The organism is Pseudoxanthomonas sp. LH2527 (genome assembly GCF_022539275.1).
Lineage (GTDB): Bacteria > Pseudomonadota > Gammaproteobacteria > Xanthomonadales > Xanthomonadaceae > Pseudoxanthomonas_A.
Map to the genome: position 1 here is coordinate 1 of NZ_JAKZBW010000015.1, position 56,858 is coordinate 56,858.

The 56,858-nt window shown below is 68.6% G+C and carries 53 protein-coding genes, 1 pseudogene and 1 riboswitch (1 of these 55 running past the window's edge); of the genes and pseudogenes, 30 read left to right on the forward strand and 24 right to left on the reverse strand.

What is annotated here, in order from left to right:
• From MMG85_RS09650 to MMG85_RS09660, 3 genes are all read left to right on the forward strand, one after another.
• Positions 1–1,674 (forward strand): hypothetical protein (locus MMG85_RS09650; RefSeq protein WP_241045848.1); only part of this gene is annotated, 1,674 nt, incomplete at its 5' end.
• Between the two features lie 41 nt (positions 1,675–1,715).
• Complete coding sequence (locus MMG85_RS09655; protein ID WP_241045913.1) at positions 1,716–2,393, forward strand: response regulator transcription factor; 678 nt, start codon at positions 1,716–1,718, stop codon at positions 2,391–2,393.
• Positions 2,393–3,622 carry a HAMP domain-containing histidine kinase gene (locus MMG85_RS09660; protein WP_241045849.1) on the forward strand — a complete coding sequence of 410 codons (1,230 nt, stop codon included), beginning with the start codon at positions 2,393–2,395 and terminating at the stop codon, positions 3,620–3,622. The genes MMG85_RS09655 and MMG85_RS09660 overlap by 1 nt, the downstream gene beginning before the upstream one ends.
• Positions 3,623–3,929: 307 nt before the next feature.
• Here the strand turns inward: MMG85_RS09660 and MMG85_RS09665 are convergent, their stop codons facing one another.
• The 6 genes from MMG85_RS09665 to MMG85_RS09690 form a co-directional block, all read right to left on the reverse strand.
• Entirely contained in the window at positions 3,930–4,508 is a 579-nt protein-coding gene (locus tag MMG85_RS09665) for a hypothetical protein (protein ID WP_241045850.1), read from the reverse strand.
• A gap of 489 nt (positions 4,509–4,997) precedes the next feature.
• Positions 4,998–5,738 carry a M12 family metallopeptidase gene (locus MMG85_RS09670; RefSeq protein WP_241045851.1) on the reverse strand — a complete coding sequence of 247 codons (741 nt, stop codon included), beginning with the start codon at positions 5,736–5,738 and terminating at the stop codon, positions 4,998–5,000.
• A gap of 71 nt (positions 5,739–5,809) precedes the next feature.
• Positions 5,810–7,168, reverse strand: coding sequence for a hypothetical protein (locus MMG85_RS09675; RefSeq protein ID WP_241045852.1), 1,359 nt, complete (start codon positions 7,166–7,168; stop codon positions 5,810–5,812).
• Between the two features lie 709 nt (positions 7,169–7,877).
• A complete protein-coding gene (locus MMG85_RS09680; protein WP_241045853.1) occupies positions 7,878–10,940 on the reverse strand; it encodes a sensor histidine kinase in 3,063 nt (1,020 codons plus the stop codon).
• Positions 10,941–11,257: 317 nt separating this feature from the next.
• Positions 11,258–12,082, reverse strand: coding sequence for an alpha/beta hydrolase (locus tag MMG85_RS09685; RefSeq protein WP_241045914.1), 825 nt, complete (start codon positions 12,080–12,082; stop codon positions 11,258–11,260).
• 244 nt (positions 12,083–12,326) lie between these two features.
• Positions 12,327–12,932, reverse strand: coding sequence for a response regulator transcription factor (locus tag MMG85_RS09690; protein WP_241045915.1), 606 nt, complete (start codon positions 12,930–12,932; stop codon positions 12,327–12,329).
• A gap of 315 nt (positions 12,933–13,247) precedes the next feature.
• Here MMG85_RS09690 and MMG85_RS09695 point away from each other — a divergent pair, with 315 nt between their 5' ends.
• On the forward strand, positions 13,248–13,694 hold the full coding sequence (locus MMG85_RS09695) for a helix-turn-helix transcriptional regulator (RefSeq protein ID WP_241045854.1): 447 nt from the start codon (positions 13,248–13,250) through the stop codon (positions 13,692–13,694).
• 12 nt (positions 13,695–13,706) lie between these two features.
• A complete protein-coding gene (gene wrbA / locus MMG85_RS09700; protein ID WP_055941158.1) occupies positions 13,707–14,306 on the forward strand; it encodes an NAD(P)H:quinone oxidoreductase in 600 nt (199 codons plus the stop codon).
• Between the two features lie 19 nt (positions 14,307–14,325).
• Here wrbA and MMG85_RS09705 read toward each other — a convergent pair whose 3' ends face one another.
• Positions 14,326–14,874: a molybdenum cofactor guanylyltransferase gene (locus tag MMG85_RS09705; RefSeq protein ID WP_241045855.1), complete on the reverse strand. Its 549-nt coding sequence runs from the start codon at positions 14,872–14,874 to the stop codon at positions 14,326–14,328.
• Entirely contained in the window at positions 14,871–16,100 is a 1,230-nt protein-coding gene (locus tag MMG85_RS09710; protein ID WP_241045856.1) for a molybdopterin molybdotransferase MoeA, read from the reverse strand. Before MMG85_RS09710 ends, MMG85_RS09705 begins: the two co-directional genes overlap by 4 nt.
• Before the next feature lie 243 nt (positions 16,101–16,343).
• Here MMG85_RS09710 and arsN2 point away from each other — a divergent pair, with 243 nt between their 5' ends.
• Positions 16,344–16,793, forward strand: coding sequence for an arsenic resistance N-acetyltransferase ArsN2 (gene arsN2 / locus MMG85_RS09715; RefSeq protein WP_241045857.1), 450 nt, complete (start codon positions 16,344–16,346; stop codon positions 16,791–16,793).
• 18 nt (positions 16,794–16,811) lie between these two features.
• Here the strand turns inward: arsN2 and MMG85_RS09720 are convergent, their stop codons facing one another.
• From MMG85_RS09720 to MMG85_RS09770, 11 genes are all read right to left on the reverse strand, one after another.
• Positions 16,812–18,179 carry an ATP-binding protein gene (locus MMG85_RS09720; RefSeq protein WP_241045916.1) on the reverse strand — a complete coding sequence of 456 codons (1,368 nt, stop codon included), beginning with the start codon at positions 18,177–18,179 and terminating at the stop codon, positions 16,812–16,814.
• Positions 18,180–18,196: 17 nt separating this feature from the next.
• Entirely contained in the window at positions 18,197–18,871 is a 675-nt protein-coding gene (locus MMG85_RS09725; protein WP_241045858.1) for a response regulator transcription factor, read from the reverse strand.
• A 24-nt stretch (positions 18,872–18,895) separates the two neighbouring features.
• Positions 18,896–19,561 carry a hypothetical protein gene (locus tag MMG85_RS09730; protein ID WP_241045859.1) on the reverse strand — a complete coding sequence of 222 codons (666 nt, stop codon included), beginning with the start codon at positions 19,559–19,561 and terminating at the stop codon, positions 18,896–18,898.
• Positions 19,542–20,381, reverse strand: coding sequence for an SDR family oxidoreductase (locus MMG85_RS09735; protein WP_345778846.1), 840 nt, complete (start codon positions 20,379–20,381; stop codon positions 19,542–19,544). The genes MMG85_RS09730 and MMG85_RS09735 overlap by 20 nt, the downstream gene beginning before the upstream one ends.
• A complete protein-coding gene (locus tag MMG85_RS09740) occupies positions 20,381–21,055 on the reverse strand; it encodes an iron-containing redox enzyme family protein (RefSeq protein ID WP_241045861.1) in 675 nt (224 codons plus the stop codon). The genes MMG85_RS09735 and MMG85_RS09740 overlap by 1 nt, the downstream gene beginning before the upstream one ends.
• The gene (locus MMG85_RS09745; protein WP_241045862.1) at positions 21,052–22,557 is read right to left on the reverse strand and encodes an AMP-binding protein; all 1,506 of its coding nucleotides are present in this window, start codon (positions 22,555–22,557) and stop codon (positions 21,052–21,054) included. The genes MMG85_RS09740 and MMG85_RS09745 overlap by 4 nt, the downstream gene beginning before the upstream one ends.
• Positions 22,554–23,213, reverse strand: a complete 660-nt coding sequence (locus MMG85_RS09750; protein WP_241045863.1) for a thermostable hemolysin — start codon at positions 23,211–23,213, stop codon at positions 22,554–22,556. The genes MMG85_RS09745 and MMG85_RS09750 overlap by 4 nt, the downstream gene beginning before the upstream one ends.
• A gap of 140 nt (positions 23,214–23,353) precedes the next feature.
• Positions 23,354–24,775 carry a sialate O-acetylesterase gene (locus tag MMG85_RS09755; protein WP_241045864.1) on the reverse strand — a complete coding sequence of 474 codons (1,422 nt, stop codon included), beginning with the start codon at positions 24,773–24,775 and terminating at the stop codon, positions 23,354–23,356.
• Positions 24,776–24,931: 156 nt separating this feature from the next.
• Positions 24,932–25,048, reverse strand: a complete 117-nt coding sequence (gene cydX, locus MMG85_RS09760) for a cytochrome bd-I oxidase subunit CydX (RefSeq protein WP_241045865.1) — start codon at positions 25,046–25,048, stop codon at positions 24,932–24,934.
• 11 nt (positions 25,049–25,059) lie between these two features.
• The gene (gene cydB / locus MMG85_RS09765) at positions 25,060–26,205 is read right to left on the reverse strand and encodes a cytochrome d ubiquinol oxidase subunit II (RefSeq protein ID WP_241045866.1); all 1,146 of its coding nucleotides are present in this window, start codon (positions 26,203–26,205) and stop codon (positions 25,060–25,062) included.
• Between the two features lie 12 nt (positions 26,206–26,217).
• Positions 26,218–27,789 carry a cytochrome ubiquinol oxidase subunit I gene (locus tag MMG85_RS09770; RefSeq protein ID WP_241045867.1) on the reverse strand — a complete coding sequence of 524 codons (1,572 nt, stop codon included), beginning with the start codon at positions 27,787–27,789 and terminating at the stop codon, positions 26,218–26,220.
• A 202-nt stretch (positions 27,790–27,991) separates the two neighbouring features.
• On the opposite strand from MMG85_RS09770, the gene ccoN reads away from it, so the two are divergent.
• The 12 genes from ccoN (at position 27,992) to cydC (ending at position 40,277) form a co-directional block, all read left to right on the forward strand.
• Positions 27,992–29,437: a cytochrome-c oxidase, cbb3-type subunit I gene (gene ccoN / locus MMG85_RS09775; protein WP_241045868.1), complete on the forward strand. Its 1,446-nt coding sequence runs from the start codon at positions 27,992–27,994 to the stop codon at positions 29,435–29,437.
• 12 nt (positions 29,438–29,449) lie between these two features.
• A complete protein-coding gene (gene ccoO / locus MMG85_RS09780) occupies positions 29,450–30,070 on the forward strand; it encodes a cytochrome-c oxidase, cbb3-type subunit II (protein ID WP_241045869.1) in 621 nt (206 codons plus the stop codon).
• A gap of 3 nt (positions 30,071–30,073) precedes the next feature.
• Positions 30,074–30,214, forward strand: a complete 141-nt coding sequence (locus MMG85_RS09785) for a cbb3-type cytochrome c oxidase subunit 3 (RefSeq protein ID WP_241045870.1) — start codon at positions 30,074–30,076, stop codon at positions 30,212–30,214.
• Positions 30,211–31,146, forward strand: coding sequence for a cytochrome-c oxidase, cbb3-type subunit III (gene ccoP / locus MMG85_RS09790; protein WP_241045871.1), 936 nt, complete (start codon positions 30,211–30,213; stop codon positions 31,144–31,146). The genes MMG85_RS09785 and ccoP overlap by 4 nt, the downstream gene beginning before the upstream one ends.
• Positions 31,143–31,439 carry a hypothetical protein gene (locus tag MMG85_RS09795; protein ID WP_055939627.1) on the forward strand — a complete coding sequence of 99 codons (297 nt, stop codon included), beginning with the start codon at positions 31,143–31,145 and terminating at the stop codon, positions 31,437–31,439. The genes ccoP and MMG85_RS09795 overlap by 4 nt, the downstream gene beginning before the upstream one ends.
• 76 nt (positions 31,440–31,515) lie before the next feature.
• A complete protein-coding gene (locus MMG85_RS09800; protein WP_241045872.1) occupies positions 31,516–33,111 on the forward strand; it encodes a 4Fe-4S dicluster domain-containing protein in 1,596 nt (531 codons plus the stop codon).
• Positions 33,108–33,626, forward strand: a complete 519-nt coding sequence (locus tag MMG85_RS09805) for a FixH family protein (RefSeq protein ID WP_241045873.1) — start codon at positions 33,108–33,110, stop codon at positions 33,624–33,626. Before MMG85_RS09800 ends, MMG85_RS09805 begins: the two co-directional genes overlap by 4 nt.
• An 8-nt stretch (positions 33,627–33,634) precedes the next feature.
• Positions 33,635–36,007, forward strand: a complete 2,373-nt coding sequence (locus MMG85_RS09810) for a heavy metal translocating P-type ATPase (protein ID WP_241045874.1) — start codon at positions 33,635–33,637, stop codon at positions 36,005–36,007.
• Positions 36,004–36,198 carry a cbb3-type cytochrome oxidase assembly protein CcoS gene (ccoS, locus tag MMG85_RS09815; RefSeq protein WP_241045875.1) on the forward strand — a complete coding sequence of 65 codons (195 nt, stop codon included), beginning with the start codon at positions 36,004–36,006 and terminating at the stop codon, positions 36,196–36,198. Before MMG85_RS09810 ends, ccoS begins: the two co-directional genes overlap by 4 nt.
• The gene (locus tag MMG85_RS09820; protein ID WP_055939614.1) at positions 36,188–36,913 is read left to right on the forward strand and encodes a sulfite exporter TauE/SafE family protein; all 726 of its coding nucleotides are present in this window, start codon (positions 36,188–36,190) and stop codon (positions 36,911–36,913) included. Before ccoS ends, MMG85_RS09820 begins: the two co-directional genes overlap by 11 nt.
• A complete protein-coding gene (cydD, locus tag MMG85_RS09825; protein WP_241045876.1) occupies positions 36,910–38,595 on the forward strand; it encodes a thiol reductant ABC exporter subunit CydD in 1,686 nt (561 codons plus the stop codon). The genes MMG85_RS09820 and cydD overlap by 4 nt, the downstream gene beginning before the upstream one ends.
• Positions 38,592–40,277 (forward strand): thiol reductant ABC exporter subunit CydC, encoded by a 1,686-nt coding sequence (gene cydC, locus MMG85_RS09830; protein WP_241045877.1) that lies wholly within the window; start codon positions 38,592–38,594, stop codon positions 40,275–40,277. The genes cydD and cydC overlap by 4 nt, the downstream gene beginning before the upstream one ends.
• 85 nt (positions 40,278–40,362) lie before the next feature.
• Here the strand turns inward: cydC and MMG85_RS09835 are convergent, their stop codons facing one another.
• Positions 40,363–41,130: a Crp/Fnr family transcriptional regulator gene (locus tag MMG85_RS09835; protein ID WP_241045878.1), complete on the reverse strand. Its 768-nt coding sequence runs from the start codon at positions 41,128–41,130 to the stop codon at positions 40,363–40,365.
• A 401-nt stretch (positions 41,131–41,531) separates the two neighbouring features.
• On the opposite strand from MMG85_RS09835, the pseudogene MMG85_RS09840 reads away from it, so the two are divergent.
• The 3 genes and pseudogenes from MMG85_RS09840 to MMG85_RS09850 all read left to right on the forward strand — a co-directional run.
• Positions 41,532–42,821, forward strand: a pseudogene (locus tag MMG85_RS09840) (DEAD/DEAH box helicase); the annotation flags it as partial.
• A 143-nt stretch (positions 42,822–42,964) separates the two neighbouring features.
• Positions 42,965–43,321: a 6-carboxytetrahydropterin synthase QueD gene (queD, locus tag MMG85_RS09845; protein WP_241045879.1), complete on the forward strand. Its 357-nt coding sequence runs from the start codon at positions 42,965–42,967 to the stop codon at positions 43,319–43,321.
• 155 nt (positions 43,322–43,476) lie between these two features.
• Complete coding sequence (locus tag MMG85_RS09850) at positions 43,477–43,869, forward strand: phasin family protein (RefSeq protein WP_055939599.1); 393 nt, start codon at positions 43,477–43,479, stop codon at positions 43,867–43,869.
• Positions 43,870–44,047: 178 nt separating this feature from the next.
• On the opposite strand, the gene bioD is transcribed toward MMG85_RS09850, so the two are convergent.
• The gene (bioD, locus tag MMG85_RS09855; protein ID WP_241045880.1) at positions 44,048–44,716 is read right to left on the reverse strand and encodes a dethiobiotin synthase; all 669 of its coding nucleotides are present in this window, start codon (positions 44,714–44,716) and stop codon (positions 44,048–44,050) included.
• Positions 44,717–44,847: 131 nt separating this feature from the next.
• Here bioD and MMG85_RS09860 point away from each other — a divergent pair, with 131 nt between their 5' ends.
• From MMG85_RS09860 to btuB, 3 genes are all read left to right on the forward strand, one after another.
• On the forward strand, positions 44,848–45,333 hold the full coding sequence (locus MMG85_RS09860) for a GAF domain-containing protein (protein WP_055939594.1): 486 nt from the start codon (positions 44,848–44,850) through the stop codon (positions 45,331–45,333).
• Complete coding sequence (locus MMG85_RS09865) at positions 45,330–45,701, forward strand: TfoX/Sxy family protein (RefSeq protein WP_241045881.1); 372 nt, start codon at positions 45,330–45,332, stop codon at positions 45,699–45,701. Before MMG85_RS09860 ends, MMG85_RS09865 begins: the two co-directional genes overlap by 4 nt.
• Before the next feature lie 135 nt (positions 45,702–45,836).
• Positions 45,837–46,058, forward strand: a riboswitch (cobalamin riboswitch).
• Between the two features lie 126 nt (positions 46,059–46,184).
• Complete coding sequence (gene btuB, locus MMG85_RS09870; protein ID WP_241045882.1) at positions 46,185–48,050, forward strand: TonB-dependent vitamin B12 receptor; 1,866 nt, start codon at positions 46,185–46,187, stop codon at positions 48,048–48,050.
• Between the two features lie 17 nt (positions 48,051–48,067).
• On the opposite strand, the gene MMG85_RS09875 is transcribed toward btuB, so the two are convergent.
• Both MMG85_RS09875 and dinB read right to left on the reverse strand, forming a co-directional pair.
• A complete protein-coding gene (locus MMG85_RS09875; RefSeq protein ID WP_241045883.1) occupies positions 48,068–48,547 on the reverse strand; it encodes a hypothetical protein in 480 nt (159 codons plus the stop codon).
• A 118-nt stretch (positions 48,548–48,665) separates the two neighbouring features.
• Positions 48,666–49,736 (reverse strand): DNA polymerase IV, encoded by a 1,071-nt coding sequence (dinB, locus tag MMG85_RS09880; protein ID WP_241045884.1) that lies wholly within the window; start codon positions 49,734–49,736, stop codon positions 48,666–48,668.
• A gap of 213 nt (positions 49,737–49,949) precedes the next feature.
• Between dinB and fabA the strand changes: the two genes are divergently transcribed.
• A complete protein-coding gene (gene fabA, locus MMG85_RS09885; protein WP_241045885.1) occupies positions 49,950–50,465 on the forward strand; it encodes a 3-hydroxyacyl-[acyl-carrier-protein] dehydratase FabA in 516 nt (171 codons plus the stop codon).
• Positions 50,465–51,673 (forward strand): beta-ketoacyl-ACP synthase I, encoded by a 1,209-nt coding sequence (fabB, locus tag MMG85_RS09890; protein WP_241045886.1) that lies wholly within the window; start codon positions 50,465–50,467, stop codon positions 51,671–51,673. The genes fabA and fabB overlap by 1 nt, the downstream gene beginning before the upstream one ends.
• Before the next feature lie 6 nt (positions 51,674–51,679).
• Here fabB and MMG85_RS09895 read toward each other — a convergent pair whose 3' ends face one another.
• Entirely contained in the window at positions 51,680–52,726 is a 1,047-nt protein-coding gene (locus tag MMG85_RS09895; RefSeq protein ID WP_241045917.1) for a glycerophosphodiester phosphodiesterase, read from the reverse strand.
• Positions 52,727–53,001: 275 nt separating this feature from the next.
• On the opposite strand from MMG85_RS09895, the gene MMG85_RS09900 reads away from it, so the two are divergent.
• The 4 genes in view from MMG85_RS09900 to MMG85_RS09915 are tightly spaced (at most 30 nt apart) and all read left to right on the forward strand, a layout consistent with a single transcriptional unit that may run on beyond the window.
• Positions 53,002–53,643 carry a DUF2170 family protein gene (locus tag MMG85_RS09900; protein WP_241045887.1) on the forward strand — a complete coding sequence of 214 codons (642 nt, stop codon included), beginning with the start codon at positions 53,002–53,004 and terminating at the stop codon, positions 53,641–53,643.
• Entirely contained in the window at positions 53,643–54,305 is a 663-nt protein-coding gene (locus MMG85_RS09905) for a PspA/IM30 family protein (RefSeq protein ID WP_241045888.1), read from the forward strand. Before MMG85_RS09900 ends, MMG85_RS09905 begins: the two co-directional genes overlap by 1 nt.
• A gap of 15 nt (positions 54,306–54,320) precedes the next feature.
• Entirely contained in the window at positions 54,321–54,956 is a 636-nt protein-coding gene (locus MMG85_RS09910) for a hypothetical protein (protein ID WP_241045889.1), read from the forward strand.
• A 30-nt stretch (positions 54,957–54,986) separates the two neighbouring features.
• Positions 54,987–56,858, forward strand: the 5' portion of a protein-coding gene (locus MMG85_RS09915) for a hypothetical protein (RefSeq protein ID WP_241045890.1). 102 nt of this gene lie beyond the right edge of the window; only the first 1,872 of its 1,974 coding nucleotides appear in the window; its start codon is at positions 54,987–54,989; its stop codon lies off the right edge, out of view.

The window sequence follows — 56,858 nt, forward strand, 5'->3', positions numbered from 1 at the left end:
GGGCGGGCGGGGTCGCTGCTCAAGCTCGATGTCGCCGACGGCAGCCCAAGCCCGTCCGCCAGCCTGCGCTACGACCTCGCCGGCTTTGAAGTCGGCTACGACGGCCCCGCCGGCATCACGGAAGATGCCACCGTGCTCGTGTCCGCCCGCCGGCTCGACTTCGGTGCCTTCTTCGAGGACATCGAAGAACTGGACATCGGCAATCCCGTGCTGAGGGACATCCTGGTCAAGTCGGCCGTGCCGATCAACCCGTCCCACAAGCTCGAAGTGCTGCTCATCGATACGCGCGAGACCTACACGCGCGACGTGACCCACGTCTTCGAGTCGCCCAACTTCGAAGATGCATCGCTGCTCGATTTCAGGCAGGACAGCGATCTGTACGGGCTGACGCTGCGATCATTGATCGGTCAGGACGCTGTCTGGACCAACAAGGTCTACCACCGGGCCAGCAACAAGATCAGCTCCGAGGGCGAAGCCTTCCCCGATCTCGTGCCGCCCGGATCGCCCGCCTCCAGCTTCCCGGTGCGGGAAGACATCATCACCGTGACCGAAGACGAGACCGAGATCGGCTGGCGCAGCAATTTTGCGACGGTGAACCGCTGGGGTGCTTTCAATGCAGGCGTCCAGCTGACGCAGATCGACCTGGACTACCGCACCGTGCTGGATGGCGACTGGATCCGCTACGTCTACGATGGCAATGACGTCCGCCCGGACCCCGGCCAGCGCTTCATCGTGTTGACGCCGGAAAACATCAACGCGTCGCTGAGCAGGAAGACCACCAGCTATGCGGGCTATGTGGACCAGATCTTCAAGCACGACAGGTGGGACCTGCGCACGGGCGTGCGGCTGGAACGGGACGGCCTGGCGGACGAAACCCTCGTGTCGCCCAGGCTTGGGGTGAACTGGCAGCCGAGCAAGCGCGTCAGGTACTTCGCAACGGCAGGGCTCTTCCATCAGTCGCCCCGGTTCCTGGACCTCGCGGCTAACTCGGCGAACACGCTCGAGAACGAGGAGATCACCCACGTGAGCTTCGGGCTGGAGTACTTCCCGAACGACAGGTGGTCGGTGTTGGCGGAAGCCTATTACCAGGATCTCGCGAATCTCGTGGTCGACCTGGATCGGGCGAGCGGAACGTTCGCCAACCTCGGCGATGGCACGTCCTACGGCGTCGATGTCGTGGTCAAGGGCACGATCCGGGAGGGCCTGTACGCGACCGCGACCTACTCCTGGAACGATGCGGAGGTGGACCGGAAGGATGGCCGGGGCGCGGTGGCCGACGAGTTCAGCCGCGAACACGTGGCGACCCTCGGGCTGACCTGGGAAATCACCGATCGCTGGAAGGTGGCCGCGCGCTACAAGTACCTGTCCGGCAGGCCGGAGGATGCCTACCTCATCCACGAAGACGTCCTGGGCGCCGGACAACCCCTGCGTTACTCGAGGGAGACGACCGCGCGCGGCGTCGGTCGCAAGCCCGGCTACGGCGTGCTCAACGCCCGTGTCGACTATCGGCGCGCATTCGGCCCCATCGACGTCACCGCCTTTCTCGATGTCATCAACGTCACCTCGGCGTCGTCGACCGACGACACCGAGTTCGATTACCGCAGGGGCGTCAACGTGAAGGACGACAGCGAGGCGGAGCCGCTGATCGGACTTCGGCTAGACTACGCCTGGTAAACGGGAGACGGCAGATGGCACGCGCGCTTGATGCTGCGCCCATCAGGGCGTTGATCGTCGAGGACAACCGCGACATCTGCGGGAACATCGCCACGTACCTCGAAAAGCTCGGCTATGTCCTGGACTTCGCCCACGACGGCGTCACCGCGATGAACCTGGCGTTGACCAATCCGTTCGACGTCATCGTGCTGGACCTCATGCTCCCCAGGATGGACGGCCTCGCCTTCTGCCAGCGGCTGCGGGCCGAGGCCGAGATCGAAACGCCCGTGCTCATGCTGACGGCGAGGGACACGCTCGACGACAGGCTCAAGGGGTTCGACGCCGGCGCCGACGACTACCTGGTCAAGCCGTTCGCGCTGCAGGAGCTGCATGCGCGCATCCGGGCGCTGTACAAGCGGAGCCACCGGAATGGCGACAACGTGCTGACCGTCGGCGACCTGACGTTGAACCGGTCCACGCTGCAGGTGCAGCGGGCGGGACGACGGCTCGAGATCAATCCGGCCGGCATGAAGCTGCTCCGGCGATTGATGGAGGAGTCGCCGTCCGTCGTGGATCGCGACGAGCTGGAAACGCTGCTGTGGGCCGACGAGCGGCCGGATGGCGATGCGCTGCGCTCGCACATGTACAAGCTGCGGCAGGCCATCGACAGGCCGTTCGACCGGCCATTGCTGCATACCGTGCATCGCATCGGATACCGGATCGCAGAGGATTCCCCGTAATGCGGCGACAGAGTCTGCGCAAACGTGTCGAGTATGCGTTCGCGCTCTGTGTCGTCGGGCTCAGCGTGGCCTGGGGGCTCGCGTTCTATGCGGCCATCCGGTTCAGCGAAGACCGGGTGCTGGCCAATCAGCTGCAACGCGCCGCCGAAAACTATCCCGATCTCGCGACGAGTCTTCAGGGCTACGACGATGCCGGGCGCTTGCCGGAACCCCTGAGGGAATGGGCGCAGGCGGGTCCTGACAAGGGCCTGTACGAGTTCGTCGCCGAAGAGCTGCACGTCGCGGTCGTACCCGCCGACAATGCAGCGGGGCGCGCCTTCGTGGTGTTCGATGTCGCCGGGATCGAGGCAGCCTCTTCCGAGGACTGGTGGTGGCTCCTGCTCATTACCGGTGTGGTGGGGGTGCTTGGCGCCCTGGGTTTCGGCCTGGGCGTCCTGGTGATGCGCAGAGCGGTCGCACCGGTGGTGCAGCTCGCCGACGTGGTCGCGGGCATCGACCTGGAGCATCTGTCGGCCGGAGACCACAAGCTCATCGAGTCAGGCCGGTTCGGAAAGGACGAGGTCGGCGTCCTCGCCGGTGCCATCGAGAAGACGCTCGAGCGCATCAGCGCGTTCGTCATGCGAGAGCGGGACTTCACCGGTTCCGCCAGCCACGAGCTGCGGACACCCATCACCGTGATCACGGGCGCGATCGAGCTGCTGGAGCAAAGCGATCTGTCGGACGACGACGTGAAGGCGGTGGATCGGATCCGGCGCGCGACGCTCGAGATGAAGTCCACGATCGAGATGTTCCTGTGCATCGCGCGCGAAACCGACGACGGGCTGTATGGCGAACAGTTTCTGGTCGCGCCCCTGGTAAGCCGGGCGGTCGACCAGCAGCGCTACCTGCTGAACGGCAAGCGCGTCGACGTTGAGATCGAAAGCCTCGCAAAACCCGTTCTTCGCGGGCATCCGCAAGCCTTCCTCATCGCCGTCACCAACCTGATCAGGAACGCGTTCGAGCAAACACCCGTCGGGCAGGGGCCGATCACGGTTCTGCTCAAGGAGCACGAGCTTCTGGTCACCAACCGGTTGGGCGGTGATGAAGTTGGGCGGCTCGCGCCCGCCGGCCCCGCTTCCAACGGACATGGCCTGGGGCTGGGCATCGTCCAGCGCCTGTGTGAACGCAACGGCTGGGAATTCTCGCTGCAGGTGGACGAGGCCCACGTAACCGCCCGTCTTTCGTGGTAAGCGCGACGGTTCCTTCGCGGACATCAGACGGGTGGCTATCAACAGCCCAGACCTGTCGCCGGGCAATTCAAGTCGAACGACGCTGATCGGCGTGGTACGAACCGCGATCGCGCAGACACCTTAAGGTGTCCCTTTAAGATCGGAGGATCCCTGGCGAGCGAGCGATCCATGGGCGAGTCAAACGCCGAGACGATTGGGCAGGTCAGCTAGCGACCCAAAGCGGACGTGGCCGTGATGGAAGATTAAGGCTCGCGATGGTGCTGTGAATTCATATCGTTGGCATGACCGTCGATTACCAACTATCAGATCAAGCGGTCCCAGCTGGAGAGCTGACTGCCTTAAACCAATAGCCCACGCCGCTTCCGGAGACTCCGGCACCCCACATGGCGGTGGCTTGATCGAGCTCAGGGATAAGCACCAATGCAATTCCCAGTACGAATGCGAAGAAGGCGATCATAGGCTCCAAGCGCGCACGCATATGATTGGTTACTGCACCTGGCTTGCTATCCCAGTGCTTGGCCAAGAGCATGAAGTAGGCAACTAAGAACGCGATCACACAAAGTGAAAATAGTGCGAGAAAGACGATACTCCAGATTCGGCTCGATGTCCCTTCCGGCTTATCGGACGAAGTCGATGCCTCAAGGAGCATCGACTCTAGTTCCCGCATATCCGTGGCGACATCGGCAGTGGGATACTTTTTGCTTAAGGTGGGCTCTAGCTTCCCAGCCTTTTCTACTTCAAAGACTGCCGATTTCACGAACTCGGCACTGAGATCGGCATCACCGGTCTTGCGCAGGTAGACCGTAGCCTTCCCGAGATAGTCGCTGGCGCGCTCGAGGTGAAGCTGAGCATCTGGAGTCTTCGCGCTGGCTAGGAGCAGGCTCACGGTGCTTTGAATCTCCGCGAGCCTTACAAGATGCGCAGAGAATGGTCCTTTGGAGCTATAGTTGTGAAAGCTTGGAAGCGTGATCGCTATGAAAATAGTGAGTAGTACAAGGATAAGTACCGTAATGCCAAGCCGGTTCCCGATTGGACTAATACGGCTACACCTGTAGGCGGCTTCAAGTGGCTCGTCGCCGGCAGCTGTTCTCACCTGTTGACTGGAACGACGGGAGTGACGGGACAAGAGCCACATGCAAATTAGCGTGGCGAGTCCGAGAACGAATGCCCACAGGTTCATCCACTCCCCCTTTATCTCCGGGATAGATTGCCTATACGGTGACCATCATCTTTTTGCCTAGTAGCCTGCCTGTCGATAGCCGAGAACTACGAGTAAACAGTTGGTGCCTACTAATGATTTCGCCTGAGCTCGATGAAGAAAGCGCGCATCTCTGCGCAACTTCTACCTACGAGTAGTGCAGGAATCAACCAATGACTAGCCCTCAAGCTCAGCCCAAAATCTGTGGCGCCAGGAGTACATGGCAGCAACGGTTGCGATATCGCCTGAACTCAATTTGCCGTTTCGTGGAATTGGGTCGCCGTTCCTCCTCGTAATGGTGTGCTTGCCGTTGGCGCTAAACGCCAACGAGTCGTAGTGCATGATGGACTCGACATCGTAGGCGCCAAAGTCGTGCCCATTCTTTATCACCTGATCAAACTGGAAGCCTTGGCCCCCTAGGATGTTCTGGCGATGGATTTGGACATGCTGGTCGCGGTCGGATCTGCCGTGCTCATGCCACAGTCCTAGTACGTGACCAATCTCATGCATAACCGTGTCTAAGGCGGCATCCTCGCGAAGCGTCACCGTTTGCGCTCTACCAGTACACCCAACCTCGGAGGTATTCATGAGGCCAGGCATGAATACTACATAAGCCTTCTCGGCTTCGTAACGCTTGAATCTTACGGGTGTCGTTTGTTCCCAACGCGCAGTAGCTTCGGCTACGAGATCGATCAGCGTGACGTGGCTGGCATAAGGAACCACCCCTTTCTTCCAGAGCGCAGAGCGGCCCTTGACGCGGTTACCGAACACCACAGTGCGATGCTTGATTACCCCCTCGGCGATCCGCAGCGGCGCAACGACTATGTCGCCTTCAAAGTAGTAGCGCCCATGGGCTTCAACACACTCAAGCACGTGGAGGCCACTCCTGCGACCGACTGCCGCGACATCAACCGTCACGTTGACCCGCCTGCCCGGCGGAGTCGCAAAGGGGCTGCCTGATCCTGTCATTGTTGAGACTCTCCGTGTGATCAAGAGTCGGGGCATGTGTATCCTCCCGCTTCGATGATCGCGCGACAGGCTTCAAGCTTGTTGCGCTTCTGCAGTGCCTCTAGTGCTTCAATTGCCGCCTTGTCTTCTTTAACGTCAGCCGTGGCTCGGGCCGCCTGAAATGCGGTGCGGGCTTCCGCGATTGCTTGCACTCCGCCCGTTATCTCCTCACCGCGAGCTCCGGACGACCAACCGAAAGAAGTCCGTCGGCCGAACTCATCCAATGTTAGTGCCAGAGATTTGGATCCACCGAATCCGGCGCTCAGAGGAAAGTAACTGTAGTCGCCCGCTTGCGGTAGCGGGAAGGTTACGCGAGCCAAGCTGCCGCCAGTGCCACCAACTAGATCGGGCTCCGCTTTGGGGCGGTTCGTCTTCTCAATCGGGATCGTCGGATCCGGCTGCGCATCAACAAAGTTGGCGCTGACAACCGTTAGCTCCACCAGCTTAGGTTCGAGAAAGACGAGCGTAGTGGCGCAAGCTTCATCCGAGCACTTGGGTGGCGACACCCAATTGTCCGGATCGATCTTCTTGGTGCTGACGTAGGTTTCGTACTGAGGCTTTGCAGTGTCAATCAAACAATCAGAGCTAGCACCTGGCTCCCAATCCGCCACACACCACGCGAGATTGAAGTTAGAGCGATCTGCTTTGGATTCGAGCCACTTGCTCAAGTCCTCCTCGGTCCAACTCACCAGGCCAGCACTCTGCTTCACATCGATAGTCAGCAGCTTGCTTAGTGTGAGAGTGAGAGGTCCCGATTCAATTCGCCCCAGTTCTGCTGCCAACGCGTCGATCTGCTTCATTGTTGCTGCAGGGTTCTTCCCCAGGTCATCTCTGAGCCGCTTGATCTGGGACTTAAGTGCGGTATAGCGATTCAGTGCATTCTCTGTAGCCGCGTTGCATGTAGAAATAGCTGGACGCGAGTCTGGAGATGGTGCGCCAGGGAGAAGCGTCGCAATCTTGAGGGCGTTGATCACAATGGCCCCGGAGCGGTCGGCCACGCTCGCGTTGATAGATTTAATGGCGCGGTGCGGGTGTAGTTCGATTTTTAGGTCACGCTTCTTGCTGAAGGAAACCAACTGCTCACCCTCGATACGACGCGTATGCACCGGATAAGGGCTCGCGCTTGCGACAGGCGCCAATGTCACCTCGGCTTTCGCTTTGGGCGCGCTACCACATTGCGAGAGTACTAGGCGTGCCGTCAGCTGGACATGGGTGAACGGCAACGAGTAGTCGATATGGGCGGCATCTATGCCCTGCTTAGGCTTGGGGCGATGCGCGCAGCCACAGGTTAGGACAACCAGATTAGCGCAGAGCATGAGACAGACAGATGAGATCTTCATAGGAATGAGGACTCCTGGCCAGAGAATTGGTTTTACGACACAGATGCGCCGGCGCGACGCCTGTGACCCCTTTCTAACCGGGCAACGGCTTATCTACTTGGCCTCGGCCATTTTCTCTATCCAATCAGACGAGCGGCGAAACCGGCGTAAGACTGATTACTCCAGCTGCAAGTCGTGCGCAGAGTGGCGCGACGCCTTTGCACATGTAAACGTTCTGTATGAGCTCAATGGGGGACGCATTCTTCAGTGCTACAGCGGGGCGACTTAGAAGCTCCTACTGGATGACGCGTTCTTTGAGCAAGTCGAGAGCACTGTTCGCAACTGCCTGCATGCTTGCAATGTAGTCATCCAAGCTGCATAGCTATAGTCCAAGTAATCTATTCAAGCCGTCCTTCTTTAGCCAGTCGTGGCCTTGAATCCCGCTATTGGCGTGAGGGTTCGGCTTTGTCGCATGAGCAGGTTGCTGATGCAAAGATTCAACTAGCCTCAGTTCGCCGCGATGCAAACTTGGCACTCTTACGGCGCGGGGCTCAACAATTCCCTGAAGCTGAGGCCGTTTCACGGCGAAACTTGATTCAGGTGTTGGGCGATGTCCGCTTCTGACCGAAAGCAGACTCGTTGATTCAAAGGTCCGCTATGGCTCAGAAGCCACACGACCACACCCGATCCGTCGCTCCGTCGATGTCTTGTGCCAGGCCACACCGCGTCATCACCGAGCCTCACGTCTCCGCCTCAACAACCGTCTCCACCAACGCACAGAAGGCGGCTTCCCGCGATACGCCACCTCCGCAGGGACACGCAGGACGACATCGGTTCCCTTGCCGCCTTTGGACTGCAGCTCCAACGTCGCGCCGATGCGCTCGGCGCGTTCGCGCATGCCGGACAGCCCCCAGTGGCCGCTGCGCCCGCCGGCCTGCAGCACTTCCCGCGGCAGGCCCACGCCGTCGTCGCGGACGCGCACGGCCAGCCCATCGGTGTCGTAGGCCAGTTCGACAACCACGTGGGCGGCGTGCGCGTGCTGGAAGGCGTTGAGCACGGCCTCGCGCGCGATGCGGTAGACCTCGTCGCAGACCAGCGGATCCAGCGTGCGCGGGGTGCCGTCCACGATCATGCGGAAGTCGATCGCGTAGTCGGGCACCAGTTCCTCGCCCAGCGCGGCCAGCATGTCCGGCAGCTCACCCGGCGGATGCGCGCGCAGGTCCAGCACGCGGCCGCGCGCTTCGCCCATCACGTCGTCCGCACGTTGCAGCACGCGCTCCATCGCCGCATGGGTCGGCGCGTCGCGGCCCAGCGATTCGGCCACCGCATGGAAGCGCAGGATCAGCCCCTGCACGCTCTGCAGCAGGGTGTCGTGCAGCTCACGCGCGATCCGCTCGCGCTCGCGGTGGCGTTCCTGCAGGCGTTCGCGGATCTGCGCGGACAGGTGGCGCAGGCGCAGCAGGTAGGCGATCCAGAGCAGGGAGACACCGGCCACCACGCACAGCACCACGAACCACGGCGTCTGGTAGTAACGCGGCGCGATGACGATGGGCAGCGAGGCGCCGACGCTGTTCCATACGCCATCGTCGTTGGCGGCGATCACCTGGAAGACATAACGGCCGGGGCCCGGATCGTTGTAGAAGGCGGTGCGCCGCGTGCCGGCGTCCTGCCAGCCCTCGTCGTAGCCGACCAGCCGGTAACGGAAGCGCACCCGCTCCGGGATGGACAGGCTGAGCGCGGTGTAGGCGATCTGCAGGTTGCGCGTTCCCGGCGGCAGCTGCATCGCACCGCCCTGCACGCGATGCAGGTGATCGTCGACAGTGAGCGACAACACCGTGACCGGCGGCGGAAGGGGATTGCGGCGGATCGCGACCGGATCGATCGACACCACACCACTGGTGGTGGCGAACCACAGTTTTCCGTCGCGTCCCTCGGTGGCTGTGGGGATCGGGCGGAACTGCGCGGGCACGCCCGGCAGGCCATCGAGGAAGTCGAAGCGCTCGTAGGCGGGCGCATCGGCGCGCGCGTCGAACAGCCGCGGAACGTCGGTCGCCTTGATGTGCAGCACCCCCTGCGCACCGTTCAACCACAGGTCGCCCGCACGCGTCTCGATGATCCCGCTGATGCCGCGGAACGGACTGTCGGGCAGCGGACGCAGGGCGTGCAGCCTGCCGTCCGCGTAGCGGGCCAGGCCACGCTCGCCGCCGATCCAGATGCCGTCGCGCCCTTCCACCAGCGCGGTGACGTTGCCCACCCGCAAGCCCTGCGCAGCCCCGATCGCCTGCACGGCCTCGCCCCGCATCACCGCGATCTGGCCGCGCGCATAACCCATCCACAGCGCACCGTCGGCCGCCGACAGCAGCACCAGCGGCGAGGAGCCGGGCGGCAGGCCGGTGCGACCGCGCACCTGCTGCCAGCGACCGTCCGCCAGGCGGTGGATGCCGGGCGTGTTCAACGACACCCACAGCACGCCGTCCGCATCGTGGGCGATCGCCTGCACGCCCGAGTAGCCCGAGACCGGCAGCGGCGTCACCGGCGTGGCGCGCCCATCACGCCAGCGCCAGAGTCCGCCCGGACCGCCCAGCCACACGGTGCCGTCGCGGTCGCGGTGCGCGGCGGTCAAGGGCGGCGGCAGGTCGGCCTCACGCCAGTGCGCACCATCCCGTTCCAGCAACGGACGATTGCGGCTGCCGACCAGCAACGTGCCGTCGGCATCGGTGACGAGGGCGAAATCCTGCGCGCCATCAGGCAGCGTCGCGGGCACGACGTTGGTGTGGCGGAAGCGGTCCAGCCCGCGGCTGCTGCCCACCCACACCGTGCCTTCCCGATCTTCCAGCACCGGCAGCAGGTAGTCGGCGCTCAGGCCGTCGTCCTGGCGGAAGCGCTCGAATGCCGCGTCGTCGCTCGTCGCGACCGGCCGCAGCGGCTGCGCCAGCCGGTGCACGCCCTCGCCCATCGTGGTGGCCCACAGCGTGCCGTCGCGATCGAACAGCAGGCCGGCGGACGGCGTCGGCAGGGAATGCGTGGTCACCGCACGTTCGAGCGGCAGCTGGCGCACACCGCCTTCGTTCTCGGCGATCCACAGACCGCCATCGGGCGCCTGCGCGATCTGGCTGATGCGGCCCACGGCGATGTCGAGCGTCTCGAACACCTGCGCACCTTTCCGCAACCGCGCGATGCCGGCGTCGGTCGCCACCCACAGCGTGCCGTCGCGATCGGTGAACACCGTGCGCGCCTGCGTGCCGGGCACGCGCCAGTCGCGATCGACGCGATACCAGCGCCCCTCGTGCAGGTACACCAGCCCGCTGAAGGTCGCCGCCCACAGGCGGCCATCGGCGCCCTGCGCGAAGCGAAACACCGTGCTGGTGGGCAGTCCCTGCGCTTCGCCGTAATGGGTCAGGCGGTTCGCCTGCAGGAAACTGACCGCGCCGTAGCGGAAACCGATCCACAGACCGCCGTCGGCGGTGGCGTACAGGGTGGAAATGCTGGTGGCGGGAAACGCCTGGCCATCGTCGGGCGCATAGCGCTCGAACTGCACGCCATCGAAACGGAACAGGCCCACCTGGGTGGCCAGCCACAGATAACCATCGGTGGTCTGCGCCAGCGCGGTCACCTGCCCCGGCGCACCCTGCTTGACGGTCCACGCGGTGTGGTGGAACTGGGCGATCTGCCGCTGCGGATCCAGGGCATGCGCGAACGGCGCGCACAGCAACAGGCACAGGCCGGCCAGCCACGTGCGTGGCCCGCACCGGCTCCCGGCACGCCCGTCCTGCCTGCTGCACGCGCTGGCCAACCTGCCCCCTTGGTGAACCGCCGACCCCGTCCGTCCGCGCCGGCACGCCCCTCCGCGCGCGACGCGTCAGCTCACTTTAACCGAGCCCGCCTCGCGTGTCGGATTCCCCTGTCGAACGTCATCCGGTGCGGCCGATCCGGACGCACCCGCCGCAACGGACGCACGCGAGCGTGCCCGGCGGCTCATCGCCGCAGGACACTTGGGGTGGTGGCAGTGCATCCGGTCCGGATGCACGTGATGGGCGGGCGCGTAGTGACGCCCGCCTGCGCGGCCGGCGGCTTCGCTGGTCGCGGCCGTCCCTGGCCGCGGCGATGGCGTCAGGCCGCCGCGAACGCCAGCAGGTCGGCGTTGAGCTGCTCGCGGCTGGTGTCGCCCAGCGAGTGCGAGCCGCCGGGATAGATCTTCAGCGTCGCGCCCGGCACCAGCTTGGCCGACAGCCTGGCCGAGGCATCGATCGGCACGATCTGGTCGTCGTCGCCGTGGATGATCAGCGTGGGCACCTCGAACTTCTTCAGGTCCGCGGTGAAGTCGGTTTCCGAGAACGCCTTGATGCAGTCGTAGGCGTTCTGGAAGCCGGACTGCATGCCCTGCGTCCACCACGCGCGGATGTTGCCCTCCGACACCTTCGCGCCGGGCCGGTTGTAGCCGAAGAACGGACCGCTGGCGACGTCGAGGAAGAACTGCGCGCGGTCGGCGAGATACGCCTGGCGGAAGCCGTCGAACACCGACATCGGCAGACCGCCCGGATTGGCGTCGGTCTTCAGCATGATCGGCGGCACCGCACCCATCAGCACGGCTTTCTTCACCCGTTTGGTGCCATGCCGGCCGATGTAGCGCGCGACCTCGCCGCCGCCGGTCGAATGGCCGATCATCACCACGTCCTTGACGCCCAGGTGCTCGAACAGCTGCTCCAGGTCGTCGGCGTAGGTGTCCATCTCGTTGCCCTGCCAGGGCTGGCTGGAACGGCCATGGCCGCGGCGGTCGTGGGCGATGCAGCGGAAGCCGTTGCTGGCCAGGTGGAAGATCTGCGGGTCCCAGGCATCGGCGCTGAGCGGCCAGCCGTGGCTGAAGGAGACCACAGGCCCCTTGCCCCAGTCCTTGTACCAGATCGTCGTGCCGTCTTTGGTGGTGAAGGTCGCCATGCGTCGTTCCTCGTGGGGGATGGTGGGAGAGCGGGTGCCCGCTGCCGTCAGCGACAGGGCGGGAAGCGCGGCGAGCGCGGTGGCCGCCGCGCCGGCGACCAGCACGCGGCGTCGTTGCGGATCGGCGGGCGTGGCGTCGTGATCGCGCATGCTGAGGGTCGCCTTGCGGGTGTGGAGACCGTGTCAGCGTGCACGCCCGCCATGACGGCGCGATTGCACATCCGTGCGCGAACCCGCGCCGCGATCAGAGCGGCATGATGCCGCGCTTGATCGCGATGGTGACCGCATGGGTGCGGTCGTTGGCGCCCAACTTGGAGAGGATGCTCTTCATGTGCGCCTTGACCGTCTCTTCCGAGATACCCAGGTTGCGCGCCACGCGCTTGTTGGCGTTGCCCTCGGCCACCTGCCGCAGCACGTCGATCTCGCGTCCGCTCAGGCCGTCGTCGGCCACGTGCGCCGCCAGGCTGTCGGCGACTTCCGCCGGCACGCGCCGGCCGCCGGCATGCACGGTGCGGATGGTGTCGACCAGTTCGCGGCGCAACATGCTCTTCAGCAGGTAGCCGTGCGCACCGGCGCGCAGCGCACGCAGCGCCTGCACGTCGCCCTGGTAGGTGGTCAGCACCACGATGCGCGCGGCGGGATCCTGTTCGCGGATCGCGCGGATCGCGCTGATGCCATCCATGCCCGGCATCTGCAGGTCCATCAGCACCACGTCCGGGCGCAGCCTTGCATACAGTTCGACCGCCTCGGCGCCTTCGCTCGCCTCGGCCTGCACGCGCATGTCCGGCTGCGTGGCGAGCACCGCGGCGATGCCTTCGCGCAACAGCGGATGGTCGTCCACGACCAGCACCCGGATCGTGCCATCGGATGCGGAAGGGCTGGCGGAAGAAGGAGAGGCCAAGGGTGCGGGCTCAGGCCGGAGTGCGCGCCACCATAGCGCGCCATCCGGTCCGGCGCGAAGCCCCAATACGGGGGACCCGCGCATGGCCGGCACGTGCTTGCCGCTGCCCGCCGCCCGCCGGGATCGGCGATGCCGCAGCCTCCCCCGATTGGGGGAGCCGTCGACTACGCCGATTGGGGTTCCGGTGCCACGCGCGCCCCCGCACCTTAGACGAAGGGGACCACGCGATGCGCGCAGCGCACGCCACACAGCCGACCACAGACCATGACGCCAGCCTGCCAGGATCTCCACGCTTCCGATCCACGCCCTGCCGCCGGCCTGAACGAGCGCGCCTTCCGCCGTGCGGACACCTTCATCCTGCACAACCTCGGCCGTAACTTCACGCTCGCCGACATCGCCTCGGCCGCCTGCATCAGCCGCTTCCACTTCGCCCGCCAGTTCCGCCAGCGCACCGGCTGCAGTCCGATGGCCTACGTGATGCGGCTGCGCCTGGAGCGCGCGAAGGAAATGCTCGCGCGCGGCGACCAGCGCATCGCCGACACCGCGGCTGCGCTCGGCTTCTACGACCAGAGCCACTTCACCCGCACCTTCCGCCGCGCCATCGGCGTCTCGCCGCGCGCGTTCTCGCGCCAGCACCATCACGCCGGGACCACGGGAGCGGTGCGCACACTGGCCCCGTCGGAACCGTCCTACGCGCACGCACATCCCTGAGGAGCAATGACGATGGCCAGGATCCTGGTGCTGTACTACTCCGCCTACGGGCATATCGAAACGATGGCGCAGGCGATCGCCGAGGGCGCGACCGGCGCCGGCGCGCAGGTCGACATCAAGCGCGTGCCCGAACTGGTGCCCGAGGACGTGGCGCGCGCCTCGCACTACAAGCTGGACCAGCCTGCGCCCATCGCCACGATCGCGGAACTGGCCGACTACGACGCGATCATCGTTGGCACGGGTACACGCTTCGGGCGGATGAGTTCGCAGATGGCCAACTTCCTGGACCAGGCCGGCGGCCTGTGGGCGCGCGGCGCCCTGCACGGCAAGGTCGGCGCGGCGTTCACCTCCACCGCCACCCAGCACGGCGGCCAGGAGACCACGCTGTTCTCGATCATCACCAACCTGCTGCATTTCGGCATGGTGATCGTCGGCCTGGATTACGGCCACGCCGGGCAGATGACGCTGGACGAGATCACCGGCGGCTCGCCCTACGGCGCCAGCACCATCGCCGGCGGCGACGGCTCACGCCAACCCTCGGAAAACGAACTGAAAGGCGCCCGCTACCAGGGCCGCGTGGTGGCGGAGACGGCGATCAGGCTGCACGGCTGACAGCCGAACCCTCCGCCTGTCAGCGCATCGCCCGCAGCGCGGACCACGCTTCCGGCGTGTTGCAGTTGCGTAGCGCCGCCCGCCACGGCGGTGCGGGCAGGTATCTCGCCTGCAAGCGCGCCTGCAGCGCACGCAACGATCGGGCGCGCTCCTCACGCGCGCCCATTTCGTCCATCACCGCACGCACCCGCGCATCGATCCGCAGCACCATCGGCAGCGGGTGATCCTCCACGCAGGCGCAGGCGGCCTCGGTCGCCAGCAAAGCCTGCAGCAGGTCGGCGGACAGCAGTGGCATGTCGACCGGCACCACCATCCATGTACCGTCCTGCAGGCGCGGCGCGAGTTGCGCCAGTGCGCCCATCGGCCCGGTGTCGGGCATGCCGTCCGGTATGCCGTCGAACTGCGGGTGATTCCCGCTGACGACCACGTCGTTCGCGCCCGCAGCGAGCAGCAACGTGCGCATGTGCGTCAGCAGCGTGCCGTCGCCCCAGGGCAGCGCAGCCTTGTCCGTTCCCATGCGCGAGGAGCGTCCGCCCGCGAGCAGTACCGCACGCCATTCGCACGTCATGCCGGGAGCCATCCAGGTGGATGCAGATGGCTGTGACCATGCACCTGCACGCGCGTCCCCGCTTCGATGCGCGCGGCGTCGGCAGGCAAGCTGATCCACACCGACGACTGCGCGAACGGCAGCAGGCGGAACGAGGCCTGCGCCTCGGCGACACAGGCGTGCAGGCGACCTTCGCCGTCGCAGCGCAGGTGGCCATGCAACACGGCATGCAGGCCGGCGCGCTTTTCGCAGGTGGCGGACAACGGCAGGCGGCGCTCCGTTTCCAGCGGCATCCCCAGCCACGCGCGCAGCAACGGCTCGACCAGGAAGCGGAAGCCCACCGCCGTCGACAGCGGATTGCCGGGCAGGCCGACGAACACCGGACCTTCGCGCAGCCGCGCGGCCAGCAGCGGCTTTCCGGGCCGCATCGCCAGGCCATGGAAGCGTCGTTCGGCATCGCGCGCTGCCAGCGCGGCGGGCACGAAGTCGTGGCAGCCCTTCGACACCGCACCCGTGCTGAGCACCAGGTCGACGCCGAGCGCCAACGCCGCATCGATGGCGGACTGGAAAGTGGGCACGTCATCGCCAACGCGCGCGTGGTGGACCAGCTCCGCGCCTGCGGCCGCGATCGCGGCAGCGAGATAAGGCGACGTCGCATCGTGGATGCCGCCGGGCGGCAACGCCTGGCCGCTTGCGACGACTTCGCGACCGGTCGCCAACACGGCCACGCGCGGACGCCGTGCGACCGCGACCTCGCTCTGTCCGACGCCGGCCAGCAGCATCAGCTGCGCGGCGTGGAGCATGGTGCCCGACGCCAGCAACGCGTCGCCTTCCCGCACGTCCTCACCGCGGCGGCGGATATGCGCCCCCGGCGACGCGTCATCCCGCAGGCGGACGCGTGCATCCGGCAGCCGTTCAATGCCTTCGAGCGGCACCACGGTGGCCGCCCGCGTCGGCAGCGCCGCACCGGTCATGACCTCCCAGGCATGCGCATCGTCCTGCGGTGGCACGTCGCCCGCCGCGATCCACGACGCCACCTCCCAGCAGCTGCCGGCGCGTGCTGCCGGTCCATCGCCGGCCAGCGCCACCCCGTCCATCGCGGCGTTGTCGAACGCGGGCAGGGCCAGTGTACTGACGATGTCGCCGGCCAGGATGCGCCCGGCCGCACGGCCCAGCGCGACGCGCTCCTCGCCGCACCGCGCGGCGCCCTCCAGCAGCCGTGCCACCGCCTCGTGATAACCGATCACTGCCCCTCGCTCTCCTGAACCCGCATGCCCGCGCAGCCTAGTGCCAGCTTGCGCGCTTGCCAAACCATCGGCCGATGCGTGAGCCATGACCGACCTGATGATTCCCCGGTTCCGGCATCATGTAAACGAACGCCGTCCTTGCGGCCATGACCGCGCCCCCGCCATGAGTCCCGCCCCGGCGCGCTGCGCCTGGCGGTGCACGAACACGGCTTCGATGACCCTGCCCCTGCCCGAGGAACCCGCATGACCACGATCCGCACCGCGACCGACGACGACCTGCCGCGCATCTTGGCGCTGCTGACGCAATCGTCGCTGCCGACGGCGGATCTGGTGGATGCGGTGGCGACGTTCCTCGTCGATGAGCGCGACGGCGCGCTGGCCGGCGTGATCGGCTTGCAGCGCTTCGGCCAGGCGGGCCTGCTGCGCTCGCTCGCCGTGGCGCCCGCGTACCAGGGCCAGGGCATCGCGCGCCGGCTGGTAGCGGCACTGGAAACCGAAGCGCGGCAGCAGGACATCGATGCCCTGTATCTGCTGACGCAGACCGCGGAGCGCTTCTTCACCCTGCAGGCATTTGAAGCACTGCCGCGCGATCAGGCGCCCGCAGGACTGCAGGCCTCGGCGGAATTCCGTTCGCTCTGCCCGGCGTCGGCGGTGTGCATGCGCAAGCGGCTGTCGGCCGTCGCGCCACGCTGAGGCCGCCACCGACAACGCTCAGGCCAGGCTCGGCAGTTCCACCGACACGGCCAGGCCGCCGAGCTGCGACGACGGCCCCAACCGGATCGTGCCGGCATGCGCGATGACCACTTCCTTGACGATCGCCAGGCCCAGCCCGCTGCCTTCGTGGTGGCCGCCCAACCGGCGATAGAAGCGGTCGAACACGCGCTCGCGCTCCTCCTCGGGAATGCCCGGGCCGCTGTCGTCGACCGACAGGAAGGCTTTCTCGCCGCTCTTCCACGTGCGCACCGCGATGACGGCGCCGACGGGCGCGTGGCGCGCGGCGTTCTCCACCAGATTGCGCACCAGCAGGCCGAGGGCGACCTCGTCGCCGGACACCTGCACGGGCTGCAGGTCCAGCCGCAGCACCTGGCTCCTGGCATCGAGCAGGGGCCGCGCCGCATCGATCTCGGTGCCTGCCAGCGCCGCCAGGTCCAGGCGCGCGCGTTCGGGAACCCGGCCCGTGCTTTCGGCGCGGCTCAATGACAGCAGCTGGGCGACCAGGCGCTCGACGCGCAGCACGCTGGCCGCCAGTTGCTGCTGCGACGCGTCGCGCTCGTCGTCGTCGCGGGCGTGGCTCACGTTGTCGGCATGCACCTTCAACGCGCTGATCGGCGTACGCAGTTCGTGCGCGGCGTCGGCGACGAAGGTGCGCTCGCGCGCCAGCGCGATATCCAGCCGTTGCAGCAGGCCATTGATGGCGTCGACCAGGCCGCGCGCTTCCTGCGGCACGTCGGCGGGGTCCAGCGGCGCCAGCCGTTCCGGATCGCGCTGGCCGATCTCGTGCGATATCCGCCGCAGCGAACGCGTCGCCAACGCGACGCTCCACCAGACCACCAGCGCGATCAGCGGCAGCGACAGCAGCAGCGGCAGCAGCGTGCCGCCGGCGATGTCGCCGGCGAGTTCCTCGCGGATGTCGGTGCGTTCGGCGGACTGGAACCAGCGGCCATTCGGCGATTGCAGCGTGAACGCGCGCCAGTGCGCGCCATCCACCACCACGTCCTCGTAACCCGCCCGCAACGTCGCCAGCGGACGCTCCGGCGCACTGTCCGAGCGCAACAGCAAGCGGCGCTGCGCATCCCAGACCTGGAATGCCAGCTTGTTCTCGTAGGCATGCCCGTCGTCGAACGCCAGCGCCTCGCCGACGCCGTGCGCCTCGCCATGCCAACCCCGCAGCACGATCGGTTCGCCCGGATAGGCGTTGAGTTCGCTCAGCGGCTCGTCGACCAGGCTCACCAGCACGCGGGTGGACTGCACCAGGCGCGCGTCGAACATCTCGCCCGCTTCCTGCAGGCCGGCGCGATAACTGAGCAGGCCGGCCGCCGCCATCACCACCGCCAAGGCGCCCAGCAACAGCCACAGCAGGGTCGCGCGCATCGACCTCATGCCGCGTCTCCGGCGAGATCGCCCAGCGCATACCCCAGGCCGCGCACGGTGCGGATGATGCCGGGCTCCAGCTTGCGGCGGAGCTGGTGGACATGGACATCGACGGCGTTGCTGGCGACATCGGCATCCCAGCCGTACAGGTGCTGCTGGATGGCCTCGCGCGCCATCGGCCGGCCGCGCTGCTCCATCAGCACGCGCAACAGGGCAAACTCGCGCCGGGTCAGATCGAGCGGCCGCCCCTTCCAGGTGGCGGTGAGTGCGGCGGGATCCAGCCGCAGCGGGCCCGATTCCAGCGAAGGATGCGCGCGCCCCGCGCTGCGCCGGATCAGCGCGCGCACGCGTGCAAGCAGTTCCGCGGTATCGAAGGGTTTGCCCAAGTAGTCGTCCGCGCCGACATCCAAGCCGAGCGTGCGATCGGCCGGACGCTCGCGGGCGCTGAGCACGAGGATCGGGACCGCGTCGCCGGCGGCGCGCAACTGGCGGATCACCTCGATGCCATCCATCCGCGGCAGGCCCAGGTCCAGCACCATCAGGTCGAACCCGCCGTCGCGTGCGGCGAGCAGGCCGCTGGCGCCGTCCTGCACCCAGTCGACGGCGAAGGCACCGCGCCGCAACGCGGTCCGGATGCCTTCGCCCAGCGACAGATCGTCTTCCACCAGCAGGATGCGCATGCGGCCAGTCTGGTCGGCACCCCCTCAGTGCGCAAGATGGGCGTTGACGTCTTTCAAGCGGGCCTGCGCTTCCTGGCGGCGACCGGCGTCGGCGACCTCGCGGCCGGGACGCGCCGGCGCCGTCAGCGCCTTCTGGAACGCGGTGCGCGCGCCGGCCCAGTCCTTCTGGTCGCGCAGGAAGTCGGCGTAGAAGTAGTTGGCGTCGATGCCGTCCGGATCGATCGCCAGTCCCTTGCGCAGCATCGTGCGCGCGGTGTCGTCATCGCCGAAGCCGAGCGGCCAGCCGGGCACCTGGTAGTACAGCGCGCCGAGGCTGGTGTAGGCCGCGCCATCGAGCGCGTCGGGGGCGATCTGGATGGCCGCCTCGAAGTCGGCACGCGCGCGCTTCACCAGCCCCAGCGCGCCCATGCCGCCCTTCTCGCCGGCCAGGCTCGACAGCACGATGCCTTCCCAGATCAGCGCGGACGCGTCGCGCGGATGCGCCTGGCGGAGCTTCTCGGCCTGGTGCAGCAGGTCCTCGAAGGCCGATTCGCGCTGCGGCTTCGGCAGCTGATAGTTGATCTGCGCCCAGCGGTCGCGCACCTGGGTGGCGGTGGTGGCGCCGGGTTCGGCGGCCATCGCGATGCCGACGACCAGCGCGGTGGACATGAGGAGAAGGAAAAGCATGGACTTACCGTGGTTGAGGTTCATGTCGAAGGGTCTCGGCAGCGGACGGGGGGGATCGTCGCGCGTGGCGACGGACGATGGGCAGGCTGGCGCGCAGGTTGCGGTCGACCAGACCCGGCACCAGCCCGTTGAGGCGTGCGAACAGTTTTTCCGGCCAGCCGACCTGCAGCCGCGAGGTGCCCTGCGCGATCGCGGCGACCAGTTGGCGCGCGACCTCGGCGGGCGCATCGCTGGCCACCTTCAGCTCGGCATTGAGGGCGTCGACCGCCGGCGTGTTGAACGGCGTGCGGGTGGCGCGCGGCGACAGATACTGGAATCGCAGCGACGTGTCGGCGTACTCGCGCGCCAGCGCTTCGGTCAGTCCGCGCAGGCCGAACTTGCTGGCGCTGTACGCGGCGAAACCGGGAAACGCCAGGCTGCCGAAGGTCGAACCGACCACGACGACCGACGACATCGCATGCATGCGCAGTACCGGCAGCAAGGCATGCACCAGCAGCATCGGCGCCACCAGGTTGGTCTGCATGAGCCGCGCCATCTCCTCCGGCGACTGGTCCTCGAACAGGCCGAACGCGGCCTGCGCGTGCGCAAGCACCAGTACCGACGGCGTGGGACGGGCGGCGTGCGCGGCTTCGAGCACGCGCGCGCGACCTTCCTCGGTCGCGACATCGCCCACCGCCCACGACAGGCGCCCGGCGGGCAGTTGCTGGGCGAGGCGACGCAGCCTGGCTTCGTCGCGCCCCACCGCCAGCACGTGCGCGCCGGCGGCGAGCAGCGCCGCACACAGCGGCACGCCGATACCCCCACTGGCACCGGTGACGATCACGGTCCTGCCGGCGAGGTCCATCATGCGGCTTCCGCCAGGCGCACACCGCCGTCGCGCAGGGTGCGGAAGATGTCGCCGTAGAGCACGTAGAAGCGGCGCGCCGCGTGCACGATGGCGGCCTGGTCGGCGGGGTCGTCGATGCGGTCCATCAGCTGCCGGAAGAAGCCGACGTGCTCGATGTCCAGGTCGCCGTGCGAGAGCAGGTAGCTGAAGGCGTTGCGCGGCAGGTCCAGCGATTGCTGGATCGTGTTGGCCGCACGCGTGGCCAGCGCCACGCTGGTGCCCTCCAGCACCAGCACCATGCCGAAGAAGCCGACCGGGTTGCCGCGCTGGATGGTGTCGTAGGCGTAGCTGACCATCAGCTCGGTCGCCAGCGATGGCGGGGATGCTTCCGCGGCGGCGCGGTCCTCGCCGCAGGCGGCGATGTCGTCCAGCACCCACTCGTGGTGGCCCATCTCCTCGTCGATGTACTCGCCCACCGCCGTGCGCAGCCATTCCAGTCGCGCCGGCAGGCGCGCGCCGCAGGCCATCAGCAGCGGCACGGTGTGGCGGACGTGGTGGAAGGCCTGGGTGAGGAAGGCGACATAGTCGTCGCGCGCGATGCGGCCGGCCAGCGCCGACTGGATGATCGGAATGGACAGCAGGCCATTGCGTTCGTGCGTGGTCTGCGCGACCAGCGCGTCATGGAAACTCATGCGGGAACTCCGGAGGGCAAGGCGTTGGGGGGACGCTGGTAGCAGGCATCGACATCGGCCTGGTAGCGGGACAGGATCGCGTCGCGTCGCGGCCGGCCATTGGCGGTCAGCAGGCCGGCATCGGCGGTGAAAGGCGCGGCCGCACGCACGAAACGTGCGACGCGTGCGTAGTCGGGAAGCCCGGCATTGACCTCGGCCAGGGCGCGACGCAGGCGCGTGTCGTCAAGGTCGGCGCGGCGCGGCACCAGCACCGCCACGTTGTCCGCCTGGCCTTCGCCCCAGACCACGGCCTGGCCGATGGCGGGATGCGCGAGCAGTTCGCTCTCGACCCATTCGGGCGACACGTTGCGGCCGAACGCGGTGATGAAGACGTTCTTGCGGCGCCCGGTGATATGGATGAAGCCGTCGTCGTCGCGATGGCCCAGGTCGCCGGTGCGCACCGGCCCATCCGGCAGGGATTCGCCGCCGAGGTAGCCCAGCGCACGCGCGCCGTCGACGCAGATCTCGCCGTCGATCAGCGAGACCCGCGCATGCGGCAGCGGACGACCGACGCTGCCATCGCGCAGGGCGTCCGGCCGGTTCAGGCAGACCACCGATCCGCACTCGGTCAGGCCATAGCCTTCGAACACCGGCAGGCCGAGCGCGCGGGCGCGCTGCAGCAGCGCCGGACCCACGCGGCCGCCGCCGACCGCGATGTAACGCAGCGACGCCGGCAACGGCGCGCCCTGCTCGGCCGCCATCACCAGCGCCAGCAACAGCTGCGGCACCAGGATCAGGCTCTCGGGCTGGTAGCGGTGCAGGCACCGCAGCAGCGTGCGTACGTCCAGGCCGGTGGCGCCGGTGTAGCCGATCTCGGACAACGACGGCAGCGCGATCTCCGCATCGGCCAGCAGCGTGGCGTACAGGCCGGCCACGTTTTCCAGCAGCGTCGCCAGCGGCATCAGGCAGAGGTGGCGGCGCGGCGCGATGATCGCAGCGGCGTCCACCAGCGAGGCCGCGACGGTGAACAGCGTGTCCGCGTCCAGGCATACGCCGCGAGGCCGGCCGGTGGTGCCGGAGGTGTAGGTGATGCACGCCGTGCGCGCCGGCAGGAGGGCCGCCGATGACCCGTCGGCCGGTGTGCGCCAGCAGGCCAGGCGTTCGCCGTCGACGAATCCGGTCAGCGCTTCCGCGCCCGGCGGCATGGCGTCCTCGCGCGCGGTGATCACGCATTGCGCACCGCTATTGGCGAGCGCATGACGCATCTGCGCTTCGGAGAAGAACATCGGCAACGGCACGTGCACGCCGCCGACCTCGCGCAGCGCCAGGTCCAGCACGAACCAGGACGGCCCGTTGTCCAGACGGCTGGCGACGCGACGCATGCCGGTCTTGGCCAGCCACGAGACCAGCGCGTCGATCCGCGCCGCCAGTGCGCGATCGTCCAGCGCACCCTGCGCCGTGATCACGCGCGGCACGGCGCGATCACCGGCGCTGCGCAGCACGACATCCATCGGCCGCGTCATGGCGTGCCCGCCAGGCAGAGATCCAGGCCCATGCAGGCCGGCGGCCGCTGCGTGCCGCGCAGGTAGGCGACGCCGTCGGCGAGGTTGCCGCAGATCAGACGTGGGCGTGAGGCGTAGTAGCGGCCCCAGTCGCCGCCGCTGTCGCCCAGCCGCTCCGCGCGCGCTTCCGCCAGTTCCACCATCGGCAGGTGCAGGCGCTCGAACGCATTGCGCAGCTGCTGCGTGGCCACCAGCAGCACCCAGTCCATGCCGGCCGACTGCAGGGTCAGCGCGAGCTGCAGGATCAATTCGCGGGCGATGCCCGGCGAGGTGGCGGCGAAGTTGCCGACCTCGACCACGCGCTGCCGGTCCACCCGGGCGACGTGGCGCTGCGCCATGGCCTGTTCCACCGGCGCGTCCAGGTAATGTTCGACGAACAGCGGCCCCTCGCCGCCGGCGCGGATGCCGACCGCGGCGGCGAGCCTGCCATCGCTGTCGCGGTAGGCGAGCAGGTGCGGGAAGAACGTCCGCAGCGTCGCGCCGTAGCGGTCGCGGTAGACGCGGGCGATGAAGGCTTCCACCTCGCCGCGACCGGGATCGTCCCGGTCGAGCAGGTGGACGCTGACGAAGCGGCCGGGAAGCGGCGCGAGGGCGATGTGGGAGCGGATCCAGTGCATGGCGGGCATGCTGTAAGCGCTGGATTAAGGCTCAATTAGCCCGAAGTTAAGCACCTATTAGATTCCCGGAACGAATTCGTGAGAATCCGTGCCGCGTCACGCGCTGGCTAAATCCCCTCTGAATCCTGCCGCGATCCGGTTCACCAGTTGTCGCTGCGGAACGGCGACGCCGGCAGCCCGTCTGTGTTGACCAGATCGGCGTCGACCGGGTTGTCGGACCAGCCGTAGCGCACGGCCGCCGGACGCGGTACCGCCGCGCTGCGCACCACCACGCGCCCGTCCTGCAGCACCGCCTCCGCCGGATGGAACACCTGGTCGGTGCCGGCCAGCGCGAATCCCCGCACGCGCGTACCGCCGCCGCGGACGGCCAGCGTGCCGCCCGACGTGCCGAACTCGACATGCGCCGCGTTGCCCTCGAAGCGGGTGTACTGCGGCGTGGGACCGTGGAAGGCCACCGCCTCGCCGTACGCCACATGGCGCGCCGCCAAGGCCAGCCGCCGCCCCACTTCCTGCTTGTTACGCGGGTGGATGTCGGACGGATCGCCGATGTCGACGGTCACCGCCTGCGCCGTGCCCGGCATCCACAGCGTCATCGACTGTGCCTCGCGCAGCACCGCCCACGGACTCGCGTCGCCGCGGTCCTTGCCCGAGGAATAGTTGGCCAGCTGCACCCACAGGAACGGCAGGCTGGGCGCGTCCCACTGCGTGCGCCACTGGCCGCGCCACTGCTCGATCAGCGTGGGGAACTGGCGGCGGTAACGCAGCGCGTCTTCCACGGTGTTGGCATTCGATTCGCCCTGGTACCAGATCACACCGCGCATCGCGTAGGGCTGCAGGGGATGGATCATGGCGTTGTAGAGCAAGGCGGGACGCTGGTTGATGTCGTCGTCCTCGCCCAGCGACGCGGCCTCTGCCGCCACCTTGGCGTCGTCCAGCCCCTGCGAGGGCGCATCGATCCAGGCTTCGATGCGACTGCCGCCCCAGGTGCTGTCGATGATGCCGACCGGCACCCCGGTGACCGCGCGCAGCTCACGCGCGAAATGATGGGCGACCGCCGAGAACCTGCCCGCCACCTGCGGCGACGCGGCCACCCATTCGCCCCCGGCGAGCTGCTCCTGCGGCGTGCCGGCCCAGGAGCGGGGAATCTTGAAGTGGCGGATCTGCGGATCGGTCGCGCGTGCGATTTCGGCGGCGGGGTCGGCGGCCTGCGCGATCGACCACTCCATGTTCGACTGCCCGCTGGCCAGCCACACATCGCCGACCAGCACGTCGTTCAGCACGCGCGGCTGCTTGCCGTCGTCGATGCGCATCACGTGGGGTCCGCCGGCGGTCTGCGCCGGCAGTTCCAGCGACCAGCGGCCGTCGGCATCGGCCTGCGTGGCCGGGGCCGCCGTACCGGCGAAGCTCACCGTCACCTGCGCGCCGGGCGCGGCGCGGCCCCAGACCTGCACCGGCTGGTCGCGCTGCACGACCATGCCATCGGAAAACAGCCGTGGCAGTTCCACCGCCTGCGCGGCGGGCACAGCCAACAGGACGACCAACGCGGTTGCGATTCGGTTCAAGGCGCCTCTCCATGCCGGAGGCCGCACCCTGCGGGAGGGCATGGCCGTGCGGGCACCATGCCCGTCACCGTCCGGATGATGCCGCAAGCGCGACGGCGCGCCGAGTGCCGCAGGTCCCGGCCGCGCCGGGGCCGCCGGCGACCGGGCGCAGGCTGGTCAGGGCTCGCGGCGTTCGGCGTCGCGGTCGTTCTCGCGCAGCTCGTACCACATGCCGTTGAGGATGGCGAAGCTCGCGGCCAGGCCGGCGCCCAGGATCCAGCTGAAGTACCACATGGCGATGCTCCTCAGTACGCGTTGGGGTTGCGGCCCATGCCGTCCTGGTCGACCTTGCCGCGCAGCACGCGGAAGACCCAGGCGGTATAGAGCAGCACGATGGGCAGGAAGAACGCCGTGGCCAGCAGCATGATGAAGAGCGTCATGTGGCTGGACGAGGCGTCCCACAGCGTCAGGCTGGAACCGGGCTGCGTGGACGACGGCAGCAGGAAGGGGAACGCCGCCACGCCCAGGGTCAGGATGATGGCGGTGATGCTGGTCGCCGACGACAGGAAGGCCTGCCCGGCGCGCCCGGCCCGCAACAGCAGCGCGCTCAGCAAGGCACCGGCCACGCCCAGCCCCGGCAGCAGCCACGCCAGCGGCCAGCGCGCGTAGTTGTCCATCCACGCGCCGGGCTGCGCCACCACCACCTTGGCCAGCGGATTGGAGGCGCCGGCGGGATCCATCGCCACCTGCAGTGCATAGCCGTCGATGCGCGCGACCCACAGGCCGCCGATCACGAACAGCACCGCCGTCGCCAGCGCCGCCAGGCTGCCGTAGCGGCGCGCACGCAGCGCGATGTCGCCGGAGGTCTTCATCGCCAGCATGCCGGCGCCGTGCATCACCAGCATCGCCACGCTGACCAGGCCGCACAGCAGCGCGAACGGCGTCAGCAGGCCGAACAGCCCGCCTTCGTAGAAGATCCGCAGGGTGTCGTCGAAGTGGAACGGCACGCCCAGCAGCACGTTGCCCATCGCCACGCCGAACACCAGCGCCGGCACCAGCCCGCTGACGAACAGCGACCAGTCCCACGCGGCGCGCCAGCGCGGATCGGGCACCTTGCTGCGGAACTTGAAGCCGACCGGCCGCAGGATCAGCGCGAACAGGATCAGGAACATCGCCAGGTAGAACCCGGAGAAGCTGACCGCATACAGCGGCGGGAACGCGGCGAAGATCGCGCCGCCGCCGAGGATCAGCCACACCTGGTTGCCTTCCCACACCGGTCCGATGACGTTCAGCACGATGCGGCGCTCTTCGTCAGTGCGCGCCACCGCGGGCAGCAGCGTCGCCACGCCCAGGTCGAAGCCGTCCATCACCGCGAAGCCGATCAGCAGGATGCCCAGCAGCAGCCACCAGATCAGGCGCAGCGTGGCGTAGTCGAGCGGAATCGTGTCCATGCGTCTCTCCCGTCAGCCCGCCGGGGCCGGTTGTGGTACGCCTTCCCCATCGGGCTGCGGCTCCGACAGATGCTCGGGGCCCTTGAGGATCAGCTTGCGCATCAGCCACACCTCGATGATGGCCAGCACCGTGTAGATCAGCACGAAACCGGTCAGCGAGATCACGATCTGGTGCAGCTTCAGTCCCGACGCGGCCAGGAACGTGGGCAGCACGCCGTCGATGATCCACGGCTGCCGTCCGTACTCGGCGATCAGCCAGCCGGCTTCGATCGCCAGCCACGGCAACGGCAGGCTCCAGAACGCCACCTTCAGGAACCACCGGTAGCGGTCCAGCCGCTGCCGGCTGGCCAGGTAGAACGCCACCGCGAAGAAGGCGATGAAGTAGAAGCCCAGCCCCGCCATCAACCGGAAGCTCCAGAACAGCGGCGCCACGTGCGGCACGGTGTCGTGCGCGGCGCGGACGATCTCCTCCTCGGTGGCGTTGCCGATGTCCTCGCGGTAGCGCTTCAGCAGCAACGCGTGGCCGATGTCGCGCCAGTGCGCCTCGAAGACCAGGCGCGCAGTGCCGTCGTGCTTGTTGGCGCGCAGCGTCTGCAGCGCCTCGTAACCCAGCAGGCCGTTGCGGATGCGGCCCTCGGCGCGTTCCACCAGGTCCAGGATGCCCGGCATCTCGGTATTGAACGAACGCGTGCCGATCAGGCCCATCACGTACGGGATGTGCAGCGCGTAATGGTTGGTCTGGTTCTTCTGGTCGGGAAGCGCGAAGGCGTTGAAACCGGCCGGCGCGGGCTCGGTCTCCCACATGGCTTCGATCGCGGCCAGCTTCATCTTCTGGTGTTCGCTGGTGGCGTAGCCGCTCTCGTCGCCCAGCACCACGACCGACAGCGCCGCGGCCAGGCCGAAGCTGGCGGCCACCGCCATCGAGCGCTTGGCGAAGTCGACGTTGCGGCCGCGCAGCAGGTAGAACGCGCTGATCGCCATGACGAACATCGCGCCGGTCACGTAGCCGGCCGACACGGTGTGCACGAACTTCGCCTGCGCCACCGGGTTGAAGATCACCGCCATGAAGTCGGTGATCTCCATGCGCATGGTCTCGGGATTGAAGACCGCGCCGACGGGGTTCTGCATCCAGCCGTTGGCCACCAGGATCCACAGCGCCGAGAAGTTGGAGCCCAGCGCCACCAGCCAGGTCACCATCAGGTGCTGCACCTTGCTCAGCTTGTCCCAGCCGAAGAAGAACAGGCCGATGAAGGTGGCTTCCAGGAAGAACGCCATCAGGCCTTCGATCGCCAGCGGCGCGCCGAAGATGTCGCCGACGTAGTGGCTGTAGTAGGACCAGTTCATGCCGAACTGGAACTCCATGACGATGCCGGTGGCCACGCCCATGGCGAAGTTGATGCCGAACAGCGTGCCCCAGAACAGGGTCATGCGCCGCCAGATGTCGCGCCCGGTCATGACGTAGACGCTCTCCATGATGGCGATCAGGAAGGAGAGCCCCAGCGTCAGCGGGACGAACAGGAAGTGGTACATTGCGGTGAGCGCGAACTGCAGCCGGGACAGTTCGACAACGGTCATGTCGGGCATGGGGGAGCTCCTGGGACCTTGCCGGGGATTCTAGACCCGTCCGTCGGCTGGCAGGGGGCGACCCGGTGTCGCACCCGCCCGGCGGCCTTACCCTCGGTCCTCGCGCCCTCCCCCGCGGATGGCCGGTGGTGCTTGATCAGGATCAATGCGGTCCCTGCACGCCGGGACCGAGAATTCCGCCGTGGATAACAGGAGAGGCCGCATGCAAGGCGTCCAGGGGACTTACAACGACAAGGTGGTGCGCCAGTTCACGGTGATGACCGTGGTCTGGGGCATCGTGGGGATGCTGGTGGGGGTGCTGATCGCCGCCCAGCTGTACTGGCCGGCGCTGAACTTCGACGTGCCGTGGCTCAGCTACGGCCGGCTGCGCCCGCTGCACACCAACGCGGTGATCTTCGCGTTCGGCGGCTGCGCGCTGTTCGCCACCAGCCTGCACGTGGTGCAGCGGACCTGCCACGTGCGGTTGCTGTCCGACAGGCTGGCGGCGTTCGTGTTCTGGGGCTGGCAGCTGGTCATCGTGGCCGCGGCGGTCTCGTTGCCGCTGGGCCTGACCCAGGGCAAGGAATACGCCGAGCTGATCTGGCCGATCGACGTGCTGATCGCCGTGGTCTGGGTGTCGTACGCGGTGCTGTTCTTCGGCACCATCGCCCGGCGCGCGGTCAAGCACATCTACGTGGCGAACTGGTTCTTCGGCGCCTACATCATCGCCGTGGCGCTGCTGCACATCGTCAACAGCCTGGCGCTGCCGAGCGGCCCGCTGCATTCGTATCCGATCTACAGCGGCGCGGTCGACGCGATGGTGCAGTGGTGGTACGGCCACAACGCGGTGGGCTTCTTCCTGACCGCCGGCTTCCTGGGAATGATGTACTACTTCGTGCCCAAGCAGGCCGGGCGGCCGGTCTACTCGTACCGCCTGTCGATCGTGCACTTCTGGGCGCTGATCGCCATCTACATGTGGGCCGGTCCGCACCACCTGCACTACACCGCGCTGCCGGACTGGGCGCAGAGCCTGGGCATGGTGTTCTCGCTGATCCTGCTGGCGCCCAGCTGGGGCGGCGCGATCAACGGCGTGATGACGCTGTCGGGCGTGTGGCACAAGCTGCGCACCGACCCGATCCTGAAGTTCCTGATCGTCTCGCTGTCGTTCTACATGATGAGCACGTTCGAGGGACCGATGATGTCGATCAAGACGGTCAACTCGCTGAGCCACTACACCGACTGGACCATCGGCCACGTGCACGCCGGCGCGCTGGGCTGGGTGGCGATGATCACCATCGGTTCGGTCTACGCGATGCTGCCCAGGCTGCTGGGCCGCGAGCAGATGTTCTCGGTCAAGGCGATCGACACGCATTTCTGGCTGCACACGCTGGGCGTGGTGTTCTACATCGCCTCGATGTGGATCGCCGGCGTGATGCAGGGCCTGATGTGGCGCGCCACCAACGCCGACGGCACGCTGACCTACAGCTTCGTCGAAGCGTTGAACGCGACCTATCCCTACTACCTGGTGCGACTGGGCGGCGGCCTGCTGGTGTTCGCCGGCATGCTGATCATGGCCTGGAACACCTGGAAGACCTTCCAGGCCGCCAGCGCAAGCGCCACTGCGCCGCAGCCGATCCTGCCGCCCGATGCCAGCCAAGCGCGCGCCTGAGGAGCCCACGACATGAGCAACGGAAATTCACACGAGAAAGTCGAGAAGAACGTCGGCCTGATGGCGGTGCTGATCGCGGTGGCGGTGTCGTTCGGCGGCCTGGCCGAGATCGTCCCGCTGATGTTCCAGGCCGAGGCGATCAAGCCGCTGGAAGGCGTGAAGCCCTACCCCGCGCTGCAGCTCGCCGGCCGCGACATCTACATCCGCGAGGGTTGCTACAACTGCCACTCGCAGATGGTGCGCACGCTGCGCTTCGAGTCCGAACGCTACGGCCACTATTCGCTGGCCGGCGAATCGGTCTACGACCGCCCGTTCCAGTGGGGCAGCAAGCGCACCGGGCCGGACCTGGCCCGCGTGGGCGGCCGCTACTCCGACGACTGGCACCGCGTGCACCTGATCAATCCGCGCGACGTGGTGCCGGAATCGAACATGCCGTCCTTCCCCTGGCTGGAAACCGCCCGGGTCGACGGCACCCAGGTCGCCCGGCGCATGAAGACGTTGCAGCGCATCGGCGACCCGTACACCGACGAAGAGATCGCCAATGCCGGCGCCGACGTGGAGGGCCGCACGGAGCTGGACGCCGTGGTCGCCTACCTGCAAGGGCTGGGCAAGGCCGCACCGAGGGGAGGCTGAGCCATGGTATCGGGGATCGTCACCGGGGCACTGATCGTGCTGTTCATCGCCGGCTGGGTGTGGGCGTGGAGCCCGCGCCGCAAGGCGGATTTCGAGGATGCGGCGCGCATGCCGCTGGGTGAGGACGGGGAGAACAACCCATGAGCGCAGGCTGGATCGGATTCATCGTCGCGCTGGTCGTACTGAACATCCTGGGCTGCGTGTGGCTGCTGTGGTGGACCGGCCGCCGCCGTCCGGGCGACCCGGCGCCGGAAGACACCTCGCACGTGTGGGACGGCGACCTGACCGAGTACAACAAGCCGCTGCCGCGGTGGTGGATCAACCTGTTCTACCTGACCATCGTCTTCAGCATCGGCTACATCGCGTGGTACGGCGGCCTGGGCATCATTCCGGGGTATGCCAAGTGGTCCTCCACCGGCGAGCACGACCGGGTCAAGGCCGTGCAGGACAAGAAGCTGGAAGCGACCTTCGCGCCCTTCGCCCACCAGCCCATCGACCAGCTGGCCAAGGACCCGAAGGCGCTGGCGCTGGGACAGTCGATCTTCAACAACACCTGCGCCACCTGCCATGGCTCCACCGGCCAGGGCGCGATCGGCTATCCCAACCTGACCGACGGCATCTGGCACTGGGGCGGCACGCCCGATCTCGTGCTGCAGAGCGTGCTGGACGGCCGCGAGGGCGTGATGCCGGAATGGGGCACCGCGCTGACCAACATGGGCGGCCCCAACGCCGTCGACTACGTCATCGCCTACGTCAACGTGTTGAACGATCCGCAGGCCGGCATGAAGAACAACTTCATGGCCGCGCAGGGCAAGCCGCTCTACGACGGCCTCTGCGTCGCCTGCCATGGCGCCGACGGCACCGGCAACCAGGAACTCGGCGCGCCCGACCTGACCGACGACTACTGGCTGTACGGCAACAGCAAGGACAGCATGCGCACGACCATCAACCGCGGACGCCATGGCGTGATGCCCGCCCACCGCGAACTGCTGGGCGAGACGCGCGCGCGGCTGGTGGCGTCGTACGTCTGGTCGCTCTCGCACAGGCAGGGCCAGGCGCCCGCCGGCGCGCAATGAGCGACTTCACCGAGCCCCGCTTCGATCATCCGCCCCGGCCGCTCGCCCAGCGCGTCGGGGCGGTGCTCTGGCCCAGCTTCTTCGCGGCCGGCGTGGCGACGATGGTGTTCTTCGCCTTCGTCGACCCGCTGACGCTGCGCGACATGACCTTCCCCGACCTGGCGATCAGCCGCGAACTCGGCTACACGCTGGGTTTCTTCATGTTCTGGCTGGCGACCGCCGCCAGCAGCCTGTTCACCTGGATCCTGCTGCGCCCGGCCAGCCGCTTCAACCGCGCGCTGCCGCCGGAGTGAGCGGCCTGCGACAACCCGTCGCTCCCTCGCGCGCCGACGCGGCGCGAGCATGACGCCCGCCACGACAGAGCCGCCCATGTCCACGCCAGCCCCGCCGGTACCGCCCGCTCCCGACACCGCCCGACGTCGCATCCCGCTGGACGTGGTGGATGCGCAGGGCAACTCGTTCTATGTCAGCGAGCGCAAGGTGTATCCGCGCGACGTGGCCGGCAGGCTCAACCGCCTGCGGGTGGTGGCGGTGTGGTGGCTGCTGGGCATGTACTACCTGTTCCCGTGGCTGCAGTGGGACGACCGCCAGGCGGTGCTGTTCGACCTGCCGGCGCGCAAGTTCTACGTGTTCGGCCTGGTGTTCTGGCCGCAGGATTTCCTGCTGCTGGCGGTGCTGCTGATCATCGCGGCGATGGCGCTGTTCTTCTTCACCGCGCTGGCCGGACGCCTGTGGTGCGGCTACGCCTGTCCGCAGACGGTGTGGACGGAAGTGTTCCTGTGGATGGAGCGCTGGACCGAAGGCGACCGCAGCGCGCGCATCAAGCTGGATGCGGCGCCGTGGAGCGCCAACAAGCTGGTGCGCAAAGGCGGCAAGCACGTGCTGTGGGCCGTGTTCGCGCTGTGGACCGGCTTCACCTTCGTCGGCTTCTTCACCCCCATCCTCGATCTCGGTGCGCGCCTGTGGCCGTTCGCCTGGGGCGGCTGGGAAACGTTCTGGGTGCTGTTCTATGCGCTGGCCACGTGGGGCTTCGCCGGTTTCCTGCGCGAGCAGGTCTGCAAGTACATGTGTCCGTATGCGCGCTTCCAGAGCGCGATGTTCGACCGCAACACGCTGATCATCGCCTACGACCCGATGCGCGGCGAGCCGCGCGGCCCGCGCAAGCGCGGCCTGGGCAGCGTGCTGGAACGCGCGCGCGGCCTGCTCGACCAGGTCACCGCGTACGACTACGTGGTGCGTGCCAACGCGCATCCCAGCGCCGCCGACCAGCGGCTCGGTGCGCACGGCACCATCACCTTCGCCGGTGCCGGCGCGGTGATCGAACCGCTGCCGAAGTTCGTCCCGGACCAGTTGGGCGACTGCATCGACTGCACGATCTGCGTGCAGGTCTGCCCCACCGGCATCGACATCCGCAACGGCCTGCAGTACGAGTGCATCGCCTGCGGCGCGTGCATCGACGCCTGCGACGACGTGATGGACAAGATGGGCTACCCGAAGGGACTGATCCGCTACACCACCCAGAACGCCATCGACGGCAAGCCGTCGAAGGTGCTGCGGCCGCGCATCTTCGTCTACGGCGCCCTGCTGCTGGGGCTGGTGATGGCCTGGGGCTGGGGCGTGTTCCACCGCGACGTGCTGATCGCCGAAGTGCTGCGCGACCGCAATGCGCTGTACCGCGAAGTCGCCGGCGGGCAGGTCGAGAACAGCTACACGCTCAAGCTGGTCAACAAGGACCAGCAATCGCATCGCTATGTCGTGACGCTGGCATCGGACTCGCCCGGCATCGTCCTGCGCGACGGCGACCTGACGGTGCGCGCCGAACCCGAGCAGGTCCTGTCGCTGGCCGTCACCGCCAGCGCACCCGACACCCTCCGCGGCCGCCATGCCGTGACCTTCACCGTCCGCGATGTCGATACCGGGACGGAGAAGACCGTGGACAGCAGTTACTTCGGACCCACCCCATGACCACCAAACCCGATGCCTCCGCCGCCGCCCGCCCGTTCTGGAAGGAACCGATGGTGTGGCTGGTCTGGGGCCTGCCGCTGGCCTCGGTCGTGGCCGGCATCTGGCTGGTGGTCACCGCCGTGCGCGCCGGTGGCGCCGACCCCGTCATCGACGACGTACAGCGCGTGTCGCAGATCCAGACCACCGACCTGGGACCGGACGAGCGCGCCGCGCAGCGCAAGCTCAGCGCCATCCTGCAGGTGCGCCCGGACCATGTTGAACTGACCGCGGTGACCGGCGAGTTCGGACGCGAAAGCTCGCTCGTGCTCGTGCTGACCCATCCCACCGAAGCGGCACAGGACCTGCGCCTGCCGCTGGCGCGCACGCCCACCGGCTGGACGGCGCCTGCCGAGATCGATACGCGGCACGACTGGAACCTGCAGCTCACCCCCGCGAACAACGCCTGGCGCATCCGCGGCCGCTTGCAGAAGGACACGCAGGCCTCGCGCCTGGCGCCCTCGCTCGGGGGCGGCTGAACCCGGCCATGGACGCGCCCGTGGTGTCCTGCCATCACTGCGGCGAGCCAGTCGCCGGCGGGCCTCCTGTCACCGCGGACGGACACGCGTTCTGCTGTCAGGGCTGCGCCGCCGCCGCGACGTGGATCCAGGACGCCGACCTCGGCAGCTACTACCGCCTGCGCAGCGCGAACGGCAACCGCGTGCAGGCCGACCGGCTGGATCTTGCAAGCTGGGACCGTGCCGAGTTGCAGGATGAACACAGCCGCGCCATCGACGGCGGACGCGAGATCGTACTGCTCACCGACGGCATGCGCTGCGCCGCCTGCGCCTGGCTGATCGACCGCGCGCTGGCGCGCGAGGCCGGCGTGCTCGACACCAGCGCCAATGCGGTTACCGGCCGCATCCGCATCGCCTGGGATCCGGCGCGCACGACGCTGTCCGCCCTGCTGAAGCGCCTGGCGATGCTCGGCTACCGGCCGTATCTCGCCACCGGCGACGCGCGCGAACAGGCGCGCCTGTCCGAACGCCGACGCTGGCTGCTGCGACTGGGCGTGGCCGGTCTCGGTTCGCTGCAGGCGATGATGCTGGCCGAAGCGCTGTACCTCGACGTCAACGCGACGATGCCGCTGCCCACGCGCGACCTGTTCCGCTGGCTCACCTTTCTGGTCAGCACGCCGGTGGTGTTCTACAGCGGCTGGCCGTTCCTGGCCGGCATGGCGCGCGAACTGCGCGCGCGCCACGTGGGCATGGACACGCTGATCGCCAGCTCCACGCTGCTGGCCTACTTCGCCAGCCTGCTGGAGACGATCCGCGGCGGCACGCATGTCTGGTACGACGCGGCGGTGATGTTCGTGTTCCTGCTGCTGGCCGCGCGCATGCTGGAACAGCGCGCGCGCAACGTCGCCACCGCGCAGGTGGACGCGCTGGCGCGGGCGCAACCGGTGTTCGCGATCCGCGAACGCAACGACGGCACGCGCGAATCGGTGCCGCCGTCGGCGCTGCGGGTGGCGGACGTGGTCTGCGTGGCCGCCGGCGACGCCGTGCCCGCCGATGGCGTGCTGCTGGACGCGGCCGCCGATTTCGAGGAAGCGCTGCTGACCGGCGAGTCCCGGCCGGTGCGCCGCCATGCCGGCGAGACGGTCTACGCCGGCACCACCTGCCGCGAGCGCCCGGCACGCCTGCGCGTCACCGCCACCGGCACCGCGACGCGCCTGTCGCAGCTGGCGGAACTGGTCGACCGCGCGCAGGGCCATCGGCCGCCGCTGGCGCAGCTGGCCGACCGCATTGGCCGCCACTTCGTGGTCTCGCTGCTGCTGCTCGCGGTGTGCGTTTACGTCGGCTGGCGGATGTACCAGCCCGAACGCGCATTTGAAGTAACGCTCGCCCTGCTGGTGATCAGCTGCCCCTGCGCGCTGTCGCTGTCGGTGCCGGCGGTGCTGGCCGCCGCACACGGCGCGCTGGCGCGCTGCGGCGTGCTGGCCACGCGGCCGCAAGCGCTGGATACGCTGGCGCGCGCCACCGACGTGGTGTTCGACAAGACCGGCACGCTCAGCGACGGCCGGCCGGCGCGCGTGGCCGTGGACGCCTTCGGCGGACTGGACGCGGACGCGGCCACGCGCCTGGTCGCGGCGCTGGAAAAGGACAGCGGCCATCCCATCGCCACGGCCTTCGCCGATGTCGACGTGCACCGGCCGGCCCAGTCCGTCGTCACCCATGCCGGTCTCGGCGTGGAAGCCGAGGTCGATGGCCGCCACTGGCGCTTCGGACGCGCCGACTGGGCCGCGGGTCGCGACGACGACGGCGCGCTGTGGCTGGGCGACGGCACGCGTGGCGCGGCCCGCTTCACCCTGGATGAGCGGCCACGCGACGATGCCGCCGCTGCCGTCGCGGCGCTGCGCGTGCAGGGCCTGCAGATCCACCTGGCCAGCGGCGATGGCGATGCGGCGGTACGGCGGCTGGCGCATGTGCTCGGCATCGGCGCTGCGCTCGCACGCCAGTCGCCGGAAGAAAAACTGGCCTACGTGCGCCAGCTGCAGGCGGAAGGCCGCATCGTCGCAATGGTCGGCGACGGTCTGAACGATGCGCCGGTGCTGGCCGGAGCGGATGTGTCCATCGCCATGGGCGAAGGCACACCGCTGGCGCAGCAGGCGGCGGATCTGGTGGCCACCGGCCCGTCGCTGCTGCGCATCGCCGACGCGGTGCGCATCGCCCGCCTGTCGCGGCGGCTGGTGAAGCAGAACCTGGCCTGGTCGGCCGGCTACAACCTGCTCGCCGTGCCGTTGGCGGCCGCCGGCCTGGTGACCCCGTGGATCGCGGCACTGGGCATGGCGGTATCCTCGCTGGTGGTCACCCTCAATGCGCTGCGGCTGGCGCGCACCTCCACGGAGATGGCGGCATGAACATCCTGCTGATGCTGTTGCCGATCAGCCTGGTCCTGCTGGGCCTGGCCATCGCCGCGTTCGCGTGGGCGGTACGCAAGGGCCAGTTCGACGACCTGGACACGCCGGCGCTGGACATCCTCGACGACGCCCCGGCGCAGCCGCGCGCGCCGGCCCCGCCGCCCGTCCGCGCAGGCGGCGATGGCGCCTGACGTCCCGGTCCTGCTCGCCGCGCTGCTGGCCGGCCTGGTGGGCAGCACGCACTGCGCGGTGATGTGCGGCGGCATCGCCACCGGCTTTTCCGCCGTCTCATCCCGCCAGGGCTGGGGCAGCGCGTTGCAGCTCAATCTCGGCCGCGTTGGCGGCTACACGCTGGCCGGCGCGCTGGTCGGTGCCTTCGGCGGTGGCCTGCTGTCGCTGGCGCGGCACGACACCGCGGTGCTCGCCATGCGCGTCGGCGTGGGGCTGGCGCTGGTGCTGCTGGCGCTGCGGCTGCTGGACCAGCGTGGCCGACTCGACGTGCTTGCCCGTCCCGGCGCCCGGGTGTGGCAGGCGCTGCGCCCGCTGCATGCGCGCGTGCTGCCGGCGGACACGCTGCCGCGTCGGCTGGTGGCGGGCGCGCTGTGGGGCTGGCTGCCCTGCGGCCTGAGCCTGAGCCTGCTGACGGTGGCGTGGCTGCAGGCCAACGCAGGCGATGCCGCGCTGACGATGGCCGTGTTCGGCCTGGGCACGCTGCCGATGATGGTGACGCTGACCTGGTCCGGTGCGCGCCTGGGCCGCCACTGGCAGCGCGCATCGGTGCGTCGCACGGCCGCCGCCTTCGTCTTCGCCGCCGGCGTGCTGACGATCGCCTCGCCGTGGCTGATGCGGCACCCCGCGCTGCACGGCGTGCTGGCAGCGCTGGGCTGCCAGCCGCTGCCGACATGAGCGGCGACGCGAGCGACGCGCCCACGCGCGCGACAGCGAAGACGCGTCTGCAGGCGCTGGGCGATGTCGCACGCAAACCCCTTCGTGCCGCCAGTGCACTGGGCGTGATCGGCGGCGTGCTGGTGCTGCCGCAGGCCGCGCTGATCGCGCTCTGCCTGCAGCGCGCGTTCGTCGACGGCGAACCACCGGTCACGCTGCTGCCGCTGCTCGGTGCCCTGCTGGCGACACTGCTGCTGCGCGCCGGCCTGGGATGGGCCAGCCGCCGGCTCGCGGATCGTGCCGTCGAACGCATCCGCATCGACCTGCGCGCGCGCATCGCGCGCGGCCTCGTCGCGCGCGGGCCGGTGTGGGTGCGCTCGCAGCAGAGCGGTGCGCTGGCCGAACGCATGGGCGCGCACGTGGATGCGCTGGAAGGCTACTTCGGCGGCTTCGTGCCGTTGCGGGCGGAAATCGTGGGCGTACCGCTGGCGATCCTGCTGGCTGCGTTCGTCGTCGACCGCACCGTCGGCCTGGTGTTGCTGCTGACGATGCCGCTGGTGCCGGCGTTCATGATGCTGGTCGGCTGGGGCGCACAGGCGGCCAGCCAGCGCCAGTTGCAGGCGCTCACCCGGATGGGCGGGCATTTCGCCGACCGCCTGCGCGGACTGGGCCTGATCCGGCTGTACGGACGCGGCGCGTCGGAACTGGCGGGCATCCGCGCCGCCGCCGAGGAACTGCGCGTGCGCAGCCTGCGCGTGCTGCGTATCGCCTTCCTGTCCTCGGCGGTGCTGGAGTTCTTCGCCTCGCTCAGCGTGGCGATGATCGCGCTGTACCTGGGCCTGACCTATCTCGGCATGCTCGACCTGCGCGCGGCGCCGCTGACGCTGGGCATGGGCGTGTTCTGCCTGCTGCTGGCGCCGGAGTTCTACGCGCCGCTGCGGCGCCTGGCCACGCATTACCACGACCGCGCCGCGGCGCTGGCGGCGATGGACGAGATCGCGCTGGTGCTCGACGTCGACGAGCCTGCCCTGTCGACTGGCGATGGAACGCAAGCATCCGGGACCTCGCTCGTCAGTGCGCACGCGGTGGCGCTGCGCCATCCCGCCGCCGCGCGCGATGTGCTGCACGACATCACGCTGCAGTTGCAGCGCGGCCAGCATGTCGCCCTGGTCGGTGCCAGCGGCGAGGGCAAGAGCACGCTGCTGGAAGCGCTGGCCGGCTGGCTGCCGGTGCACGCGGGCGGCCTGCAGCGCGCGCCCGGCCTGCGCATCGGCTACGCGCCGCAGCGGCCGTTCCTGTTCGCCGGCAGCCTGCGCGACAACCTGCGCATGGCCAGGCCCGATGCCAGCGAGGCGGAACTGGAGCAGGCCGCCGAGGCCGCGCAGGTCATGCGTTTTGCGTCGCGCCTGCCCGACGGACTGGACACGGTGATCGGCGAACGCGGCTTCGGCCTGTCCGGCGGCGAAGCGCGGCGCGTGGCGCTGGCGCGCGTGTTCCTGCGCGATCCCGACCTGCTGCTGCTCGACGAACCCACCGCCTTCCTCGATGCCGATACCGAAGCCGCCGTGCTGCGAGCGATCCGGCAGTTCGCGCAGGGCCGCGCCGTGGTGCTCGCCACCCACAGCCCCGCCGCACAGGCGGCGATGGCGCAGGTCTGGCAGGTGCGCGACGGCCGCGTGCACGTCGACGGAGGCACGCCATGAGTCTGCACCGGGACGATCAGGCGACATCGCTGCGCGACGTGATCGCACGGCATCGCTCGCGCATGGCGCTGTCGGTCGGGTTGCTGCTGCTGACGCTGCTGGCCGGCACCGCACTGCTCGGCCTGTCAGGGCACTTCCTGACGGCGGCGGCCCTGGCCGGCAGCGCCACGATCGGCTTCAACTTCTTCGGCCCGTCGGCCGGCATCCGCGCGCTGACCTTCGTGCGCATCCTGTCGCGCTACGGCGAGAAGCTGCTCGGCCACGACGTGACGCTGCGGATCGCGCGCGACTTGCGGGCGTGGTTCTTCCGGCTTGCGCTGCCGCTGGCGCCGCTGGGGCTGGGCCGGTTCCGCGTCGGCGAACTGATGGCGCGGCTGATGGCGGACATCGACGCCGTCGACGGGGTGCTGGTGCGCGCGCTCGGCCCGTTGTTCGCGCTGTTGGCGCTGTGCCTGTTTGCCGTCGCGGTGGCACTGATGGTGCTGCCGCTTGCCGGCGTCGTGCTGCTGGTCGCACTGGTGCTGATCGCGGTACTGGCGCCGTGGCTGTCCGCGCGCAGCGTCGCCGCGCTGGAAGAGGAACGCGCGAGCGCCCGCATGCGCCTGCGGGCCGCCGTGCAGGAAGGCATCGAAGGCCAGCAGGACCTGGTGGCGATGGACGCGACAGCGGCGTGGCTGGTGGCGCTGGATGCACGCAGCCGCGACGTTGCCCATTGGGAGGACCGGCGCAAGCAGCGGCTCGCCCTCGCCACCCTGGCCCATGCCGGGGTGACCGCGCTGACGCTGCCGGCGATGCTGTGGGTGCTGATGGCGGCGGTGCATGCGGACCGCGTGGACGCCGCCGCGGCCGGCGGCCTGTTCTTCATGACGGTCGCGGTGCTGGAGGCCTGCAGCGCCATCGCGCCGTCATGGCAGGCCTGGCGCGCGGCGACGGTGGCCGCGCAACGGCTGCAGGATGTGGTCGATCCGACCGCGATGGAGGGCAGCGTCACCGGCGTGCGGCCACCGGCAATGGAGGGTGCCCTGGACCTGCACGACATCGTGTTCGCCTGGCCAGGCACGACCCGGCGCGTGCTGGATGGCGCCAGCCTCCACGTCGCGCCCGGCGAGCATGTGCTGGTGGCCGGCGACAGCGGCGAAGGCAAGTCGTCGCTGCTGGCGCTGGTGCTGGGACTGCGGATGCCGCAGGCAGGCCGCATCTGCTTCGCCGGCGACGACCTGCAGTCGCTGGAACCGGCGCAGTGGCATGCGCGCATCGCGTGGCTGCCGCAGGACGCGCCGGTGTTCTCCGGCAGCGTGCGCGAGAACCTGCATCTCGGTGACCCCGAAGCGGACGACGCGCGCCTGTGGCAGGTACTGGCGCAGGTGAAGCTGGACGGCCGCTTCCGCGACGCCGGCCTCGACACCTGGGTCGGCGAGAACGGCGCCACGCTGTCCGCTGGCCAGTCGCGCCGGATCGCGCTGGCGCGCGCCCTGTTGCGCGACGCGCCGCTGCTGCTGCTCGACGAACCCACCGAAGGCCTCGACCAGGACACCGCCGACGCGCTGATGCGCGACCTCGCCGATGCCGCGAAGGGACGCAGCGTGCTGATCATCAGCCATGCCGAACTGCCCGACGGCGTGGTGGACACGCGCTACCGGCTGCGCGATGGAAAGCTGATCAGGGAGAGCATCCCCCTGTAGGAGCGACGTCAGTCGCGACCACAGGGCCGGAGAACCGATGGCGTGCGGTCGCGACTCACGTCGCTCCTACAGGAAGCGCCGCGCCTCAGCCCCGCGCTTCCGCCAACGCATCCAGGCGCGCGCGGTTGAGCAGGCGCACGTGGTGCGGGTCGTCGGTGGCGATGCTGGCCTCCTGCCGCAGGCGAGTGAAGCTGCGACTGACGGTTTCCACGGTCAAGCCCAGGTAGTCGGCGATGTCGGTGCGCGTCATTGGCAGGACCACCTCGCTGTCGTCCTGGCCCTGGCGGCGGCGGCGCTGCGCCATGTCGACGAGGAAGCCCGCCAGCCGCTCCATCGGGTTGAGCCGGGCCAGCGACATCAGGTTGCCGCGGGTCGCATCCAGTTCCACGCAGGCGCGCTCCAGCAGTTCGCGCTCGAGCTCGGGATGGTCGTGGCACAGGCTGCGCATGTCGGCCATCGAGAACTCGCACAGCGCGCTGTCGGTGATCGCCTCGATCGTGTGCTTGTAATGCGAGGTGCCGGAGAAGCCGATGAAGTCGCCCGGCATCAGGAAGCCGGCCACCAGCCGGCGCCCGTCCGGCAGCAGGCGGATCCGGCGCAGCGCGCCCTTGGTCACGGTGAACACGCCGCGCCGCGGCTCGCCCTCGCGGACCAGGGCCTCGCCCGCCTTCAGCCGGGCGTCGTCGGCCAGGGCTTCCATCGCATGGGCCTTGGACACTGGCAGGGCCGCGCAGATGGCCAGGTGGCGCACCAGGCAGCCGCCGCAGCCCGCCGCATTGGCCTGGCAGACCACGCCATCGGCCGGCGCAGCGGGCACCGGGGCGTCGTTCTGGCGGAGGATGCGAAGGCTCATGGCGGTCGGCTGGGCGGGTCTTCCAAAGCGATGATACGCCTGCAAGTCACTGATTCCCGGGCTGCGACAATCGGTCGCAGACGACGGTTTCAGCCCCCGTTCCCCCATTCAGGCCCGGATTCGGGTACAGTGCGCGCCGCTTGCCTGCGGCCGTTCGTTTCCCCGATGGTCCGCCGGCGCAGGGAACTCCCCCGCGAGTTCCCGCGCCCGCCCCGCTCCGACTTCTTTCGTTGCGCAAGCTCGGATCCGCCGTTTTGGCGCCTCCGCACCCCTTCTCGCAGCGCGGTTTCAGGGAACGCTTCGAGTCACGGTCTTGCCGCATTCTGCGCGTCCTACGTTGCCGCACTTCGTTGTGCCGGCGTTGCGTGCGTGTCCGGCCGGCCGGCTTTGGAGCTTTCACCATGACGTTTGAAACCTTGGGCCTGGCGCCCGCCCTGCTGCGCGCGCTCGACGAACAGGGCTACACCCAGCCCACCCCCATCCAGGAACAGGCCATCCCGCTGGCCCTGGCCGGCCATGACCTGCTGGCGGGCGCCCAGACCGGCACCGGCAAGACCGCCGCGTTCGGCCTGCCGCTGATCCAGTACCTGGCCACCACCCCGCAGGAAGTCGCCGCCCGCGGCCCGCGCAAGCCGCGCGCGCTGGTGCTGACCCCCACCCGCGAGCTGGCCGTGCAGGTGCACGACAGCCTGCGTGGCTACGGCAAGTACCTGCGCATCCCCAGCACCACCATCTACGGCGGCGTCGGCATGGGCAACCAGCTGGACGCGCTGCGCCGTGGCGTGGACATGGTGATCGCCTGCCCGGGCCGCCTGATCGACCACCTGGAGCGTCGCAGCGTGGACCTGTCCGGCATCGAGATCCTGGTGCTGGACGAAGCCGACCGCATGCTCGACATGGGCTTCCTGCCGTCGATCAAGCGCATCCTGGCCAAGCTGCCCAAGCAGAACCGCCAGACCATGCTGTTCTCCGCCACCTTCGCCGAGCCGATCCGCGAACTGGCCATGGAGTTCATGCGCGATCCCAAGCAGATCCAGGTCACCCCGAAGAACACCGTGGCCGAAACGATTACTCACCGCGTCCACCCGGTCGACGGCAGCCGCAAGCGCGACCTGTTGCTGCACCTGCTGGCCAAGGACAGCCGCCTGCAGACGCTGGTGTTCGCCCGCACCAAGCACGGCAGCGACAAGCTGGCGATGTTCCTGGACAAGAGCGGCATCAAGACCGCCGCCATCCACGGCAACAAGTCGCAGGGCGCCCGCCAGCGCGCGCTCAGCGACTTCAAGGCCGGCCGCATCAACGTGCTGGTGGCCACCGACATCGCCGCGCGCGGCATCGACATCGACCAGCTGCCGCAGGTGATCAACTTCGACCTGCCGATGGTGGCCGAGGACTACGTGCACCGCATCGGCCGCACCGGCCGCAACGGTTCGACGGGCGAGGCGATTTCGCTGGTGGCGCAGGATGAAGCCAAGTATCTGCGCGCCATCGTGCGCATGCTGGGCCGCGACGTGGACCTGCGCGACGTGCCGGGCTTCGAGCCGCAGACGCCGATCCGCTGGGGCAACAGCGCCCCGGGCAAGGCCGAGCAGCCCGCCGGCGAGCGCACCCCGCGCCGCAACGGCCCGCAGAAGCACGCGCGCCGTCCGCACAGCGAGGCGCCGCGCCACGCCCATGCAGGCCCCAAGAAGCACAGCAGCGGCCCGCGCCGCGACGGCGGCCGCACCGGCGGCGCCCGCCAGGGCCAGGGCCAGGCGCGTCCCGCGCGTTGAGTTGATCCACCCGCGCGGCACCTGACCGGTGCCGCGCGTTCCACCGCTTCCGGAACCGTCGCATGGACATCTTCAAGGTCTTCACCGTCGAAGCCGCCCACCGCCTGCCGCACGTGCCGGAAGGCCACAAGTGCGCGCGCCTGCACGGCCACTCGTTCCGCATCGAGCTGCACCTCTCCGGCCCGGTCGATCCGGCGGCCGGCTGGGTGATGGACTTCGCCGACGTGAAGGCCGCCTTCAAGCCGATCTACGAGCGGCTGGACCACCACTACCTCAACGACATCCCCGGCCTGGAAAACCCCACCAGCGAGCAGCTGGCGAAGTGGATCTGGGACCAGACCAAGCCGGTGCTGCCGCTGCTGAGCGCCATCGTGGTGCATGAAACCTGCACGTCAGGGTGCCGCTACACCGGCCCGTAGGGCATGGAACCGGTTTCATACCAGTGCATACAAGCGTTTGATTTTTAACGGCTCCTGACCGTTCGTCGGATTTCCATACGCCACTTATTGCACTGCAACATAGATCTGCCTATGCTGCATCGCAACAGATGGAAATCCCCTTTCAGGAGCACGCCATGACCACGCAATTCAACGAAAGCTTCAGCCAGTTCACCCACCAGTTCGCCGCCGCTGCCTCGCGCGCCAACCGCCTGGCCCTGGAAAGCGCCGAGACCGTGTTCGGCGTGCAGCTGAAGACCTTCGAGAAGAACATCGACGCCACCACCGCCTTCTTCGGCGAGCTGGCCGAAACCCGCGACCTCGAGGGTTACAAGACCCTGTGGCCGAAGGGCATGCAGGTGGCCAAGGACAACGCCGAGCGCGTCGTCGCCGCCAGCCAGGAAGTGTTCGGCCTGAGCCTGAAGACCGGTGAGGCCTTCGGCCAGCTGGTGAAGACCCAGTTCGAGTCCGCGACCGACAACGTCCAGGCCTCCGTGGCCAAGGCGACCAAGGCCGCCAAGGGCAAGTAAGACCCGCCCGCTCCACCGTTTTCATTGCGCGGCTCCCCCTCCCTCCGCGCAGCCGACCCGGCAGCCCCCACGCTGCCGGGTTTTTTATTGCCGCGGCGTGTCATGCAATCGGGCTCCGCCACGTAGCGTGCGCCATGCGCACGACCTCATGGCGCCCGATACGTGCGCCTGGCGCACGCTACGGGTCGAGGTGGAGATGCCGGGCCTGGGCGCTCGCGCTGGCGCCCGGCGCATACGGCAGCCTGCCCCAGCACGGCACCGGCAGGCGCGCGGACAGCAGCGCGAAGTTCTCGTCGCGGCGTTCCATGTCCGGATCGACCTCGTTGGCAATCCAGCCGACCAGGCGGGCGCCGTCGTCCTGGATCGCCCGCGCACTGAGTCGCGCGTGGTTGATGCAGCCCAGCCGCATGCCCACCACCAGCACCACCGGCAGGCGCAGTTCCTGCACCAGATGGCGCTGGTCCAGCGTGGCGGTCAGCGGCGCCGCCCAACCGCCGACGCCTTCCACCAGCACCAGGTCGGCCAGCGGATGCAGGCGCTCGAACGCGGACACCAGCACGCCGAGTTGCACATCCACGCCTGCCTCGCGCGCGGCGATCTCCGGCGCCAGCGGGGCGGGCAGCGCATACGGATTGAGGTCGTCGTAGGGCGGCACCGGATCGCTCGCCGCCTGCAGGGCCAGCGCATCGTCGTTGCGCCAGCCGTCCGGCGTCGCCACGCACCCGCTGGCGACCGGCTTCATGCCGACGGCACGCAATCCGCGCGCACGGAAGGCATGCAGCAGCGCGGCGCTGGCGACGGTCTTGCCGACCCCGGTATCGGTGCCGGTGACGAACAGGCGGTCCATGGCGCGGTCCATCACGAGCCCGCGACGGCGATGCCGCCCACGTGTCCGGTCGCCGCAGCGTTCGGGTAATGCACATTCATGCCCGCGATGATATCCGGCCCCCACCGTAGCGGCGGAGTAGAATCGGCCGCATGTCATTCGCCTCGCAAACGCTCACCGGCAGCAAGCCGGAACAATACGCACAGCTGGCCGAACAGGCCCGCGCCCTGCTGGCCGGCGAACCGGACCGGATCGCCAACGCCGCCAACCTCGCCGCGCTGCTGTACCACGCGCTGCCCGACTTCAACTGGGCGGGCTTCTATTTCTTCGATGGCCGGGAATTGGTGGTCGGTCCGTTTCAGGGCTTACCAGCCTGCGTGCGGATCCCGTTGGACAAGGGGGTCTGTGGAGCCGCCGCACGCACCCGCCAGACCCAGCGCGTGGACGATGTGGAGGCCTTCCCGGGCCATATCGCCTGCGATTCCGCATCGCGCTCGGAACTGGTGGTACCGCTGGTGAAAGGGGACGAACTGGTCGGCGTGCTCGACCTGGACAGTCCCCGCCTGGCGCGCTTCGATGCCGACGACCAGGCGGGCATGGAACGCATCGCCGCCATCTTCGTGGATTCGCTGACATGACAGGCACCAAGCTGCGCAACATCGGCCCCAAGTCCGCCGCCTGGCTCCGCCAGGTCGGCCTGCGCACGCAGGAGGACCTGGAGGGCGTGGGCGCGGTGGAAGCCTTCATCCGGGTCAAGCGCGCGGGCTTCCGCCCCAGCCTCAACCTGCTGTACGCGCTGGAAGGCGCCCTGCTGGACTGCCACTGGCAGCAGCTCCCCGAAGACCGCCGCGCCGAACTGCTGGTGGCCTACGATGCCGCCGCCGCCCTGCTGCCGCCGCCGCGCGGCCGTCCCGCCGCCGGCCCGGTCACCACCACGCACACCGAGCGCGAAGACGACGCCGGCCCGTCGCTCAACCTGTTCGACTCGCCCGGCGGCGAGGACTGACGCCAGCAAGCGTCGCGCGCCAGTTCGCTTACGCAACGGGACGTCGCGGCAAAAGCATCGCGGGCATGGCCCGCTCCTACAAAGCACCTTCCGCTTGGATAACGCCCGGCGGGCGCAATGCGCATCGTCCCGCGTATACTGCGCGCGCTTTCAGGTGACCCGCGGCGTCCGCGTCCGGGTTGAAACGGGAAGCCGGTGACCCGCGCAGGCGGCATTCCGGCGCTGCCCCCGCAACGGTAGGCGAAGACAACCGCGGCATCGGCCACTGTGCGACTTACGCATGGGAAGGCGCCCCGGCAGCGTGCATCGTGCACGCCTTCGCAAGCCCGGAGACCGGCCCGGAAGTCCACTGGTTGCGATGCGGAGGGCGTCGCGGCGTGCCGCGCCGCCGCTCGTATGCCGCGCTGTCCGCAACGTTTCCCTCTCTGTCGCAACTCCACGCCGAAAAAATGCGCGCGGGGCGCGCGATGGAGTTCGAATCCGATGTACAGCCGTCATTCCCTTTCCCTTCTTGCCGCCGCGGTCGCGCTGGCCCTGCCGTTCGCTGCGCAGGCGCAGGACGCCACCGAGCTGGACGAAGTCGTCGTCACCGGCACGCGCACGGACATTCCGCTGCAGGACAGCCTGGTACCCGCGCAGGTCATCACGCGCGAGGACATCGAGCGCAGCCAGGCCCGTTCGCTCGTCGACGTGCTGAAGGGCCGCGCCGGCGTCGGCTTCAGCAACCAGGGCGGCCTGGGCAAGCTGACCACCCTCAACCTGCGCGGCACCGAGTCCGACCAGGTGCTGGTGCTGGTCGACGGCATCCGCATCGGCTCGGCGACGGCCGGCCTGGCGTCTTTCCAGGACCTGCCGGTCGACCAGATCGAGCGCATCGAGATCGTGCGCGGCCCGCGCTCCAGCCTGTACGGCTCGGAAGCGATCGGCGGCGTGATCCAGATCTTCACCCGTCGTGGCGGCCAGGGCCTGTCGCGCGAGCTGCGCATCGGCGGCGGCAGCCACAACCTGCGCGAAGCCAGCGGCGGTTTCGCCTACGGCGGCGAGCGCGGCTGGATCGGCGCGAATGCGGCCTACCAGGAAACGGATGGCATCAACGCCTGCCGCGGTTCGGGCACGCTGTTCCAGGGCTGCTTCACCGATGAGCCCGACGACGACGGTTACCGCAACGTCTCGCTCAACGTGCGCGGCGGCTACCGATTCACCGACACGCTGACGCTGGAAGGCCACGCGCTGAATGCCGATGCCTTCAACGCATTCGACGGCAGCAGCTTCAGCGGCAACGAAGCCGACAACGTGCAGCGGGTGCTGGGCGGCAAGCTGACGTGGAAGCCGTCCACCCGGACCACGCTCACCACGCAGTTCGGCAGCGCTTCGGACGAGTCGGACAACCACTTCGCCAACGCCGCCACCGGCACGCGCACCTATGTCAGCACCTTCGATACGCGCCGCGACAACGCTTCGCTGCAGGGCGACTTCGCGGTCGGCGAGCAGCATCTGCTGACTGCCGGCGCCGACTGGCTGCGCGACGAGATCACCAGCACCACGCCGTTCACCGTGGACACGCGCGACAACACCGGCGTCTTCGTCGAGTACCAGGGCCGCTTCGGCGCGCATCGCCTGCAGGCCAGCGTGCGCAACGACGACAACGAACAATTCGGCAGCCACGCCACCGGCACGCTGGGCTGGGGCATGGACCTGGCCCGCGGCTTCAAGCTGACCGCCAGCGCCGGCACCGGTTTCAAGGCGCCCACGTTCAACGACCTGTACTACCCCGGCTTCAGCAATCCCGACCTGGAACCGGAAGAGTCGCGCAGCCTCAACCTGGGCGTCGCGCAGTACGGCGACGGCTGGAACTGGACCTTCAACGTGTACGACACGCGCGTGGACGAGCTGATCGGGTACGACAGCAGCTTCAAGATCGTCAACATCGAGGAAGCCCGCATCCGCGGCGCCGAACTGACCGGCGCGGTGACGCTGGCCGGCATCGACATCAGTGCCGAACTGAGCCACACCGATCCGCGCAACCGCACTGCCGGGGTCACGCACGACAACCTGCTGCCGCGGCGTGCGCGCAACACCGCGCGCGTCGACCTGGACCGTGCGTTCGGCGACTTCCGTGTCGGCCTGACCGCCAACGGCGCCAGCCACCGCTACGACAACGTCGCCAACAGCGTCCGCCTGGCGGGCTACGGCACGCTGGACCTGCGCCTGGAGTACGCCATCACCGACACATGGTCGGTGCAGGCGCGCGCCAGCAACGTGTTCGACCGCCAGTACGAAACGATCGCCTGGTACAACCAGCCCGGTCGCGAGTACGGCCTGAGCCTGCGTTACCGCGCACGCGACTGATCGCGCAGGCGATCCTGTCAGTGGACCCTGCGCACGCCGTGCAGGGTCCACGCATCGGCGAACCGTTCACCGCGGATGCCGCGCAATGCCGCGACCAGTTGGTGGTAGCTGTTCGCCAGTTGCGCGAACAGCTCCGCATAGCCGCTGCGCCCGCTGTCGGCCACGCCCTGGTAGGCGCCGCGTCCCAGGTCGATGAAGTAGTCCACGCTGACCCGTCGGCGCTGTGCCAGCGCGGGGAACAGCCCCGCGATCAGCAGGCAGCGGTCGCCCACGTCGCGCAGCGCGTCGGCGCGCGCGCTGCCCACGCGCAACTGCGCATCCAGCCATTCCAGCGCCTGCGTGCGCGCCAGCAGATGGCCGTCGCGCTGGTGCCGCAACAGCACGAAGACCAGGTAACTTTCCTGCGCTTCGTCCAGCGTCTGTCCACACCGCGCGCAGGCCTCGCGCACCAGCGACTGCCACAGTTCGGCGGCCGCGCCTTGTCGGATCGCTTCCATCGTCTGCCTCCCCCGGTTGACGACACGAGCCTAGCGCCGTGCGCGGCGGCGTGCTGGCAGGGACGCAATGCGAGTGCCAGCGTCGCCGACCGCCGCCACAGCGGCGCCGTGACCGCGATCAAGCGCAGGTGTCGAACAAGCCCGGCTGCGTCGCCATCTCGTCCCGGTCGCGGAATCCCGACAGGCCCACGCCGACCAAGCGATAGCGGGTGGCGCGCGGCAGATCGACGCGCTCGCGCAGCGCCAGCGCAATGGCGATGAACTCCTGCGCGGATGCCGGCGGCGACTCCGGCGTGAAGCTGCGCGTGAGAATGCGGAACTGCGACGTCTTCAACTTCAGCACCACCGTGCGGCCGACACGCTCGGTCTTGCGGCTGGCCTGCCATGCCTTTTCCGCGATGCGCACGATGTGCGGCTCCAGTTCGGACAACAGCAGGTCGCTGGCGAAGGTGTCCTCGGATGAGATGGACTGCACCGGCTGGTCGGGTTCCACCGGTCGCTCGTCGATACCGCGTGCGCGCCGGTACAGGCCACCGCCAAAGCTGCCGTAGCGCGCTTCCAGTTCATGCTGCGGATACGCGCGCAGATCGCCGACCGTGTGGATGCCGTCGGCGTTTAGCTTGCCCTGCATCACCTTGCCCACGCCCGGAATGCGCTCGACCGGCAGCGGCGTCAGGAACGCCTCCACCTGGTGCGGGCGCAGCACGAACTGTCCATCGGGCTTGCGCCAGTCCGAGGCGATCTTGGCCAGGAACTTGTTCGGCGCCACGCCGGCCGATGCCGTGAGCTGCGTCTCTTCGCGGATCTGCGCGCGGATGGTCTCGGCCACGGCGGTGGCCGTCGGCAGGTCGGACTTCGGCGTGGTGACGTCGAGATAGGCCTCGTCCAGCGACAGCGGTTCGACCAGGTCGGTGTGGCGCAGGAAGATCTCGCGCACCTGCCGGGACGCCGCCTTGTAGCGCGCGAAGTCCGGCGGCACGAACACCGCCTGCGGGCACAGCCGCTCCGCGCGCACCGCCGGCATCGCCGAGCGCACGCCGAACACGCGCGCCTCGTACGACGCCGCGCAGACCACCGAACGCTCGCCGCGCCACGCCACCACCACCGGTCGTCCGCGCAGCGACGGATCGTCGCGCTGCTCCACCGACGCGTAGAAGGCGTCCATGTCGATGTGGATGATCTTGCGCATCACGCGATGATATCGGCCGCCGTACGCGATCGCATGGACGCATCTTCAAACGATACGGTTGCGTGTGGACTTGCGGACAAAACGCGCGAAACCCTTGCCGCAATTGCGTCGCGCCGATGGTACGGCGGCGTATGGAAAAAACCGGTTGATCTGCATCAAGACAAGCGTATGCACATGTGTGCATTATTTGCGCTTCGCAGAATGGACGACGCAATGAACGCCCCCGCTTCCTTCTCGCGCGAACAGCTGCTGGCCAGCGCGCGCGGTGAACTGTTCGGCCCCGACAGCGGCCGCCTGCCCAACGACCCGATGCTGATGTTCGACCGCATCACCGAGATCCGCGAGGACGGTGGCGCGCATGGCAAGGGCATGGTGCGCGCCGAACTGGATATCCATCCGGACCTGTGGTTCTTCCAGTGCCACTTCCTCGGCGACCCGGTGATGCCGGGCTGCCTGGGCCTGGACGCGATGTGGCAGCTGACCGGCTTTTTCCTCACCTGGCTGGGCGCGCCCGGTCGCGGCCGTGCGCTGGGCTCGGGTGAAGTGAAGTTCACCGGCCAGGTGTTGCCGACCGCCAAGCGCGTCAGCTACGAGATCGACATCAGCCGCGTGATCAACCGCAAGCTGGTGCTGGCGGTGGCCGACGGCCGCATGCTGGTCGACGGCCGCGAGATCTACACCGCGCGCGATCTGCGCGTGGGCCTGTTCACCTCGACGGAGAACTTCTGATGCGCCGCGTCGTCATCACCGGCCTGGGCATCACCTCCTGCCTGGGCAACGATGCGGACACCGTATCGGCTGCGCTGCGCGAAGGCCGCTCGGGCATCCGCCACATTCCGCAGTACGCCGAACTCGGTTTCCGCAGCCAGGTCGGTGGCGCGCCGGAGATCGACCTGGAGGCGCAGATCGACCGCAAGCAGAAGCGCTTCATGGGCGACGCCGCCGCGTTCGCGCATATCGCGCTGCGCGACGCCATCGCCGATGCCGGCCTGGACGAGACGCTGGTCAGCCAGCCGCGTACCGGCCTGATCGCCGGCTCCGGCGGTGGGTCGGCCGAATGGCAGATCGAGGCCGCCGACCTGCTGCGTGCGCGCGGCATCCGCAAGGTGGGCCCGTACATGGTGCCGCGCACGATGTGCTCGACCGTGTCGGCCACGCTCGCCACCGCATTCAAGATCAAGGGCGTGAGCTATTCGATTTCCGCCGCCTGCGCGACCTCCGCGCATTGCATCGGCGCGGCGGCGGACCTGATCCGCGCCGGCCGCCAGGACATCATGTTCGCCGGCGGCGGCGAGGAACTGCACTGGGCGCTGACGATGATGTTCGATGCGATGGGCGCATTGTCGAGCAAGCGCAACGACGATCCCGCCCACGCCTCGCGTCCGTACGACGCCGACCGCGACGGTTTCGTCATCGCCGGTGGCGGCGGCATGCTGGTGCTGGAGGACTACGAGCACGCGGTGAAGCGCGGCGCGCGCATCCATGCCGAACTGCTGGGCTATGGCGTGACCTCCGACGGCGCCGACATGGTGGCCCCGTCCGGCGAAGGTGCCGTGCGCTGCATGCGGATGGCGCTGGAAGGCGTCACCGCGCCGCTGGACTACCTCAACACGCACGGCACCTCGACGCCGCTGGGCGACGTGATCGAACTGGAAGCGATCCGCAACGCGCTCGGCGACACGCTGCCGCCGATCTCGTCGACCAAGGCGCTGTCGGGCCACTCGCTGGGCGCGGCCAGCGTGCACGAGGCGATCTACTGCCTGCTGATGATGCGCGACGGTTTCATCGCCGGCTCGGCCAACATCGAGACGCTGGCCGAGGACGCCGCGAGCTTCCCCATCGTGCAGACCAGCCGCGATGCGACGCTCGACACGGTGATGTCCAACAGCTTCGGTTTCGGCGGCACCAACGCCAGCCTGGTGTTCGGCCGGGTCTGACCCGGCTCAGCGCGCGTCCACCGCGCGCCGCCCCAGCGCCGGATCGTCGGTGAAGAATCCGCCGATCCCCAGCGCGAGATGGGCACGGATCTCGGCGAGCGATCCCGCCTCGCTGCGCGTGCGCGGATCGTCGCCTTCGCGCAGCGCCGCCGGCAGGAAGTGGTTCTCCGGCCGGAACGTGTACGGCCACACCTGCAGGCCCGCCGTGCGCGCGTCGGCCATCAGCGCTGTCGGTGTCGCCCACGTGCCGTCTTCCGCCACCGGGATCAGCAGGCGCGTCCAGGGACCGATGATCTCGGCATAGCCGGCGATGTCCTGCAGTCCCGCCGGCGTCATCAGGTCGGCATAGCGGGTCGGCTTTCCTGCGGCCAGCGCATCGCCCGGTTGCGCGTCCGCCGGACCCAGCAACTGCAGCAGGCGGATGTTCCGCTGCGACGGCCCCAGGCGCGCGCGCAACGCGCGCAGGTTGGCCTGCTCGAACGACTGGATCACCACCGGCGCCTCGCGCGTGTAGGCGTGCGCCACCAACGTATCCAGAAGACGCTGCTCCATCGGCAGGCCGATGCGCTGGAAGTGGCTGGGATGCTTGAGCTCGGGAATCAGGCCGATGCTGCGCCCGCTGCGTGCGGCGTGGTCGGCCGCCAACGCGATGATCTCGTCCAGCGTCGCGATCCCGTAGCGGCCATCGTGTGCGGTGCCGCGCAGCTCGGGCAGGCGCTCGCGTGCGCGCAAGGTCTTCAGTTCCGCCAGGGTGAAGTCTTCGGTGAACCAGCCGTCGAACACCTCGCCGTCGATCACCTGCCGACGCTTGCGGGCAGCGAACGCGGGCCGCTGCGCGACGTCGGTGGTGCCGCCGATCTCGTTCTCGTGGCGCGCCACCAGCACGCCATCGCGGGTGGCGACCAGGTCCGGCTCGATGTAGTCGGCCCCGGCATCGATCGCACGCGCGTACGCGGCCAGGGTGTGCTCCGGCAGATGCGCACTGTCGCCGCGGTGGGCGATGACGAGCGGCTTCTCCGGCACGTCGCCTGACCGCGCGGGCAGTACCGGCATCACGGCCATCAGCAGAAGGAACAGGCGGGCGAACGGCATGGACATATCCTCATGAAGGCCAGCATGCCACGGCCGGCGGCGGGCCCGGAAAGCACGAAGCCCGGCTTCCGCCAGGCTCCGGTGCAACGCGGGAGGAGAGAGATGCCTCGTTGCAGGGCGCAGTTTGCATGCCGCCTGTTACAGGCCTGCGACAGCTCCACCCCGGCCACGACGCCGGTAGCGCCATCCCGCCACGCCGCTTGACAGCATTACATGTAAGCCATAGATTCCATTTCATGACAGCCCCGCGCCCCGCGATCAAGGCCTCCACGTTGCATGTCCGCAACTATCGGGAGCGCATGCGCGAGCAGGGCCTGGTCAAGAAGGACGTGTGGATCCGGCCGGAGTACGCCGAGGAACTGGCCGCCATCGAGAAGTCGATGCGCGATGCCGAGCGCGACGCGGGTATCCCCTACCTGCCCACGCAACCCGCCGAAGCCGGCTGGACCGTCGCCGCCATCCGCCATGCATTGCAGCAGGCCAGCACCGTGCGCGACGGGCTGATCAGCCTGGAGACCATCGAGGGCGCGGAACCCAGCCTGCATCTGGTGATGCACGAGTACGGCGACCTGTCGGTATTCCTCGCCGTCGGTGGCGAACAGATCCTGGTGGAGGCCTACCTGTGGCCGGTGGAGGACGTGGTCGATCCGGCCGCGTTCAACGCGCACGTGCTCAGCACGCACGTGCTGCTGCCGCTCTCGACGATCGGGATGCAGCGCATCGGCGGCGTCGCCGGCTACACCATGTTCGGCGCGCTCGATACGCACTCCAGCCTGGCCAACGTCATGTTCGAGATCGAGACGCTGGCCGAGAACGTCATCAGCGCCACCGACGCCTACCGGCCCTTCCTGCGCACGGCGACGCGGAGGAAGGCCTGATGCCCGACACGCTGAAGACGCTGTTCAAGCGGATCCAGGAGGGTATGGAAGGACTGGCCGGCGCCGTGATGGGCGACCGTGCCGAGCGCCTGCTCGACGAGGAGATCCGCGCCGTCGACGATGCCCTGCATGGCGCGCGCGGCGAGCACGCGGCGGCGAAGGCGCGCCGCGTCGCCAGCGAGCAGCACCAGGCGGCGCTGGCGACGCGGATCGGCGAGATGGAAGCCAAGGTCGAGGCCGCCCTGCGCCAGAGCCGCGCCACGCAGGCGCGCAAGGCCGCGGATGAGGTCGTCCAGCTCCAGGCCGAACGCCGCCAGCGCGCAGCGGAAAGCCAGCAGCTCGCCACGCAGGAACGCCAGTTCGCGCATGTCGTGGAGCAACTGGAAGGGCGCCTGCGCCGGCTCAAGCACCAGTTGGACATCCTGCGTGCCTCCAACAGCCTGCAGCGGGCGCAGGCGACCGTGGCGCGTCGGCAGCCCGGCGACCTGCTGTATCCGGAGCCGGCGTTCGCGTCCGCCGCGCGGATGAAGCAGCGTCGCGCGCCCACGCCGGCAAGCAGCGCCGCGAGTGAAGGCAAGAGCAAGAAGAATGCCGCCGACCCCGCACAGGCCGTGCTGGACCGCGCCCGCAAGCGCATCACGTCATCCGCGCGCAAGCGCTGACACAGGGGAGCCACCATGACCGAGTTCCTGAACACCGCACTGACCTTTCCGACACTGGTCTACAGCGTGCTGCTCGCGTTCTGCACGGTGTACTGGCTGCTGGCGGCCACGGGCATCGTCGACCTCGACACGGTCGACGGCTGGCTGACCACCGACGGCGACACCGCCGAACCCAATGTGGTCGCCGGCATGGTGGCCAGGCTCGGCCTGTCCGGCGTACCGATGATGCTGGTGCTGACGGTCCTGTCGTTCTTCGGCTGGCTGATCACCTACTTCGCGCACCTGTTCCTGCTGCAGCACCTGCCGGACAGCCTGCGCTGGATCGCCGGCGCCGGCACCCTGATCGCCGCGCTGCTGCCCGGCGCACTGGTGACCTCGCTGCTGCTGCGCCCGCTGGCCGCGGTCATCGCACGCCTGCGGCCGCCGGTGCCGCCGTCCGTGCTGGGTCGCGCCGGCGCCGTGATTTCGCCCTATGCCGATGCCGGCACGGGACGCGCCCACTTCGACGACGGCGGCGCCGGCCTGATCCTGCAGGTCCGCACGCTGCCGGGCGAGCGCCTGTCGCGCGGCGACCGCGTCGTGCTGATCGAGCACCTAGAAAGCGACAACACCTACCGCGTCATGTCCGAAACCGCCTTCCACCAGCAGTAAGCACCCGCGCCGTCTACAAGGAGTTCTGCAATGAGCACTGCCACCATCCTCCCCTTCGCCATCGGCCTGGTTGTCCTGCTGGTGCTGGGATTCGGCTTCATCGGCATCTTCAAGGCCTTCTACAAGAAGGTCGAACAGGGCACCGCCCTCATCGTCAACGACATGAGCGCGCAGCCCAAGGTGCATTTCACCGGCGCGCTGATCATCCCGGTGCTGTACAAGGCCGAGCTGATGAAGATCAGCCTGATCACCCTGCAGGTGGACCGCCGCGGCAAGGAAGGCCTGGTCTGCAAGGACAACATGCGCGCCGACATCGCGGTGGCGTTCTACCTGCGCGTCAACGAGACGCCCGGCGACGTGCTGCGCGTGGCCAAGGCGATCGGCGCCGACCGCGCGTCCGACCGGCATGCGGTGGACGAACTGTTCAACGCCAAGTTTTCCGAGGCGCTGAAGACCGTCGGCAAGAAGTTCGACTTCACCGAACTGTTCGACAAGCGCCAGGCATTCCGTGACGAGATCGTCGCCGTCATCGGCCAGGACCTCAATGGCTACGTGCTGGAAGACGTCGCCATCGACTACCTGGAACAGACGCCCAAGCACCTGCTCGACCCCAGCAACATCCTGGACGCCGAAGGCATCCGCAAGATCACCGAGCTGACCGCGCGCCAGAACGTGCAGACCAACGAGCTGGAGCAGAACGAAAAGCTGGCGATCACCAAGAAGAACACCGAAGCGCGCGAGGCGCTGCTCGCGCTCGAGCGCCAGCAGGCCGAGGCCGAGGCCCGCCAGCACCGCGAGGTCGAGACCGTGCGCGCCCGTGAAGCGGCCGAGACCGCCAAGGTGATCGAGGAGCAGCGCCAGGTCTCCGAGCGCGCGCGCCTGGAGACCGAGGAGCAGATCAAGATCCGCGAACAGGAGCAGCTGCGCCAGGTCGAAGTGGCCGAGCAGAACCGCCGCCGCGCCGTCGCCATCGAACTCGAACGTGTGGCCCGCGCCGAGCAGCTGGAGCGCGTCAATACCGACAAGGAAGTGCAGATGCAGCAGGTCGACCGCGACAAGGTGGTCGAGCAGGGCCGCATGGAAGTGGCCAACGTGGTGCGCGAGCGTACCCAGATCGAGCAGACGGTCGCCGTGGCCGAAGAGAAGATCAAGGAAACCCGCGAGATCGCCGAAGCCGACCGCGCCAAGCAGGTGACCGTGCTGGCCGCCGAAGCCGCCGCGCAGGAAACGCTGGTCAAGGACGTCAAGGCCGCCGAAGCCGCCGAGCAGGCCGCCCGCCACCGCGCGGTCGAGATGACCGTGCTGGCCGACGCCGAACTGCAGGCCGCGGGCAAGCAGGCCGAAGCCAAGCGCGTGCTGGCCGACGGCGTGCGCGCCGAAAGCGCGGCGCCCGGCCTGGCCGAGGCGCAGGTGCGCGAAGCCAACGCCGTGGCCATGGAGAAGACCGGCCTGGCCGAAGCCCGCGTGCTGGAAGCCAAGGCCGATGCGACCTACAAGCAGGGCAACGCCGATGCGCGCGTGCTCAACGAACGCCTGACCGCCGAAGCCGACGGCACGCAGAAGCTGGGCCAGGCCAACGCCAGCGCCACCCAGGCGATGGGCGATGCCGAAGCCAGCAACATCGCCAAGAAGATGTCCGCCGAAGCCGAGGGCCTGACCTCGAAGTTCGACGCGATGGGCAAGATGAGCCCGGATGCGCGCAGCCACGAGGAATTCCGCATGCTGCTGGAAACCCAGCTGCGCCAGCTGCTGGCGTCGATCGATGCGGGCAAGGCGATCTCGCGCGAGAACGCCGAGGTGCTGGCCGGCGCACTGAAGAACGCCAACATCGAGCTGATCGGCGGCGACGGCGGCGTGTTCAATGCGCTGACCAAGGGCATCTCGCTGGGCAAGGCGCTGGAA

Bases quoted from the DNA above. Each gene is read 5' to 3' on its own strand.
- MMG85_RS09660 (WP_241045849.1), top strand. From the start codon at position 2,393: ATGCGGCGACAGAGTCTGCGCAAACGTGTCGAGTATGCGTTCGCGCTC.
- MMG85_RS09675 (WP_241045852.1), bottom strand. From the start codon at position 7,168: ATGAAGATCTCATCTGTCTGTCTCATGCTCTGCGCTAATCTGGTTGTC.
- MMG85_RS09685 (WP_241045914.1), bottom strand. From the start codon at position 12,082: ATGGCGACCTTCACCACCAAAGACGGCACGACGATCTGGTACAAGGAC.
- MMG85_RS09695 (WP_241045854.1), top strand. From the start codon at position 13,248: ATGACGCCAGCCTGCCAGGATCTCCACGCTTCCGATCCACGCCCTGCC.
- wrbA (WP_055941158.1), top strand. From the start codon at position 13,707: ATGGCCAGGATCCTGGTGCTGTACTACTCCGCCTACGGGCATATCGAA.
- MMG85_RS09705 (WP_241045855.1), bottom strand. From the start codon at position 14,874: ATGACGTGCGAATGGCGTGCGGTACTGCTCGCGGGCGGACGCTCCTCG.
- arsN2 (WP_241045857.1), top strand. From the start codon at position 16,344: ATGACCACGATCCGCACCGCGACCGACGACGACCTGCCGCGCATCTTG.
- MMG85_RS09725 (WP_241045858.1), bottom strand. From the start codon at position 18,871: ATGCGCATCCTGCTGGTGGAAGACGATCTGTCGCTGGGCGAAGGCATC.
- MMG85_RS09730 (WP_241045859.1), bottom strand. From the start codon at position 19,561: ATGAACCTCAACCACGGTAAGTCCATGCTTTTCCTTCTCCTCATGTCC.
- MMG85_RS09735 (WP_345778846.1), bottom strand. From the start codon at position 20,381: ATGGACCTCGCCGGCAGGACCGTGATCGTCACCGGTGCCAGTGGGGGT.
- MMG85_RS09740 (WP_241045861.1), bottom strand. From the start codon at position 21,055: ATGAGTTTCCATGACGCGCTGGTCGCGCAGACCACGCACGAACGCAAT.
- MMG85_RS09745 (WP_241045862.1), bottom strand. From the start codon at position 22,557: ATGACGCGGCCGATGGATGTCGTGCTGCGCAGCGCCGGTGATCGCGCC.
- MMG85_RS09750 (WP_241045863.1), bottom strand. From the start codon at position 23,213: ATGCACTGGATCCGCTCCCACATCGCCCTCGCGCCGCTTCCCGGCCGC.
- cydX (WP_241045865.1), bottom strand. From the start codon at position 25,048: ATGTGGTACTTCAGCTGGATCCTGGGCGCCGGCCTGGCCGCGAGCTTC.
- cydB (WP_241045866.1), bottom strand. From the start codon at position 26,205: ATGGACACGATTCCGCTCGACTACGCCACGCTGCGCCTGATCTGGTGG.
- MMG85_RS09770 (WP_241045867.1), bottom strand. From the start codon at position 27,789: ATGCCCGACATGACCGTTGTCGAACTGTCCCGGCTGCAGTTCGCGCTC.
- ccoN (WP_241045868.1), top strand. From the start codon at position 27,992: ATGCAAGGCGTCCAGGGGACTTACAACGACAAGGTGGTGCGCCAGTTC.
- ccoO (WP_241045869.1), top strand. From the start codon at position 29,450: ATGAGCAACGGAAATTCACACGAGAAAGTCGAGAAGAACGTCGGCCTG.
- MMG85_RS09785 (WP_241045870.1), top strand. From the start codon at position 30,074: ATGGTATCGGGGATCGTCACCGGGGCACTGATCGTGCTGTTCATCGCC.
- ccoP (WP_241045871.1), top strand. From the start codon at position 30,211: ATGAGCGCAGGCTGGATCGGATTCATCGTCGCGCTGGTCGTACTGAAC.
- MMG85_RS09795 (WP_055939627.1), top strand. From the start codon at position 31,143: ATGAGCGACTTCACCGAGCCCCGCTTCGATCATCCGCCCCGGCCGCTC.
- MMG85_RS09800 (WP_241045872.1), top strand. From the start codon at position 31,516: ATGTCCACGCCAGCCCCGCCGGTACCGCCCGCTCCCGACACCGCCCGA.
- MMG85_RS09805 (WP_241045873.1), top strand. From the start codon at position 33,108: ATGACCACCAAACCCGATGCCTCCGCCGCCGCCCGCCCGTTCTGGAAG.
- MMG85_RS09810 (WP_241045874.1), top strand. From the start codon at position 33,635: ATGGACGCGCCCGTGGTGTCCTGCCATCACTGCGGCGAGCCAGTCGCC.
- ccoS (WP_241045875.1), top strand. From the start codon at position 36,004: ATGAACATCCTGCTGATGCTGTTGCCGATCAGCCTGGTCCTGCTGGGC.
- MMG85_RS09820 (WP_055939614.1), top strand. From the start codon at position 36,188: ATGGCGCCTGACGTCCCGGTCCTGCTCGCCGCGCTGCTGGCCGGCCTG.
- cydD (WP_241045876.1), top strand. From the start codon at position 36,910: ATGAGCGGCGACGCGAGCGACGCGCCCACGCGCGCGACAGCGAAGACG.
- cydC (WP_241045877.1), top strand. From the start codon at position 38,592: ATGAGTCTGCACCGGGACGATCAGGCGACATCGCTGCGCGACGTGATC.
- MMG85_RS09835 (WP_241045878.1), bottom strand. From the start codon at position 41,130: ATGAGCCTTCGCATCCTCCGCCAGAACGACGCCCCGGTGCCCGCTGCG.
- queD (WP_241045879.1), top strand. From the start codon at position 42,965: ATGGACATCTTCAAGGTCTTCACCGTCGAAGCCGCCCACCGCCTGCCG.
- MMG85_RS09850 (WP_055939599.1), top strand. From the start codon at position 43,477: ATGACCACGCAATTCAACGAAAGCTTCAGCCAGTTCACCCACCAGTTC.
- bioD (WP_241045880.1), bottom strand. From the start codon at position 44,716: ATGGACCGCCTGTTCGTCACCGGCACCGATACCGGGGTCGGCAAGACC.
- MMG85_RS09860 (WP_055939594.1), top strand. From the start codon at position 44,848: ATGTCATTCGCCTCGCAAACGCTCACCGGCAGCAAGCCGGAACAATAC.
- MMG85_RS09865 (WP_241045881.1), top strand. From the start codon at position 45,330: ATGACAGGCACCAAGCTGCGCAACATCGGCCCCAAGTCCGCCGCCTGG.
- btuB (WP_241045882.1), top strand. From the start codon at position 46,185: ATGTACAGCCGTCATTCCCTTTCCCTTCTTGCCGCCGCGGTCGCGCTG.
- MMG85_RS09875 (WP_241045883.1), bottom strand. From the start codon at position 48,547: ATGGAAGCGATCCGACAAGGCGCGGCCGCCGAACTGTGGCAGTCGCTG.
- dinB (WP_241045884.1), bottom strand. From the start codon at position 49,736: ATGCGCAAGATCATCCACATCGACATGGACGCCTTCTACGCGTCGGTG.
- fabA (WP_241045885.1), top strand. From the start codon at position 49,950: ATGAACGCCCCCGCTTCCTTCTCGCGCGAACAGCTGCTGGCCAGCGCG.
- fabB (WP_241045886.1), top strand. From the start codon at position 50,465: ATGCGCCGCGTCGTCATCACCGGCCTGGGCATCACCTCCTGCCTGGGC.
- MMG85_RS09895 (WP_241045917.1), bottom strand. From the start codon at position 52,726: ATGCCGGTACTGCCCGCGCGGTCAGGCGACGTGCCGGAGAAGCCGCTC.
- MMG85_RS09900 (WP_241045887.1), top strand. From the start codon at position 53,002: ATGACAGCCCCGCGCCCCGCGATCAAGGCCTCCACGTTGCATGTCCGC.
- MMG85_RS09905 (WP_241045888.1), top strand. From the start codon at position 53,643: ATGCCCGACACGCTGAAGACGCTGTTCAAGCGGATCCAGGAGGGTATG.
- MMG85_RS09910 (WP_241045889.1), top strand. From the start codon at position 54,321: ATGACCGAGTTCCTGAACACCGCACTGACCTTTCCGACACTGGTCTAC.